This window comes from Mucilaginibacter sp. (assembly GCF_964263795.1).
Classification (GTDB): Bacteria; Bacteroidota; Bacteroidia; order Sphingobacteriales; family Sphingobacteriaceae; genus Mucilaginibacter.
The window spans coordinates 1-45,835 of the sequence record NZ_CAXVWK010000072.1 but is presented as its reverse complement, the minus strand read 5'-3'; the positions used below and the strand labels follow the sequence as shown (position 1 = coordinate 45,835).

General features: G+C 44.2%; 39 protein-coding genes and 1 pseudogene. 18 read left to right on the top strand and 22 right to left on the bottom strand.

All coding sequences use genetic code 11. The annotated features are described in order from the left end of the window. A partial coding sequence (locus ACE5CV_RS12660; RefSeq protein WP_374950540.1) for a hypothetical protein occupies nucleotides 1-214 on the top strand: 214 nt, incomplete at its 5' end. A gap of 72 nt (nucleotides 215-286) precedes the next feature. Here ACE5CV_RS12660 and ACE5CV_RS12655 read toward each other — a convergent pair. From ACE5CV_RS12655 to ACE5CV_RS12630, 6 genes are all read right to left on the bottom strand, one after another. After that, a complete protein-coding gene (locus ACE5CV_RS12655) occupies nucleotides 287-1,060 on the bottom strand; it encodes a GLPGLI family protein (RefSeq protein WP_374950539.1) in 774 nt (257 codons plus the stop codon). Nucleotides 1,061-1,089: 29 nt separating this feature from the next. Then, nucleotides 1,090-3,900, bottom strand: a complete 2,811-nt coding sequence (locus ACE5CV_RS12650) for an outer membrane beta-barrel protein (RefSeq protein WP_374950538.1) — start codon at nucleotides 3,898-3,900, stop codon at nucleotides 1,090-1,092. Between the two features lie 111 nt (nucleotides 3,901-4,011). After that, complete coding sequence (locus ACE5CV_RS12645; protein WP_374950537.1) at nucleotides 4,012-6,816, bottom strand: S8 family peptidase; 2,805 nt, start codon at nucleotides 6,814-6,816, stop codon at nucleotides 4,012-4,014. A gap of 82 nt (nucleotides 6,817-6,898) precedes the next feature. Continuing rightward, nucleotides 6,899-7,735 carry a M57 family metalloprotease gene (locus ACE5CV_RS12640; protein WP_374950536.1) on the bottom strand — a complete coding sequence of 279 codons (837 nt, stop codon included), beginning with the start codon at nucleotides 7,733-7,735 and terminating at the stop codon, nucleotides 6,899-6,901. A 264-nt stretch (nucleotides 7,736-7,999) separates the two neighbouring features. Then, nucleotides 8,000-8,554: a dTDP-4-dehydrorhamnose 3,5-epimerase gene (gene rfbC / locus ACE5CV_RS12635; protein ID WP_374950535.1), complete on the bottom strand. Its 555-nt coding sequence runs from the start codon at nucleotides 8,552-8,554 to the stop codon at nucleotides 8,000-8,002. A gap of 1 nt (nucleotide 8,555) precedes the next feature. Continuing rightward, complete coding sequence (locus ACE5CV_RS12630; protein WP_374950534.1) at nucleotides 8,556-8,858, bottom strand: DUF4286 family protein; 303 nt, start codon at nucleotides 8,856-8,858, stop codon at nucleotides 8,556-8,558. A 93-nt stretch (nucleotides 8,859-8,951) separates the two neighbouring features. On the opposite strand from ACE5CV_RS12630, the gene ACE5CV_RS12625 reads away from it, so the two are divergent. Continuing rightward, a complete protein-coding gene (locus tag ACE5CV_RS12625) occupies nucleotides 8,952-9,404 on the top strand; it encodes a DUF1569 domain-containing protein (RefSeq protein ID WP_374950533.1) in 453 nt (150 codons plus the stop codon). On the opposite strand, the gene ACE5CV_RS12620 is transcribed toward ACE5CV_RS12625, so the two are convergent. Beyond that, nucleotides 9,405-11,213 carry a tetratricopeptide repeat protein gene (locus ACE5CV_RS12620; RefSeq protein ID WP_374950532.1) on the bottom strand — a complete coding sequence of 603 codons (1,809 nt, stop codon included), beginning with the start codon at nucleotides 11,211-11,213 and terminating at the stop codon, nucleotides 9,405-9,407. A 124-nt stretch (nucleotides 11,214-11,337) separates the two neighbouring features. Here ACE5CV_RS12620 and ACE5CV_RS12615 point away from each other — a divergent pair, with 124 nt between their 5' ends. The 3 genes from ACE5CV_RS12615 to ACE5CV_RS12605 are packed head-to-tail and all read left to right on the top strand — an operon-like array spanning nucleotide 11,338 to nucleotide 15,619. Further along, nucleotides 11,338-13,233: a prolyl oligopeptidase family serine peptidase gene (locus ACE5CV_RS12615; RefSeq protein ID WP_374950531.1), complete on the top strand. Its 1,896-nt coding sequence runs from the start codon at nucleotides 11,338-11,340 to the stop codon at nucleotides 13,231-13,233. Between the two features lie 5 nt (nucleotides 13,234-13,238). Further along, nucleotides 13,239-14,888, top strand: coding sequence for a sensor histidine kinase (locus ACE5CV_RS12610; protein WP_374950530.1), 1,650 nt, complete (start codon nucleotides 13,239-13,241; stop codon nucleotides 14,886-14,888). 44 nt (nucleotides 14,889-14,932) lie between these two features. Continuing rightward, the gene (locus tag ACE5CV_RS12605; RefSeq protein ID WP_374950529.1) at nucleotides 14,933-15,619 is read left to right on the top strand and encodes a response regulator transcription factor; all 687 of its coding nucleotides are present in this window, start codon (nucleotides 14,933-14,935) and stop codon (nucleotides 15,617-15,619) included. On the opposite strand, the gene ACE5CV_RS12600 is transcribed toward ACE5CV_RS12605, so the two are convergent. The 12 genes from ACE5CV_RS12600 to hemW form a co-directional block, all read right to left on the bottom strand. Further along, a complete protein-coding gene (locus ACE5CV_RS12600; RefSeq protein ID WP_374950528.1) occupies nucleotides 15,616-16,014 on the bottom strand; it encodes a putative toxin-antitoxin system toxin component, PIN family in 399 nt (132 codons plus the stop codon). The genes ACE5CV_RS12605 and ACE5CV_RS12600 overlap by 4 nt on opposite strands. Before the next feature lie 2 nt (nucleotides 16,015-16,016). Further along, complete coding sequence (locus tag ACE5CV_RS12595) at nucleotides 16,017-16,211, bottom strand: hypothetical protein (protein ID WP_374950527.1); 195 nt, start codon at nucleotides 16,209-16,211, stop codon at nucleotides 16,017-16,019. Between the two features lie 24 nt (nucleotides 16,212-16,235). Beyond that, entirely contained in the window at nucleotides 16,236-16,853 is a 618-nt protein-coding gene (locus ACE5CV_RS12590) for a class I SAM-dependent methyltransferase (RefSeq protein ID WP_374950526.1), read from the bottom strand. Beyond that, complete coding sequence (locus ACE5CV_RS12585) at nucleotides 16,850-17,731, bottom strand: hypothetical protein (protein WP_374950525.1); 882 nt, start codon at nucleotides 17,729-17,731, stop codon at nucleotides 16,850-16,852. Before ACE5CV_RS12585 ends, ACE5CV_RS12590 begins: the two co-directional genes overlap by 4 nt. Before the next feature lie 34 nt (nucleotides 17,732-17,765). Next, nucleotides 17,766-19,046 (bottom strand): metallophosphoesterase, encoded by a 1,281-nt coding sequence (locus ACE5CV_RS12580; protein ID WP_374950524.1) that lies wholly within the window; start codon nucleotides 19,044-19,046, stop codon nucleotides 17,766-17,768. Between the two features lie 30 nt (nucleotides 19,047-19,076). After that, nucleotides 19,077-20,579, bottom strand: coding sequence for a sigma 54-interacting transcriptional regulator (locus ACE5CV_RS12575; RefSeq protein WP_374950523.1), 1,503 nt, complete (start codon nucleotides 20,577-20,579; stop codon nucleotides 19,077-19,079). A gap of 106 nt (nucleotides 20,580-20,685) precedes the next feature. After that, nucleotides 20,686-21,786 carry a VWA domain-containing protein gene (locus ACE5CV_RS12570; protein WP_374950522.1) on the bottom strand — a complete coding sequence of 367 codons (1,101 nt, stop codon included), beginning with the start codon at nucleotides 21,784-21,786 and terminating at the stop codon, nucleotides 20,686-20,688. 125 nt (nucleotides 21,787-21,911) lie between these two features. Beyond that, nucleotides 21,912-22,802, bottom strand: coding sequence for a carbohydrate kinase (locus ACE5CV_RS12565; protein WP_374950521.1), 891 nt, complete (start codon nucleotides 22,800-22,802; stop codon nucleotides 21,912-21,914). Nucleotides 22,803-22,971: 169 nt separating this feature from the next. After that, entirely contained in the window at nucleotides 22,972-23,853 is an 882-nt protein-coding gene (locus ACE5CV_RS12560) for a cupin-like domain-containing protein (protein WP_374950520.1), read from the bottom strand. Between the two features lie 123 nt (nucleotides 23,854-23,976). Continuing rightward, the gene (locus ACE5CV_RS12555) at nucleotides 23,977-24,858 is read right to left on the bottom strand and encodes a cupin-like domain-containing protein (RefSeq protein ID WP_374950519.1); all 882 of its coding nucleotides are present in this window, start codon (nucleotides 24,856-24,858) and stop codon (nucleotides 23,977-23,979) included. Between the two features lie 194 nt (nucleotides 24,859-25,052). After that, complete coding sequence (locus ACE5CV_RS12550) at nucleotides 25,053-25,601, bottom strand: fasciclin domain-containing protein (protein ID WP_374950518.1); 549 nt, start codon at nucleotides 25,599-25,601, stop codon at nucleotides 25,053-25,055. 133 nt (nucleotides 25,602-25,734) lie between these two features. Further along, nucleotides 25,735-26,856 carry a radical SAM family heme chaperone HemW gene (gene hemW / locus ACE5CV_RS12545; RefSeq protein ID WP_374950517.1) on the bottom strand — a complete coding sequence of 374 codons (1,122 nt, stop codon included), beginning with the start codon at nucleotides 26,854-26,856 and terminating at the stop codon, nucleotides 25,735-25,737. Between the two features lie 191 nt (nucleotides 26,857-27,047). Here hemW and ACE5CV_RS12540 point away from each other — a divergent pair, with 191 nt between their 5' ends. From ACE5CV_RS12540 to gldN, 8 genes are all read left to right on the top strand, one after another. Continuing rightward, nucleotides 27,048-27,494, top strand: a complete 447-nt coding sequence (locus ACE5CV_RS12540; RefSeq protein WP_374950516.1) for a DUF1569 domain-containing protein — start codon at nucleotides 27,048-27,050, stop codon at nucleotides 27,492-27,494. Between the two features lie 91 nt (nucleotides 27,495-27,585). Next, entirely contained in the window at nucleotides 27,586-29,427 is a 1,842-nt protein-coding gene (locus ACE5CV_RS12535) for an alkaline phosphatase (protein ID WP_374950515.1), read from the top strand. A 61-nt stretch (nucleotides 29,428-29,488) separates the two neighbouring features. Further along, complete coding sequence (locus tag ACE5CV_RS12530) at nucleotides 29,489-30,481, top strand: DUF4271 domain-containing protein (RefSeq protein ID WP_374950514.1); 993 nt, start codon at nucleotides 29,489-29,491, stop codon at nucleotides 30,479-30,481. A 16-nt stretch (nucleotides 30,482-30,497) separates the two neighbouring features. Continuing rightward, complete coding sequence (locus ACE5CV_RS12525; protein WP_374950542.1) at nucleotides 30,498-31,262, top strand: uroporphyrinogen-III synthase; 765 nt, start codon at nucleotides 30,498-30,500, stop codon at nucleotides 31,260-31,262. Between the two features lie 261 nt (nucleotides 31,263-31,523). Then, nucleotides 31,524-32,852 carry an SUMF1/EgtB/PvdO family nonheme iron enzyme gene (locus tag ACE5CV_RS12520; RefSeq protein ID WP_374950513.1) on the top strand — a complete coding sequence of 443 codons (1,329 nt, stop codon included), beginning with the start codon at nucleotides 31,524-31,526 and terminating at the stop codon, nucleotides 32,850-32,852. 41 nt (nucleotides 32,853-32,893) lie between these two features. After that, nucleotides 32,894-33,700, top strand: coding sequence for a gliding motility protein GldL (gldL, locus tag ACE5CV_RS12515; protein ID WP_374950512.1), 807 nt, complete (start codon nucleotides 32,894-32,896; stop codon nucleotides 33,698-33,700). A gap of 41 nt (nucleotides 33,701-33,741) precedes the next feature. Beyond that, nucleotides 33,742-35,274, top strand: a complete 1,533-nt coding sequence (gene gldM / locus ACE5CV_RS12510; protein WP_374950511.1) for a gliding motility protein GldM — start codon at nucleotides 33,742-33,744, stop codon at nucleotides 35,272-35,274. Between the two features lie 6 nt (nucleotides 35,275-35,280). After that, nucleotides 35,281-36,255, top strand: coding sequence for a gliding motility protein GldN (gene gldN, locus ACE5CV_RS12505; RefSeq protein WP_374950510.1), 975 nt, complete (start codon nucleotides 35,281-35,283; stop codon nucleotides 36,253-36,255). A 65-nt stretch (nucleotides 36,256-36,320) separates the two neighbouring features. Here gldN and uvrC read toward each other — a convergent pair whose 3' ends face one another. The 3 genes from uvrC to ACE5CV_RS12490 form a co-directional block, all read right to left on the bottom strand. Further along, on the bottom strand, nucleotides 36,321-38,153 hold the full coding sequence (gene uvrC, locus ACE5CV_RS12500; RefSeq protein WP_374950509.1) for an excinuclease ABC subunit UvrC: 1,833 nt from the start codon (nucleotides 38,151-38,153) through the stop codon (nucleotides 36,321-36,323). 78 nt (nucleotides 38,154-38,231) lie between these two features. Next, entirely contained in the window at nucleotides 38,232-40,472 is a 2,241-nt protein-coding gene (locus ACE5CV_RS12495; RefSeq protein ID WP_374950508.1) for a penicillin-binding protein 1A, read from the bottom strand. 5 nt (nucleotides 40,473-40,477) lie between these two features. Further along, a complete protein-coding gene (locus ACE5CV_RS12490) occupies nucleotides 40,478-43,414 on the bottom strand; it encodes a tetratricopeptide repeat protein (protein WP_374950507.1) in 2,937 nt (978 codons plus the stop codon). Nucleotides 43,415-43,535: 121 nt separating this feature from the next. Here ACE5CV_RS12490 and ACE5CV_RS12485 point away from each other — a divergent pair, with 121 nt between their 5' ends. The 5 genes and pseudogenes from ACE5CV_RS12485 to ACE5CV_RS12465 form a co-directional block, all read left to right on the top strand. After that, nucleotides 43,536-43,757 (top strand): AtpZ/AtpI family protein, encoded by a 222-nt coding sequence (locus tag ACE5CV_RS12485; RefSeq protein ID WP_374950506.1) that lies wholly within the window; start codon nucleotides 43,536-43,538, stop codon nucleotides 43,755-43,757. Continuing rightward, entirely contained in the window at nucleotides 43,754-44,140 is a 387-nt protein-coding gene (locus tag ACE5CV_RS12480) for a hypothetical protein (protein ID WP_374950505.1), read from the top strand. Before ACE5CV_RS12485 ends, ACE5CV_RS12480 begins: the two co-directional genes overlap by 4 nt. 32 nt (nucleotides 44,141-44,172) lie before the next feature. Further along, nucleotides 44,173-45,252, top strand: a complete 1,080-nt coding sequence (gene atpB / locus ACE5CV_RS12475; RefSeq protein WP_374950504.1) for a F0F1 ATP synthase subunit A — start codon at nucleotides 44,173-44,175, stop codon at nucleotides 45,250-45,252. Between the two features lie 46 nt (nucleotides 45,253-45,298). Continuing rightward, a complete protein-coding gene (atpE, locus tag ACE5CV_RS12470; protein ID WP_374950541.1) occupies nucleotides 45,299-45,508 on the top strand; it encodes an ATP synthase F0 subunit C in 210 nt (69 codons plus the stop codon). Between the two features lie 94 nt (nucleotides 45,509-45,602). After that, nucleotides 45,603-45,835: pseudogene (locus ACE5CV_RS12465) on the top strand (F0F1 ATP synthase subunit B); the annotation flags it as partial.

Sequence of the window (45,835 nt, the reverse complement as noted above, 5' to 3'; positions counted from 1 at the left end):
TGATGTGCTTAAGGTTAGGCTACCGGCAGGCAGCAAAGAAGAATCGTCGTGCGATTTGGGCGAGGGCATTGTAAATTACCCTAAGCTTATCCGCGCCGGCATCGCCGAAGGCATGCAATACTTTTTTGTAGAAGGCGAACGCTACTATAAAGAAACGCCTATGCAAAGCGCACAAAAAAATGCCGCATACTTAAAAAAGATGCGGCTGGTATAAAGGAGTTGAAAAGTGTAAGGTTAAAAGCCTAAACCGAATTCGGAGGCTTTGAACCTTACACTTTTAAATTAGCTATAGGAGATAGATACTAAAAAACTTTTTACCGTATTCGCCCCAGTCTTTTAGGGCGTTGGTAAGGGTGGTTTTTAAACCGGCGTAGGTAACTACCTTACCCTTGGCTGGTGCTTTAAGGCTGGTTTCGGCAACGGGAATATCAACCACTTTAGTAGCAAACCAGGTAACGTTATCATGCGGGAGGGCAACACCCAGTATCATCCCCGGTAACCCGGTGAACGACTCGGGGCCACCTGCAACGGGTATCTCATCGGTATAAAAAGCCACTACGTATATCGAATCCATTACAATGGCGTTAGCCCGACGGCAGCTGTAACCGGCAATTTCGCGGGTTTCGTTGGTTATCTTCCAGTTTATTTTGCGGGCGGTATCTTTTACCAGAAAGGTTTCATCAAACACCTTTTTGTTGGTGATGCTGTAATAGTTGTTCAGATCGGTATAAACGTTATTGATCTGCTGCGCCAGGGGCATATCGCTAAACCAGCTGTTGCTCGGCGGCGAATCATCTTTAACCGGTGTGTATAACGATTTGTTGTTGCCAAAGGTAAGGGTGCTTTTAAGTATCTTAAACTGCGGCTGTGTTTTTTTATAGCTCTCAAACGCGGGGCCGTACCAGTTTTCGTTATCCTTATTAATGGCTTTTTTAATTACGCCGTACATGTTCACCTTTTTCTCGTACTCGATGGTGCCCTGCGTGGTGAAATGAGCGTTCTGTGCAAATAAAAGGCTGCTGCTTAGCAAACCTATCATTATGAGTATATAATTTTTCATTGTTGTTGATATCTGATATAAATTTATAATTATTTTTTTGCCGGTGCGCCGCCGCCCGCGCCGCTAAAATCCCATATTACAGAAAGCATAAAGTACCTGCGGATGGTTGTGTAACTATTTTGAGTAATTAAGTTAGCCGATGCACTACGGGTGAAGCCGGAGTTTTGGTTAAGCAAATCGTTACCTCTCAGTGCCAGCTTAAGCGGGTCGCCTTTTAGGAACGATTTGGTAACCGTGGCATTGATAATTGTTTGATGAAAATCGGTACCGAAAGATTGCGTTGCAGCTTTGTACTGATATTGGCCGTCGGTACTAATCTGGAATTTGCCCGGCAGATAAAAGTTAATGTAGTAGTCGCCTGCAAAACCACGGCCATTGTTATTGATCAGGGGCTGTAAAGACGATTGGCCTACGGTGTAATCCGGACCGGCGTTTATATACACCTGGTACTTTTTCTCTTTGTATTTAGATAACGACAGTTGCCCGCTGTATGAGTATGATTTGGTTTTGTTAAGCGCACTATTGATTAAGCTATAGTATACGTTACCATTGGTTGATGCATTGATACCAACATTCAGCCCAAACACCTTACGGCTGGCATTGGCATAAATATTATAGTTGGCAGGCTTTTGCCCGGGCAAATTCAGCGCCTGAGTAGTGCTCTTACCTAATACCGGGTCGGTAATGGTGTTATTTACGATAGGGTTGCTGGTAAAACTGTAGTTACCGGAAAGGTATACGCTTTGATCACTGATAACCTTGTAAGAGTTATACCACAGGTTAAACGAGTTGCGGAAAGACGGCCTTAGGTTAGGGTTACCGACAACAATATTTAGCGGATCGGTATTTACGCGTATTGGCTGCAATTGATCGATAGTAGGTTGTGTTTGCCTGCCGCTATAGTTGATATTAATATTGCTGTAAGTAGAAAACTTGTACTGGAAGTTTGCCTGCGGGTTCCAGTTTGTGAAATGCCTTTTAGCAGTTCCGCCGTTTATCAGGTCTTCCTGCTTAAACCTTACATCAGCTACGTTGGTACCAAACCTAAGCTGGCTTTGCCCGCGTTTGTAGCTAAAGTTTGCACCACCCTGGTTAGATGTCTGGTTAAAAATATAATGGTTACTCAGTGAATCATTTAGGCGGTTATAGATACCCGGTGCCGATTGATCGAACGATTTACGATCGGCATTGCTGTTATTTAAGTTGATGCCGTAATTAAGCACCAATGAAAGGTATTTGTTTATAGGTTCGGTATAGGTAATATTTGTACTGAATTTTGATGTTTTAGTGTTATCCGTTTTTAACTGATCTATTACCTGGGTGCTATCCAGTTGCCCCTGCTGATCGTAGAGGTCTAACCTTGATTTTAAGAAACCGTTTGCCTTGCTCTTCGTAATTCCTGTGGTAACGTTAACCGATACCGTACGGCCTTTTTTCTTTAACTTTTTAGTGTAAAATGCCGATGCATTAAATAACTGCTGATCTACATTATTAGTTAAATTACGGCTATTCCGGTTAAGCAGCGAACTATCTGCACGGGTGCTGGTAGCCATGCTGGTAGTATTTGTTTTGCTGTTTTTAAGTGTGCCGTCTACCGAAATTTTAAGGTTTGAAGTTGTATCCAATTTAATGGAATAGGTTGCATCTAGTTTTTGCCTGAAAGCGTAATTATTGAAAGTTTGATCGGTTGTGCTGTTAATCACATTACCCGGCAGGTTTTGCTGCGAAATGGTATTGTTTTTACCGTCAACCTCTAACGACCCTATTTTGTAATTGGTGTTGAGCGTATATTTGTCATTTTTCCACTTATCATCGTAATGCAGGCCGCCTGTGCGGGCAACAGGGATACCACGGCCATCATACCTGCCGCTGAACGAGTCCAGGCCGTTATCACCGCCGTTGCTAAAATAAAAACCGCCATCTTCAGAAAACTCGCCGCCGCCGGTACCCAGCTTATTATTATCTTCCCAACCAAGGCCCGTTTTGCCGGTATTGCCTAAAGTTCCATAAGCGGACATCTTCTTTTTACCCTTAAACCTGTTGTAAAGGCCCTGTGCCTGGTAATAGCCATCTGTACCGATACCTGCATCCAGTTTACCAAAATAGCCGTTCTTTTTATCCTCTTTCAGCTTAATGTTAATGGTTTTGGTTTTTTGCCCATCGTCAATACCGGTAAAGGTAGCCTGGTCACTTTTTTTATCATACAACTGTACCTTATCCACCATATCGCCCCGAATGTTTTTGGTAACCAGGGTAGGGTCGTCACCAAAAAACTCCTCACCATCTACCAGTACCTTACTAACCGTTTGGCCCTGTGCGGTGATCTTGCCGTCTTTATCTACCTGGATACCCGGCAGCTGTTTCAGCAGGTCTTCCACCTTTGAATTGGGTTCGATAGTAAAAGCCTTGGCATTAAACTCGGTGGTATCGCCCTTTATTTTAATGGCCGCAACGCGGCCGGTAACCAATACGGTACTCAGCAATCTGGATTTTAGCTGCAAATCGATATTGCCAAAGCTGCGCTGGGTTTTTACAGAATCTAAAGTGAAATTCTCAACGTAATCTGCGTAGGCAGGATAGGTAACCAGCAAAATAAATTTACCTGTGCCAATATTGTTAATGGAGAATGCGCCACCTGTGGTTGCACGGGTAAACTTAACCAGGGTAGAGTCTTTTGCTCTTAACACGCTTACCGAAGCATTAACCAATTTCGCGTTCGATGCACTGTCGGTAATGATACCTTTGACCAGGTTTGGGAATTTAGCAGGCGGAGAATTTTGCGAAAATACCGTAAATGCAGAAAGCACCAGGCAAATTAGTAAGGCAATAGTTAATTTCATGATAAGGGTTAAGGATGTTGCAATTTATAACTAAATCCTTAGTACTCCAAATTATATGTATGTTAATTATTGTTAAAATAGCACCTGGAAGTGTTAAAAAAGGCTTTGCTGTTACAACACCTTTAAAATTTTCCCGCTATAAACAACTTTTCCCGCAAGCGAAATTGCGCAGGCGTAGGTGCCAGGGATTAAATTAATGGAGATACTGTTTTGCAGGCTGTTAAAAGTTTTCGTCAGGCTTAATTTTCCGCTCATGTCATAAAACCTAATTTCGTAGTCTTCCTGTTTGCCGGTAAGTATAGTCAGCTGGCTCCGCACAGGGCTGGGAAAAAGTGCGAACTGGTTGCTTTGCAAAACGGTAACGTTAGCCAGATCCGAATATACCGATGAGCCATCGGTAGTAGTGAGCGTAGCCCGGTAATAACTGATGCCTTTTTTAGGGTTAGCATCGCTGAAAGTATATTGCAGCAGATTATCTGTAACGGCACTTGTGCCAATCGCTGTAAATTTATTGGTGCCGGTGAGTTTTTCCCAGGTGATGGTCTTGAGGCGGATGGTACTGCCCAGGCTTAGGTTTAATAAAACATTTTTATTATCTGCTAATTCGGCAAGCAGGGCTTTTGTGTAGCAGCCAACACCCTGGCTTGTGGCATCGATGGTAAAACTCCTTAATCCCTCAAACCCGTTACCTAATGCACTAACCGCAAAATATTTGGACGATTGCAGGGCAGCCGGTATCACGGCAATGGAATCTGTAACGGTACTAAGCTTTTGCAGCACATTGTTTTTGATAGTGTACACCACATATCCGGTAGCACCGGGTTGGGCATTCCAATGCAGCAGGGTGCCGCTGGTGCAATCGTAACCCACATTTAAGGTAAGAGGACGGGTTAGGGTAAACTCTTTACTGATATAATCTGTACCACTAACGCTGCTTTTGAACACCGCCTGGGTAAAGGCATGTGGTGCGGACCATTTGTATAGCCCTGCAGTGGGGTTAACATCTGCCAGTTTAGACCAGGTTGTACCATGATCGTAGCTCACGCTAAGCAGCGCTGTCACATTGTTGTAAGTACTTTGCCAGCGCAGGTAATTATCCGCTGCTGCAAATAGCTGGTTATTACCTGACGGAGATGTCCATTCAAAGGTGTTAATCAGCTTGGTTTGATAGGCAATGTAAAAACTCTGTAGGGCTGTACTTACGTTGGCTCCGGTAACCTGTATGGTGTAAATACCAGCGACAGGGTTTTGCAATGTTACCTGCTCCGTGTTGTTCAGTGAATCTATTCCGCGCACGGCAGGCAGGGCCAGCGAATCGGCATCGGGATAGCTGCTGAGTGTCCATGGCAGCAAACGTCGTCCATCAGGTGAATTAACGGATAGATCGAGGTTGTTGATCAAAGCCACAGGTGCATTAAGTTCGGCAGCAATGTCATTCCACGCCAGTGAAACCTTTAGCTCGCTGCAATTTGGAGGCACTGTTACCTGGTAGCTTATGGTTTGATTGGGAGTTACAGTGCCGGCCTTGATACGGTTATCGGTTATAGTGCGCAACGCTTCCAGCGCGTTTAGCTTGCCATAGCCTGTTTTGTGATCTACATAGGGTATGCCGATATCATCAGCACTATTGATCAGCACACTTTTTATCAATGCGGCCGATGGTGCCTTGCCGAATTGTTTTTTATAATCCTGCTGCAGTAAGGCTACCGTACCCGTTGTCAGCGCTGCTGCCCCGGATGTACCATCTTCGCCACCGGCAACAATCTCGGGCTTGATGCGGCCATCATAAGCCGGTCCCGATGAACTGAGCGCCTCGGGGATGTTAAGCCGGTTGGTTCCGCCTACCACAATTACGTTCTTGGCCTGTTTGAACGTGCCGGATAGGTTGGCAACATTGGCAATGCCGCCATACATGCCGGCAACAGGCGTTGTAGTACCACTATTACCTGATGAGAATACGTGCACCAGGGTATCAGCCTCAAAGATCTGTTTATCGTAAGCCTCTGCCTCGATACCGTAAAAATTTTCTATCCCGGTGCCGTACGAATGGTTTTGTACACTGATGCCGAAGTTTTTAAACAGGCCGATACTGTCGGGCAACAAGTTTGCGAAAGATGATGAGGTGAACTTTACAGCTGGTGCGGCCCCAAGCCCAAGCGCAAACGAATTTCCGTTGCCGCCAATGAGCGTAGCCATAATGGTAGCGTGCCCCGTAATTTTTTGTGAAGGCGTTATAGAGGTAAACGAGCGCCCAAGCAGGTCCAAATCGGTCAAGTCGTATTTTTCTTCTTTCACGCTTATGTTGATGCCGCTGCCGTTTACGCCGGCAAAGTTATCGGCAATGGCAGAGATGTTGTTCGACCCAAGGTCCAGATCGCTGATCACCAATTCTTCGTGCGCTTTGCGCTGCAGGCCGGCAAACTTAACATCTGTACGGGCAAGCAGGGATGGCAGCGCCTCAAGCGGAATTTTTATGCTGATGAGGTTGTTATGTACAGACATGATGGAACCCGCAGACCTTAATGCATCAAGCAAAGCCGCGCTTTGATGCGTTACTACAATATCGATCTGTTTACTTGTACTGGGATGTTTTTGTGCCAGTTGTGCCAGGGCATCGTCGGCTTTCCAGAGGTTGTTAGCGGCGGTAATGCTGCTGATGTTTTTGTTCCCTGCTACGCTATCACGCAATGCGGCGATAAAGTAATTTGCCGAAAGCCTTTTTAAAAGGCGAAAGTTTTTTTGATCGGCACGGCTTTTAAACCTGATGAGGTAAACCCGTTCGGCACCCGGCAGTACCGGGGAAGATAACTGTTGAGAATAGGTTTTTGCGATCAGTTGTTGATCGACACCTTTTTGCGCCCAAAGCGGATGGGTACATAAAAACAGTAGCGCAAGGCAGGCAAAGTGTTTGATCATTAACGGAAGGGCGCATAAATAAGGGGGAGCGTTACACTCCCCCTTAACGGTAAAATTAATATACTTAAATCAACTCTCTTGCTTAGTATAGATAGTTCAATGCAATTTTATCGTTCGCGTTAAAGGTACGGTCGCCACCATTAGAACAAGCCAGCATCCATGAAGCGGCATCGGCAGTAGATGGTGTGCCCGGGATGCGTACAGCGCCAATGTTTGATGCACCTTCGTTGGTAGCAGCGCCACCGCAGCTGTAGGCGCGGTTGAAATAATCGGTATGGCGGAAACCGATGCAATGGCCGATTTCATGCTGCAATACAGATGTAAGGTAGCCAACATTTGGGTTTGAGCCGTAAGCAGCGGCATTAGTATTCATTTTAACCTGGCTATACGGATTGCCTGATGATGTAGGGAAACCTGAAGAACCTAAGGTAATGTAACCACCACTTGGCCCTTCGTTAAAGCCGATAACCTGGATCTGGCCGCCACTGCTTACAAACTGGAACTTAAGCGTTAAGTTTAACGCGTTGTAACGGTTAATGGCATTCTGTGTAGCTGTTGCGTACACAGCTGGCAGGTTAGATACTGATACGGTAACTGTACGCGGCAGGTTTTTTACCACGTTGGTAGTTCGGTACTGCTCTTCTTCGGCTATGCGCAGTGCAGGACCAGTACTCGCAGCAGAAAGGTTGTCGTCGGTAAGCAGAATATCGCCTTCAACAAGGTAGCCACCTTCAACCTTACGCGCATCAACCGTGCTGAAACCCTGGTCTGAAATTGCTTTGAGGGCGCTTGCCGAAATCTCGGCCTTTGCGGCTACAGGTTGCACATCGGCAGATTGGTTGTTTTTGGTACATGCAAACAATACCGAGGCCAATAACACGGCTGCAAAGCCGGTTTTAAACAATAACTTTTTTTTCATGAGAATGTGAGTGTTAGTTAGTTTAATTTGTTAATTAATAGACGTTAAGCTGGCCAGCTATACTTTGTATACGCCGATTGTAAAAGGAAAGTTACCGGCTGTTAACAAATAATTAAAACAAATTTTCTTTTAAAACTATAAGGAATGGAAATATTAACAGAAATGAAAAACTTACTTTTGCGGCGCTGGTAGATTCCGGAAATAGCGAAATAAAAAAAGCGGCTTAACCAAAGTCAAGCCGCCTATACTTATTTTATTTAAAACCTAATACACAAAAGGGCTCCGGAAGGAATCAAAATCCGGTAACTCCTGATCTTTTGGTGATAACAGTGCATCACGCTCATCAATGCCCCATCCAACAGCAAGGGCCGGGTCATTCCAAACAACGCCAACCTCTGATGCTTTATTATAATAGTTAGTTACCTTATAAGTAAATATGGTATTATCTTCTAAAGTAACAAAGCCGTGCAGGCAACCCGCAGGTACCCAAATCTGAAGATTGTTTGCCGCGCTTAATTCAACCGCTATATGCCTGCCATAAGTTGGCGAACCCACGCGCGCATCTACTGCCACATCCATAACACTCCCCTTCAGCACACGCACCAGCTTGCCCTGTGCAAATGGCGCCGCCTGAGCGTGCAAACCGCGCACCGTGCCTTTTTGCGATAACGATTGATTGTCCTGTACAAAGTCAACGTCGATGCCGGCATCCAGCCACTTAGATTTGCTGTAACTTTCGTAAAAGTAACCGCGGTCATCGGTAAAAACCCTTGGTTCAATAATCAGTACGCCGGGGATGGCGGTCTCGGTAAATTTCATATTAGCTAACTTTTTTCATTAACGTGTTAAACATAACAAAGCGCTCGTTAAAACGCTCCTGGTGCTGGCTTTGAAAATCAAAAAGATGCTGTGTATAGTAATCATTAAAGGACTCCAGCGAATCTGCGTTGTACTGCACGCAGTAGGTAACCCCCTCGTTAGGCGAATCAATAATGCTTAATATCTGGTAAGAGGTAAAGCAGCCGGTGGCCATAATAGCCGGGATCTGGACATTTTTCATCCAGGTTAGCCATTCCTGCTCAACGCTATCTTCCAGTATATAGGTATCGTTATAAATGATCATGCGGCAAAAGTACAATTTTGATTTGATTGCCGGGGCGCACAAATTAATTCGCATCTTTATGCTAACCAACTACAAGCATAACATTATTATTCAATGGACCAGCTGATTGCCACCCAAAACCGCGCCCGATTAAAGGAAATACTGTCTGCACTGCGTAACGATACCGTACCTGTTTGGGGCCGGATGACGCCTCAGCAAATGATTGAGCACCTGATAGACCAGGTGGAATTTACCAGCGGCAAAAAGTTATACATTTATGATGGTCCTGCCGATGAAGCAGCCATCCAAAAGCATAAATGGATTTACACCGATGCGCAGATACCCCGCAACCTGGTACTGGCTCCGCTTCCTGATGTTTGTACTTACCCTGATCTGCAAAGCGCCATAAATAAATTGTTAAATGAACTGGAAGATTTTGACAGTTTTTTTGCCGAAGCCGGCACCATGTCTGACCACGGCGCTTATGGCGCTATGGATTATAACGAATGGGTTATTTGGCACAGCAAGCATTTCCGGCACCACTTTATGCAGTTTGGGTTGCTTTAATTAACTGGCGTCGTTTTTATCGCCCCGCAATACCCTGAATCTTTTGCGCGCCACATTTAGCCAAAGGCTGGCGGGATAATCGGTTATGATCTTTTGGTAGTAAGTCCTGGCGAGGTTGGTATCGTTCAGTTTAGTTTCGTAGATATCGCCCAGCATATAAACGGCATCATCGGCCCAAAGATCGTAAGAGTGATCAACAGCAATTTGTTTAAGCAGAACAACGGCCGCAGGATAATCTTTTTGCTGGATAGCAATTCGGGCCTTTGCCATTAAAATATCGGCAACTAAGGGATTTCCCGGGTATTTTTTATCGATACTATCCAGGGTGATAAGAGCCTTTTCGTTTTGCCCGGCAAATATCAGCAGATCGGCCCGGGCGTAGATCTTCAAAGCACTTGCGGTACTGTCTACAGCCAGGTTATCAGAAATGAGCAGGGATAAGTTAAGTGCATCGTTAGCAATAAGCTGCGTTGTGGCAGCCTTTAAGATATCTAACTGGCGGCGCGCCCAGTTAAAATCGCCGGTATAATAGGCCAGTTTAGCGTTGCGTAATAATGCATCCTGCCCTATGGCGGTCGCAGGGTTGCTTTTTTCAACCTGGCTGTAAAGCAGCGTAGCATCCCAGGGTTGGCCGTTTAAAAGACTGATGTCGGCCAGGTCAAGTTTGCAAGATGCCAGCAGGTTTGGTCGTACGTTGGGAATCGCTACCGCGGCTTCTAACATGGTTTGTGCTTCTTTTAGCTTATGCAGTTTGAAAGCTTGCAAATTAGCCAGTTTTTGCATGGCAAAAACAGTACTTTGGTTGCGGCCAAACTCATCAAGCAGCGCGAGGTAATCGCGTTCCAGTGTCAGCAGGTCGGGCTGGGTATATTTACCAGATGTAACCTTTGAATTTTCGGTATTGATAAGCTCAATTTTTGCTGACACATAATAGGGGTTATCCTTGCCTTTGCTAACTATATACTCATACCCGCGGATGGCAGCGTCAAAGGCTTCGTTAGACACCAGGGTACGGCACAGGTCAAATACATTGGCACCATCATTATTTTGGCGACGGCTTAAAGCCAGTGCCTGGTTAAGTGCCTGGTCAAACTCTTTTTGCTGCAGGTATTGCCAGGTAAGCATATCAACAAATACGATCTGCTGCGGGTCTTTCTGAATGCGCTTTAGCAGGGCCATTTTCAGCATATCATAATCTTGTGGGCCCTCATACAGGGTAGCCAGCATATTTTCGGCCTGGCTTAGGTAAACCGGGTTAGCGGGTAAGAAATTTAAATACTCTTCTGTAAGCGCAATTTTATCGCGTTTATAGCGGTAAAGGTTAATCAATTCAAAAGAAAACAGCGCGTCGTTATTTAATATCTTACGCCCCTGCATAAATATCCGGATAGCATAATCGGCATTAGCGTTCTGGTAAAACTGTGATGCCAGGAGGGTAATCTCGTTCTGGTCAGGCTTTAGGTTTTTGATCAGTTCGGTATATAACGCATCTGCTTTGCCATCATTACCTTGCTGGCTGTATATCGCGCCCAGCGACACTACATATTCGCTTACTCCCGCGTGCTTGCGGATCATCTTTTTAGTGGCGGCTTCCGCTTCATCATACTTTTTAAGCGTTAGCAGTGCGCTGGTGTATTGCTGGTAATAGGTTTCGTTATCCTGTTTGTACAGCTTCTGCAGAATGTCAAGCGCCTTTTGTGTTTCGCCATTTTGGGTGTACTGGCGGGCAAGGGCGAGTTCGTTATCCTGTGCAAAACCCGGCATTGCCGACAGAAAAATTAACACTATTACAGCATACAAACACCTCATTCTTTTTATATATTTAGCAAGCCACCAAATGTATTTATATAACGTATTAACAGGGTAAAATTGTAGTGACATTTACACGCCGGTTAATAAAAATACCTAATTTGACCTGATTATCATTTGAGCTATGTTCCTTACAGATCGTTTAAGATCGGTTTTACTTGTATGCGTTATCGCCCTGCTAAGTGCTTGTCAGCAAAACAGCGTAAGGCAAATCCCTGTAATTGATTTTTTTAAAACGCCGGAAAAAAGCTTTTTTAAGATCTCGCCCGATGGTAAGTATATTTCATACCTAAAGCCTTATAAAGATAAGCAAAATATATACATCCAATCGCTGCCTGATGGTGCCGAGAAGATGGCAACTTCATTTGCAGATTACTCGGTGCGCGATTACTCCTGGACTTATAACAACCAGCTGGTTTTTTCGCAGGATATCATTGCCGATGATGTGTACAAGCTATATGCGCTTGACGTAGCTACTAATAAGCTCAAAAACCTGTTGAGCCTGCCCAAGGTACGGATCCGCATCATTAACCGCGACCGCCTGCAGCCGGATGTGGTAACCATTGCCATGAACCGGCGTGATCCGGGTAATTTTGACGTTTTTAGGCTAAACGTTAAAACCGGCGATCTTAAACCTTACATCATCAACCCCGGCAACGTAACTAAGTGGTATCCCGAGCCTGATGGCAGCATCCGGCTGGCTAAAGTAAGCGACGGGGTGAATGAAACCATTCTTTACCGTACAAACGATAAAGCGCAGTTTAGGCCCATCATCAAAAACAACTTTAAAGACCGGGTAGAGCCGGTTGCCTTTAGCGGCGACAAGAACTATTTTTATGCCTTATCTAACGTAAATCGCGACAAAACTGCCGTAGTAGAAATTAACGCCGACAATGCCAAACAAGAAAAAGTGATTTACGCCAGTGATAAGGCGGATATTTTAGATGTGGCTTACTCGCGTAACAAACACCGGCTAGAGCTTGCCGCCTATGAGGAAGCCAAACCCCAAAAGCATTTTTTGAACGCCGATGTCGAGAAGATGTATAAAAGCTTATCGGCAAAACTTAAAGGTAACGAAATGGATATTGTTGACCGTGACAGCGCGGAAGACAAATTTATTATTAGTACCTATACCGATAAAAACCCCGGATCCTATTACCTGTATGAACGTAATGGAGATAAACTAACCAAGCTCGCTGATAAAAACCCCGAAATCGGCGCTGCCGAATTGTGTGATATGGAACCGGTATCGTTTAAGGCAAGCGATGGCATGACGATCAACGGGTACCTGACTATCCCTAAGGGAAAAGAAAAAAATAACCTGCCGGTAGTGGTAGTGCCGCATGACGGGATCTGGAACCGTAACTCGTGGAATTACGATGCTGAGGTGCAATTCTTAGCAAACCGTGGTTATGCGGTATTCCAGGTAAACTATCGTGGCTCAGCCGGCTATGGCAAGGCTTTTCGCAATGCCGGCTTTAAGCAGGTAGGCGGCAAAATACAAAGCGACATTAATGAGGGTGTGCAGTGGCTCATCCATAATAAAATTGCCAACCCTAAAAAGATAGCCATTTTTGGTGGCGGGTTTGGCGGGTTCTCGGCGTTGTACGGGGTGTCGTTTCATCCGGGTATGTACAATTGCGCAATCGTTAAGTACGGCCTTATTAACTTCTTTACTTATCTGAAGGATGCACCGCCATCATTCAAGCCATTTTTACAAATGACCTACGAAATGGTAGGCAACCCCGAAACTGATGCCGAACAGTTGCGTGCTATATCGCCGGTTTTCCATACGGACAAGATCAAAAGCCCGCTGTTGATCTTCCAGGGAGCAAAGGACCCACGGGCTAACATCAGCGAACTAAACCAGTTTGTGCGCGAACTGAAAAAACGGGGCGTACCTGTTATTTATCGACTTAAGGAAAACGAACGTGCCTTTTTCAAAAGCGAACATAACCGGATGGAGATGTATGCCGAGATAGAAAAATTCCTGGATGCCAACATGCAGGTTAAACGCTAGGCCGTATGCAGGGCCCCGAAAACATATACCGCAAAAACTTTACGCTGATAACCGCCTTCCTGGTGCTGATAACCGTAAGCCTGGTAGTAGCAGTAATTATATCGTACAAGCTTACCGCCAAATATGTAGAGAACGAATTTGCTTCTAAAAAAATTGAAGTATGGGAGCAAACTACTAAACCTTATAACGATTTTTTTCAGCTGCAGATCCCTCAGATCACCTCTTACCAGGGGTTCCTGGATTCTGCCTCGGCGGCCAGTTATTCTGCCACTGTCTTTAAAACTTATCCGTTCGTTCGCCGTGTGCTTTTTTACGATATCAAGATTGGCAACAACGTAAAAGACCTGAAACTTAATAACAATAGTAATATTGGCATAAAGGCTATTTATCGGTATAAGTCGAAACGCGGTCGGGTATCGGGCCTTAAAGATATCCCCTCCGTTTACGAAGACGATTTTAAGGAAATGGCCGCGCGTTTAAATAATTTTGTTGCCGTGGCAGATACCGCCCGGCTCCCTACGCAGGATGAGATCTTTAAAACGTTTTATGACGTTAAGCCAGATAAGATCACCTATCTTAATATCCCCCGCCGCGAGGATATTAAAAACTACAGGGCGCTGTTTAAAAACAAAAAATCAACCGCGTTTTACTATCAAAATATGATGACTTTTTTGCTGGATGTGCACCAGCTAAAAGTTAACAACTCGCACCCCGAGTTGTACGAGCAGGTAACTATACAACCCATTGTGTACGATCCGTTAGAGGTAGAGGGTGGGCGTATTTTTACAGAAGTTGCGCTGCCCGGGGCATTCTCTAACTTTAAACTGTATTTCAGTTCGGCAAGCAGTCATTTAAAAAAAGAGATAGATAAGCGTTTTTTACCTATAGGGGGAATTGTGCTGCTCATTTATTTTTTCCTGGTGCTTATCAGTTGGTTAATTTACCGCAACCTTAACGTTAACCTTAAAGTGTTTAAGCTGCAGTACGATTTTATCAACAACTTTACGCACGAATTTAAAACGCCGGTCAGCGTTATAAAAATTGCCGGATCGAATTTGAAAGGTGATGCTGAACTAAGCGAGCGCCAGCGCCGCCATTATGGCAAAATATTGGATGAAGAAGCCGATAAGCTAAACGACCTGATGAACAAGCTGCTATCTTTCACCCAGCTGGAGAACCGTTCGATCAGTGTTAAGCGCCAGGAGATAGACCTTGAAAATTTTGTAAAAGGCTATATAGATACTTTTAAAATAAAGTATGGTGATTTTAAGATGAGCTATACGTTAGATAACGTGCGCAACTTTTACAGCGACCCTGTGCTGCTGGGCAGCGTGTTTCAAAACCTGATGGAGAATGCCTACAAATATTCGCACCCGGGAAAAAAAGAGCTGGCAATAAGCATCAGGCAGGAAAAGCATAAGCTTGTTTTTGCCTTCGCTGACAAAGGCATCGGTATGGCCAAAGCCGAGCAGGGGGATGTATTTAAGAAGTTTTACCGGATAGAAAATCAGTATAACCAAAATGGCAGCGTGGGGCTGGGCCTTGCTTTTTGTAAAGAATTGGTTAATGTAATGGGCGGCGACATTATTGTGCATAGCCGGGTGAACGAAGGATCGACCTTTGTTGTTACGCTGCCGTTAGAAAATGTTAAATAGAAATGATACTTTAGTAATCGGTAATACGCTTAAAGACACCAAAGATGAATAAGGAAATTAAAATAGCGCTGGTTGAAGATGATGAGAACCTTAGGTTTTTAGTTGCCGAGCGTTTGCAAACCGAAGGATATAAAGTGCTGGAAAGTGGCAACGGTGAAGAAGCCGAAAGTATGATCATTACCGAGGAGCCGGATATTGTTCTGTTAGACTGGATGTTGCCCGGCAAGCAGGGATCAGAAGTTTGTGCCAGCCTGCGCGATAAAGGATTTGACAAGCTGGTAATTATGATGACTGCCAAAGCGCAGGATATTGATAAGATCAGCGCCTATAACTTTGGGGTGTCCGATTATATTACCAAGCCGTTTAATATGGATGTGCTGGTAGCGATGATAGATAGCAAGATCAAATTTTCGCTGAATAACGAAAAAGCGGAATCGCATAAATTTGGTAATATGGAGCATTTGCCAAACACGCACTTACTGATACGCGATGGCCGCAAAACGGAGCTTACCATATTAGAGAACCGTATATTACTTTACTTTTTGAAGAACAAGAACAAGGTAATTAATCGCGAGGAGCTGATGATGGAAGTTTGGGGTTACAATGCAGATGTAAATACCCGCACCCTGGATATGCATATTGTGCGTTTGCGTAAAAAGATAGAAAACAACCCGGATTCGCCAACGTACCTGCAAACAGTAAGGGGCATTGGGTACAAATTTGTTTATTAGGCGATTAATAATCTAAAATCAGCTAGCGAAATAATGTTCGTTTGTTCGTACTTTTCTTCTGCAAGTAAGAGTTTGTCGCCGGTTATAAAGTAGTTTGCCTTCGATTTTTTGCATAGCGCAAAAAGATAGTTGTCTTTTTTATCACTTACTACTTCAGGAATATCTGTTAATTGAACCCAGGTTGTGGTAATTCTAATTAATTGCAAAATATCATTAATTGTAAGTGTTGAAAGATAGCGCGATAGTTTTGGCCGGTTAAATACATCTAACAATTCAATTAAAAGTTGGTCACATGATGCTATTGTAATGCCTTTTTGATGTACCCTTGGTATTAAATCAATTTGTTGGTTTATGGCAAGCGATATGTAAATGTTGCAGTCAAAAACAATTGTCATTTTTATTTGCCGACACGGTGAGCGCGCACTTCTTCAACAATTTCGTCCATGGTTATTTCCGGACCGGGTTTCACGGAACTATTAATTTTCAAAGCCAGATCCAAAGCACTGCTCTCGATCTTAACACCAAGTTCCTTTAGCAAGGATTTAATCAATTTTGATTTTTTTTCGGGAACGTGTATTGTCAATGTTTCCATAATCAAATATAACTAAATCAAAATTTATTTCCTATAACATCTCGTCACTACAAAATCACCATAAAATGTTTGCTTGCCGGTTGTAACGTAGTCATTAAGTTGAAATTGTTTGTCCGCATCAGGTAAGCGCCAGCTTTCTACACCGCAAAGCACTTTAAAAAAAAGCAGCATGCTTTTAAGCAGCACATGTTGCCACCATTTCCCGCTGATCTGAAAATCGGTATTCAGCCAAATGCCGCCGGGTTTAAGTTGCTGATGTATATGATCAAATAACGGCGGTACATTCGCCTCTGTGAAATTATCGAACAGGAAAGGGGTAATTACCACATCCTGGGCGCTTAAACTAACATCCTGAACCGGCTGATTAATAAACACAACATGATTTCCGGCAACATTCCGCTTGCGTGACAGATCAGTCATCCGGGCAGATATTTCAACATACGTAATGCTTAGTCCGAAGGGGTGCACCCTGGCGATCTCTTCCAGGATCCAGCCTGTGCCACCGCCAACAATTAGTACGGATGAATTGGCAGGAATAAGTGGTAAAAAGTGAACCGGGGCATTGATCAGCGCCCGGCCAAATATTAGTCGCGAGAGGCGGTCATAAAAGGGGGCCGAGTTATCGTAATTGCCGCGCATCATTTAAATAAGTAACCTACGGCAATCAACACCACATATTGTAATACCAGCACACCATCCAGGAAAAAAAAATAATAGTATTCATTCTTTTCCCATTTTGATTTAAAAATGAGCCAGCCCATCAGCGCCGCGGTGATAGACAGCGCAAAAAAATCGGTATTGAAACCGTTATTACGGAACAGGAACAGCAATGCGACGTATCCCGCCAGTAAAACCTGGCAAAACAGGTAAGCATTTTTTTCGCCCCAGGATACGGCTATGGTTTTAAGCCCGTATTGCCTGTCCTGAAACAGGTCCCGGATATCAAACGGAACGGTTAACGCACCGATCAGTAAAAATCGTTTAGCCACCAGTATGGCCATATCTCGGGTCGATACGTCAGCAAGGTGCAGGTGCTGGGCCTCTATGATAGGGAGTAATACGCAGCTAAGCGTCCATACCAGCGTTATTAAAAAAGGTTTCAGGCCGGGGATATTGCGCAGGCCGAACTTTTGCTCGCCCACAGTAAATAGCGGCAGGCTATAACAAAAGGATAGTATAGACAAAAAAACCAGCAGGATGCGTGATTCCATTGAAAGTAAAAAAAACAGCGGGATAAGCGATAGCAGCGATACGATAGTAAACGTAACCATAAGCCGGTAGTGCGTAAAAAACCACCGTACCCGCCGGTAAGGCGACCGCTCCGGGTGTTTGGGTTTACTTAAAAGTATGCTGAAATTGTAAATGCCCAGGGTAGAGGTAAAAAGCAAACCCGTTACTGTGTAAACGGGTTTGGCATCTATCAAATGAAAAGTGACCATTGCCTGCGCCACCGCGCATAACGCCATGAATATATTGCTGAATAGCAGAAAATCAAACGCAGACCGGAATAGTTTTTTCATCTGATGGTTGGATGATCCGCCTGGTTGTTGTACATCAGGCTTTATTTAAGACAGGATCAGTGGCGGCTTTTAACGTAAAAATAGTGATCTCGGGCAATATTCCAACACGCCCCTGCAGGCCTGCAAAGCCAAAACCTACGTTTACATAAATTTGCTGTTGTCCCTCGCGGTAAAGGCCTGCCCACTCCGGGTAAACATATTTAATTGGGCTCCACTGAAAATCGTCAGTGCGGATACCAAACTGCATACCATGAGTGTGGCCGGCGAATACCATGTCGATATCTTTGTACTTAGGTAACACCTCGGCACGCCAATGTGAGGGATCGTGCGAGAGCAGTAGTTTGACAGGCAGGTCATTCGTTCCAATAACAGCTTTTTCCATTTTGCCATATTTAGGGAAACGGCTCATTTCTCCCCAGTTACCAATGCCCAGTAAGCCGATCTCTTCCCCATCCACTTTAAGGCGGCGGTGCTGATCTATCAAAACGTCCCAACCCATGTTTTTGTGAGTTTGGATAATGTCGGCGTTGTTTTTTGTCTTGGCTGCGGCCGATGGCCACTTGCCGTAGTCGCCGTAATCGTGGTTGCCTAAAACAGAATAAACGCCAAGCGGTGCTTTTACTTTGCTGAAGATATCCTGGTAATCCTTCATCTCCCAGGCGGCACCGTTTACCAGGTCGCCGGTAAAAAAGATCACGTCGGCTCGTTCTTTCATCAGCATTTCGACACCGCCGCGCACGGCTATACTTTTATGGAAACTACCCGAGTGAATGTCAGAGATCTGGCCGATAGTCATCCCGTTGAACGCTTTGGGCAGGTTGGGCAAATAAAGCGTTTGATGCCGAACACGGTAATCGTACAAACCACCCGGCATCCCTATCCTGATGGCACCTAAAGGGATAGCGCCTGCCAACAAACCGGCTTTCATCAAAAATTCCGAGCGGGGGATGGCATCCGGTTTATTTTGTTGAACCGGGGGTGCTGTTGCTGGCTGCTTATATTTGCGAAGCAGATGTAATATGCCCCGGCGGATGTCGTCTATGAACATCACCAGTAAAAAGCAGATCTTAAAGATAAACTGAAGCGCAAACCCAAATAAAAATGCTGTGCGGATACCTGCACCCAGGGGCGAGTAAATACCAAGCAACAAAAAGGTGATAAAAAAAATGGCGCTTAGCCAGTAGCCGGTTACAAACCAGTTTTTATGACTAAACGCCTTTTTTTTAAAAGCGGCGCGAACGCCTTTTAATATGTAGAAATCGCCAAGTAGGAGGACGGCTATTATTAGGATAGTATAAAGGGTGTTTCCCTGCATTCGCTGTATTATCTTACGGCAAATATAAGCTTAGTAACGGTCGTCATCAAGGTCAACGTCGTCATCATCCGGTTCCAGGTTAAACAAACTGTTAAACATATCTGAAAAAGCAAAGCCGTTATCCAGGAAACCTTTATTCAGTTGCGAGAACTCCGCCAGGCCGTGCAAAATAAATTCCATCAGCAGCAGCTGCTGGTTTTCGCTCAGACGAGGGTGGAACTTTTTAACCAGGTCTTTTAATCCCGGTACGGCGTTTAATAGTTTCTTATATTCAACCAATGGCAGGTCGTCAACCAGCGACAAACTGTTGCCATCGCTAAACCAATTGATGATGCTTGCATATGGGTTTGGTGCTTTTGCTTTTTTTGCTTTCTCCGGATCAGGGAAAAACTGCAACAGCAGCGTTTTAATAGCTTTGCCGATAAGAATGTTAGCCACCTTGCCAGGCCCTTCCAGCTCGCCCTCGTAAACCAGCTCAATTTTACCGGTAATGGCAGGTATAACGCCCAAAAAGTCGGATATACGTACAAATGTATTTTCCTCGCCGTTAATAATCATACGGCGCTCGGCGTTACTGATCAGGTTTTCGTAAGCAGATATGGTTAAACGTGCCGATACGCCCGATTTCTTGTCGATATATTCGGATGCACGCGCCTCAAATGCAATCTGCTCTACAAGGTCTTTTACCAGGCCGTCAGCCTCAATATTGGTGCGTTGATCCTGGGTTAGCAAAGCTTCCTGTTGGGTGATCTTACGGGAGATCTCTACCGAGCGTGGATAATGCGTTAATATCTGACTTTCAATACGGTCTTTTAATGGCGTAACGATAGAACCACGGTTGGTATAATCTTCGGGGTTGGCGGTAAATACAAACTGAAGGTCTAAAGGCAAACGCAGTTTAAACCCACGAATCTGGATATCGCGTTCTTGCAAAATGTTGAACAACGATACCTGGATACGCGCCTGCAAATCGGGCAGTTCGTTAATTACAAAAATACCTCTGTGCGCGCGTGGTATTAATCCAAAGTGGATCACCCGCTCATCAGAATAAGTAAGTTTCATGGTGGCTGCCTTAATGGGGTCAACATCACCTATCAAATCGGCAACGGTAACATCAGGAGTAGCCAGCTTTTCGGTATAACGCTCGCTTCGGTGCACCCATGCAATCGGGGTATCGTCGCCCTGCTCTTCGATGCGTTTATGGCCAAACCAACTGATAGGAGCCAAAGGGTCATCGAACAATTCCGATCCTTCTATGTAAGGCATATACTCATCCAGCAGGTTTACCAGCAAGCGGGCAATACGTGTTTTTGCCTGGCCGCGTAAACCCAGCAGCAAAATATTATGGCGCGACAGGATAGCCGTTTGCAGATCAGGGATAACCGTATCCTCAAAGCCTACAATGCCTTCAAATCCGCCTTCTTTTTTTTGAAGTTGAGTGATGAGGTTGGCCCTTAATTCGTCCTTAACCGAGCGGCTTACATAGCCTGTTTTTTTTAACTCGCCAAGGGTTTTTATATTTTTTGTATCCATTTTGATTTTTTGTCCGGAAGTCGGTAAGGCGAAAGTCCGGAAGAGTTATAAATTTAAGTAAGGAAGATGAGCGTTTTTTCCGACTTACGGACTTCCAACATCCAACTTACCTCACATTTTTCCTTCTGTTGCGGGCGTAGTCTTCAAAAATATACTCGCCCAAATTGTTCAATGAACTATAAAAGGCCTTGCCGCCGTTGGTTTCAGTGAATTTACGCACAAACTGCTGCAAGTAGGGGTCTTTAGCTATCATGAATGTGGTGATAGGGATTTTTAACCGTTTACATTGCGCTGCCATATTAAGCGTTTTATTAACCACTTTGCGGTCAAGCCCGATGCTGTTCTTGTAATACCGGGTTCCTTCTTTAAGGCAGGTTGGTTTACCATCGGTAATCATAAAGATCTGTTTATTGCTTGTTTTGCGTCGGCGCAGCATATCGGTAGCCAATTCTAACCCAGCATAGGTATTAGTGTGGTACGGGCCTACCTGCAGGTAAGGCAAATCTTTTAAATTGATGGGCCAGGCATCGTTACCAAATACCACAATATCCAAAGTGTCTTTAGGATACTTGGTGCGGATCAGTTCGGCAAGTGCCATAGCTACCTTTTTGGCTGGCGTTATCCGGTCTTCGCCGTAAAGGATCATCGAGTGCGATATGTCTATCATCAGCACGGTTGAGGTTAGGGTTTTATAATCCATTTCCTCTACCTCCAGGTCGCGCTCTGTCATCATGAAATCGTTGCCGATGCCATGGTTAACCTGTGCATTCTGGATAGATTGTGTCATATCTATCTGGTCCAGGCTATCGCCAAACTCAAACTCCCGGCGCTCGGCATTCTTTTCATCGCCCTGCCCGCTTTGCGGCGAGCGGTGGTTACCCTTTCCCGACTTTTTAAGCTTGCCGAAGATCTCCTCCAAAGCCGATGTGCGGATGCTTTGCTCTGTTTTAGCGGTAATGCTCATCTCGCCGCTTTGGTTATCCTCGTTCAGATAGCCCTTTTGTTTTAACTCGTCGATAAAATCACCCATGCCGTACTCGTCATTGGTGATGTTGTATTGTTTATCCAATTCGTTAAGCCATGACAAAGCCTCACCGGCATCGCCGGCAGTGTAATTCAGTAACTCCAGGAATAATTTTAGTAATTCTTCAAACCCGCCTTTGGGGATCTGATTGGGTTTAAACTGTGAAAATCCAAAACCGCGCATGTTGTACCCTTTCTTGTTTTAAAGTAACGGATTATTTAGATCAAAAGTTTGAAAAAGGAAGTTTTTAGGCCAATTGTTAATTAAGCATGACAATGGACGCGAAAATGGAAGCAGTAGACTAAAAGTTACTTAACAGTAACGCTCTTTTTAATATTGTCTATTTCGTCCTGCACGTAAACGGGGTTGGCGCCACGCTTGGTAGTAACGTATGCACCAATTGCACAGGCGTTGTCTAATATGCGCTGCATCGGCTTGTTAGCAACTATGCCGGCAATAAAACTTGCCAGAAAGGCGTCGCCGGCACCCACGGTGTCTTCTACATCAACACAAAATCCAGGGTGCTCAAAAAACTCATAATCGTGCCAGATGATGGCGCCCTTTTCGCCGCGCGTTACGCAGATGGTTTTGGTATGGTACTTTGTACGGAATTCGGTGATCATTTCACGGATATCACCAGTGCTGCCGCCAACCAGCAGGTTAGCCTCTTCTTCGTTCATTTTGATCACGCTGGCACGGGCGGCCAAACTTTCAATAGTGGCCAGGGTGTAGTGCGGCGGGCGCAGGTTAACATCGAAGATCTTAACAGCGTCGGTTTCATCGAGCAAGTTAAGCAACGTGTCGTGAGTGACCTTATCGCGGCAAGCCAGGCTGCCAAACACTATCGAAGATGCGTCTTTAGCGGCTTCCACCAAATCTTTATCCGGCTGGATGTTGTCCCATGAGGTGCGCTCGGGGAAAACGTAAGTGGCCTGTCCCTGGGCATCCAGCTTTACCTTAACTTCGCAGGTAGGCAGTTTCTCATCTACCTGGATCAGGTTGCTGTATAAACCGTTATCTTTTAAAAAACCGGTAAGTTCATGGCCGGGTTCATCGGCACCAACACGGCTTGCAAACTTAACATTAACATGTTGTTGCACCAGGTGCCTTGCTACATTCATTGGGGCGCCACCGGCTTTTTTATCGTTGCCAATAACATCCCATAAAACTTCGCCGAAACATAAAACCTGCTTTTTCATAAATGAGGACCGGTAAAACGCCGTAAAGCTAAAAAGGATTTGCGGTAATCCGTGTTAAATTTACAATAAGTGACTTTATTTATTTTTAACAGGTTGTTAATACGGATTTAACGTTGCGAAGGTTGTGCATGAGAAAATTTACTTACTTTCTGAAACAGTGAAGAAGATGTTAATACGGTTTACCTGCGGCCAGTTCTTTATTGGCCCATTTAACGGCCAGCTTCTCGCGATATTCGGCGTAGCTTTGCTTAAATGCCATTTTTAACAAACTATCTACCCCGCCCTTTACAGCAAGATTATACAAACTTGCTGCTTTGCGGCTGATGGATGCATCCCAGGCACGTAAACTTAGCGAGTACGAGCCGTCTATATACTTCATCCAGTGCCAGTATCCGGTCGGCATAAAAAGCGTATCGCCATGCTCCAGGAAAACCTCGGTACCTTCTACACCATCCAGTGCAGGGAACTTTGTAATATCGGGGTTTTGTACGTCATAATCTTCCAGCGCGTAGGTTGCGTTAGGTATGCAGTATAAACGGCGCTTCCACTTGTTCTCAAATAATATAACATGCTTGCGGCCCCCAAAATGGGTATGGAAAATGTGCGGCAGGTCAATATCATAGTGTAAGAACGTAACCGAGTTGCTGCCACCAAAAAACATCGAAGGCATACTTTCAATAAACCCGCCCATCAGGTCCTTAGGGAATATTATATCGTCCAGCAGTTGGGGCGCCTGTTTAAAAATGTTGAAGAAAAAGATTCGCAGCTCGGTAGGGGTGCTGCGGATAAGATCAATATATTCATCAAATGGCATTTCTGCTGCCGATGAATTGATGGGTTTGGATGGATCTGCTTTTGAATTGTCGTAAAGAGGTACTACTTTATTCCCAACAATTTCTTTAAGATACTCGGGCGTCCATTTTTCACGGGCTGGCCAGCTTTTGGTCATGCCTTTAATCACCAGCGGCCGGCGCGGTTTTAAATAATGCTTGTTAAAATCCTGAGGCGTGATATTCTCAACAGTATCAATAGGGTGGAGGTTGAAACTCATGTTTTAACAGATCGGTTTAAAAATAAAATGGTTACACTTAGGTAACCATTTGCCCGATTTTAAGCAAAATAACGGAATTAAAATGCGATATCTGTTAAGTGCGCATTAATATTACGTAAAGCGTTATAGCGGCTGGCCGGCGGCAAGTGCTTTATCAGCACGTTTAACAGCCAACTTTTCTTTCCAATCCATATAACCGGCCCGGAAATTCTTTTTCATGATATCATCAAACTTGCGCTGTATGGTAAGGTTGTACAGGCTTTTTGCCTTAACACTCCATGATTTGTCCCAGGCACGTAACGATATGGAGAATGACCCATCAAGGTATTTCATCCAGTGCCAGTAACCGGTAGGCATAAACAAGGTTTCGCCATGCTCCAAAACAGTTTCCTGCCCGTGGATGCCGTCCAGCGCCGGGAACTTTTTAAAGTCCGGGTTTTCGATGTCGTAATCTTCTAAAGCGTAGGTAGCAAAGGGGATTTTATATAACCGCTCACTCCACTTGTTCTCAAACAAAATGATGTGCTTGCGGCCGTTAAAATGTGTGTGAAATATGTGCGCCAGGTCGATATCGTAATGCAGAAAGGTGACAGAACCTTGCCCGCCGAAAAACATATTGGGATATTTATCTAAAAAACCGCCCATCAGGTCTGTCGGAGAGCGGTAATCGTTCAGCAGTTTAGGTGCATGTTTTATTGGGTCGAACAGGAAAATGCGCAGATCTGTAGGGCCTTTTTGTATCAGGTCGATGTAATCTCCAAACTTCATCTCCGCAGCAGAAGCATTGATCGGTTTAGACGGATCTGCTTTAGAGCTATCGTAAAGCGGCACCATCTGGTCGCCAACAATTTCCTTCAGGTAATCAAAGGTCCATTTTTGCAACGCCGGCCAGGTGTCGGTAGCTTTGCTGATCACCAGCGGTTTACGTGGCTTTAAATAGTTATTGATAAAATCCTCGCGGGTAATGTGGTCAACTCTATCAATAGGGGTTAATGATAAACTCATGCGGTAAAACTGTTTACGTCAAATTAACGCGAAATTAACTATTTACGTTGTTTGTTTATATCCAATATCTTTTTCTGAAAAAGGTTTGACAATAATAAGCCCGGATGAGACGAAGCATCCGGGCTTATTTGCATTTACTAAATTACGTTAGCCGTTGATAGTAGTATAACTACAAAAGCTACCAGCAATGATATTTAGTTAGGCATTAATACCGTATTAACCACGTGTATAACACCATTACTTTGGTTAACATCGGCAATGGTAACCCATGATTTGCCGCCTTTTTCATCAACCAGGTAAACTTTTTTACCCTGTGCCATAGCAGTTAAAATGCCGCCGCTCACGGTGTTTAATTCGGCTTTGCCGCCACCTGCTTTAATTTTAGCCATCAGGTCGGCAGCGCTTAGCTTGCCAGATACCACGTGGTAAGTTAAAATTTTGGTAAGTGCAGCTTTATTTTCCGGTTTTAATAAGCTGGCTAACGCATCCTTAGGCACTTTGTTAAAAGCTTCGTTAGTTGGAGCAAACACGGTAAACGGTCCTGCCGACTTTAAAGTTTCAACCAGTCCGGCAGCTTTAACAGCAGCAACAAGGGTAGTGTGGTCCTTAGAGTTTACAGCATTGTCAACAATGTCTTTTGTTGGATACATAGCAGCGCCGCCAACCATTTTGGTTTGCGCGTAAGTTGTTGGGGCAATTGCAATAGTTGCTAAAGCAATGGCCGCGATAATTAATTTTTTCATAGGTAGATGTAAAATGTTTTTGTTTTTATTGTATGGAGAGATACGCTCTAAACATTGCCGCGGTTTTATTAGTCGGCTACAATCCAACAACTAAATGCTATCTGAAGTGTTTTAGCGAGAGGCGATTTACTAACTAAAAAAACAGTGCGGAAGCGATGTTATCGGCATAAAGCTTACCAGAGGGCGAAAGGACCACAACACCTTCCTGCAAAATAAGGCTGCCATCTTCAAAATGTTGCCTTGCTGATTTTAGTAACTGGGTTGACGAGCCGCCAGCAATCCTATCTAATTTATCCAGGTCGATGCCCCATTTAGTGCGTAGGGATGTCATTATATATTCGTTCAGACGGTTTTCCTGGGTTAGCACCTCTGTTTCTGCCGGAACCGTTTCTTCTGTTATTGCTTTGATATACTTTGCATTATTAGCTATGTTCCATTGCCTTGTATCTCCATTAAAAGAATGTGCAGACGGTCCGATACCCAGGTATTTTACTCCTTTCCAATAGTTAGAGTTATGCCATGAGTAGTGACCAGGCTTGCAAAAGTTCGAGATCTCATACTGGTCAAAGCCAGCTGTTCCCATTGCATCGAGCATCGCAATAAATTGTGCGGCGCTTTGTTCCTCACTCATGGGTGGTTGTTTGTGCTTGCTGATAAATGTGGCAAGAGCGGTCAGCGGCTCAACCGTCATAGAGTATGCCGATATGTGGGGTATGCCCAGCCCAAAAACCGTATCTAAATTGTGTTTCCACTTTGCGTCCGTAAGTAAGGGGTAACCGTAGATCAGGTCGACGGTGATGTTCTCAAAACCAATATCCTGAGCCCGTTTAACCGATGCCTCAGCCTCGCTGCTGCGGTGCACGCGGTTCATCCAAAACAGGTCTTCGTCAAAAAACGACTGGATGCCGATACTGAAGCGGTTAACCGGGGTTTGCCGCAAGGCTTTTAATTTGGAGTGATCTAAGTCATCCGGATTAGCTTCAAGCGTTATTTCGGCATCTGCCGCTACGGTATGCAGTTCGGTAATGGTGTTTATCAATAACTGGATCTCATCTGCCGACAGTACAGACGGTGTTCCCCCACCAAAATATATCGTTTCGATGGTTTCATTATTCAAATAGCGCCTTTGCAGGGTAAGTTCTTTTACCAGCGCCCGTACCATTTCATCCTTATACTTTGGAGATGTGCTGAAGTGGAAATCGCAATAATGGCAGGCTTGCTTACAAAAGGGGATATGAAGATAGATGCCGGCCATGTGCTTGAAATTTGAAGCCGCAAATATACGCTATACGCTTCTGCATGGTGCCCGCCTGCTGAAGTTTTCCAAAAATGGATTTGATAAGATATAAACCTGGCGCATTTGCCCCTTTAAGTTGTCGTAATAACGACTGAAAACCGGATGGTAATTAAGCTAATTTTGATCATCTGATAAATTAAAGCCCTATTATGAAAACTATTTTTGATGCCAACACCCGGAACGAACTGATTGCGCGCATCGGGTCATTAAACGAAACCAATACTGCCCAATGGGGTAAAATGAATGTTTACCAAATGGCTAAACATTGCAGGCTTTGGGAAGAAATGATTGCCGGGCAGCTAATTAGCAAGCGTGTTTTTATCGGCCGCATATTTGGTAAGATGGCATTGAAAAGCTTTTTAAACGACGATAATCCGATACGCCGAAATTCGCCCACTACACCGGAGTTGCAAATAAAAGATACACATGCCGACCTTGCTGCTGAGAAAGCAAAATGGATAGCCCTGATAGAACGGTACGCAAATTACTTTAACCCGGGGTTTGTCCATCCGTTTTTTGGAAGGATGACAGATGAGCAAATTGGCCGAATGGCGTACAAACATACCGACCATCATCTGCGCCAGTTCAACGCTTAACTTTCGCGATTGGTTTTTCGATCTTAAGGACTTAACACACGCTTTAAGTTATATTAAACTTCAAAGGGTTAGTTTTGAAAAAATTAACCGGATGATAAAGATTTTAAGCAGGGCAGCAATACTGGCGCTTTTAGTTGCAGGTAACGGCTTCGCATTTTCGCAAACAAAGCCCTATAGCGTTGCTGATGCCCATTCGCATAACGACTATAAAAACAATATTCCCTTTTTTCGGGCTTACGAAAAAGGTTTCGGTTCTATTGAGGCAGACGTTTACGCTGTTGACGGGCAACTGATGGTTGCCCATGCAACCAGGGAAATAGTCGCTTCGAGATCATTCAAAAAACTTTACATAGAGCCGCTTACTCAAAAATTGGCGGCCGATCAGCAACGCAGGCTAAGGCTACTCATAGAGATCAAAAATGATTACAGGGCGGTATTGCCGCTGGTGATGAGCGAATTAAAGCCGCTGGAACAATATTTTGATTATGCCGGCCGTCCCGGCAGGCTGTCGATAGTAATGACAGGGGCAGTGCCTCCCCCGGCTGTAATGCCTAACTACCCGGCTTGGATGTCATTTGATGTCAACAGTATTAACGGTTATACCGATTCGCAACTAACAAAGATAGGCCTGGTGAGTATGCCATTCACCAAGTATGTGCGCTGGAATGGCAAGGGCGTTTTACCGGTAGCCGACTTCTTAAAAATTAAGGCAGGTATAGATAGTGTGCACAAAGCCGGAAAATCGATTCGTTTTTATGAAACACCAGATACAAAAAGCAGCTGGCTTGCGCTGATGCGTTTAGGCGTAGATGTTATCGGTACAGATAAAATAGAAGAGCTTGGCGATTTCTTAAATCATAAAAAAGCATATGAGTATGTGGCAAATGCGTCCTACCCAATTTATCAGCCTACTTATAAAACAGATGGTGCGGTTAAAACAGTAAAAAACATTATTTTGTGTATAGGCGATGGAATGGGGCTTGCCCAAATATACGCCACTTACACGGCCAATAGAGGGCAGCTTAATATTTTTCAGATGTTAAACATCGGCTTTTCGGTAACCAATGCTGCGGATACTTACATTACGGATTCTGCGGCGGGTGCCACTGCATTTTCATCCGGCCAAAAAACCAATAACCGGGCAATTGGTGTGCTGCCTAACGGTAAGCCGCTTAAATCTTTAGCGGTATACAGTGCGGAGGCGGGTAAGAAAACTGCTGATATCGCTGTTTGCGACCTGGCAGATGCTACACCAGCCGCTTTTTACGCGCATCAAAGCGAGCGTAGCAAATTCACTGATATTGCGAATGATATTGTAAAATCGCCTGTTGATATTTTTTTGGGAAGCGGTTATGCCAACTTTACACAACCTACTGCAAACGGCCCATCACCGGTGGATCAGATGACCCAAAGGGGCTATACCGTTATCCGCAAGTTTGATGATTTTCTAAATTCCAAAGCCCCGAAGATCCTTGCGTTAATGGACGACAGCGTCACACGGCCTAAAGTTTCCGGCAGGGGTAACTATCTGCCACTGGCGTTTAATAAAGTGGTAAACACATTTAAAAATCATTCGCAAGGATTTTTTATGATGGCAGAAGGGTCGCAGGTGGATTACGGCGGACACAATAATAACCTGGCGCAGGTGGTAACTGAGAATGGTGACTTTGACCGTATGGTAGGAGATGCAATGCGCTTTGCCGATCAGGACGGCGAAACGCTGGTGATCGTAACTGCCGACCATGAAACCGGCGGCCTTACTTTGCTGGACGGTAACATTAGCAACGGGTACGTATCCGGCGATTTTAGCACGAACGACCATACCGGCACGCCGGTGCCCGTGTTTGCTTACGGCCCGCACTCGTTAGACTTTAGGGGCGTTTACAGTAACACCGCCATATTTGATAAATTGCTTAAACTCATCAAAAAATAAATGCGAATGATTAACCGCTATAAAAGTAGCGGTTTAAGTTTAATAAGGTAAATTTGCAGCGATGCGCCGGTTGATTTATCTCTGCCTTATTATTTTTACCCAATGTGGTGCTGTTTACGCCCAGCAACAAGACTCGACGGAAGTAGTTGCAGACACCGTTCCGGCGAGGGCGCGCCACCGCGGTCCATTGCCATTTTTAGATTCTGTTGCACATGCAACTGTGCTAAGGCAGCAGTTCGTGTCAGATTCGCTGGCTAAGGTATATATCGTTGCCCCTGATCCGTTGCGCAGCAATATGTTTGTCGATAGCATTTTAAAGGCCGGGGCTTACAAAGGCAACCAGTACCTTAATCTATCTTCATCCCGGTCAAAAAGTGTACAGGGTTACGGTCATAGCCGCCCCTCGCGCGACCCCTGGGTAATAGCCATAATCATTCTTTTGTTATTGTTTACTGCAGCTATCAATATAGCGGCCAGTAAGGATATGAGTAACATTTTTCAGTCCTTTTATGGCCGTCGCAGTATATCCCTGGCAGGTAAAGAAGATAGCCCAATCAACGCCTGGACGTTCATCGGTTTATTCCTGCTGTTCGGGTTCACGTTCGGTATATTCCTGTACCTGCTTACAGCCGGGTTTTACAAAGTTTATTACACCATCAGTGGTTTCCAGCTGTTCTTTACCCTATCGGTGGTTATCATTATGCTTTTTGCCACTAAGTTTTTGGTGCTTAAGTTTTTAGGCTTTGTGTTTGACATTAACAAGCTGGTAAGTGAATATATCAACACCTTATCGTTAACTTATTTTAATATATCGTTTGTATTGTTGCCCGTGGCGCTGTGTTTCAGCCTCATTGCAGATAAGTTTATTCCTTATTTACTGTTAGTTACGCTGCTTTTGGTAGTAGTGATTTTTGTATGGCAATATCTGCGCAGCAGCGTTGGTATTATTTCAAATTTCCGATTTCACAAATTTTATTTATTTGTGTATCTTTGTGCCCTCGAAATTTGCCCAATTTTGATACTGATTAAGGCACTTAATATTGGTTTTAGGTAGGACACACGTATAGCATATAGCATTGGAAGACAGAAAGAAAAAGGTTAAGAGTATTTTAGTTACTCTTCCAAAACCTGAGAACGATAAAAATCCGTACGCTGAGCTGGCTAAAAAGCTTAACTTGAAAATTGACTTCCGGTCATTTATTCACGTGGAGGGCGTACCTGCAAAAGATTTCCGCAAAGAGAAGATCAACCTGGCCGATTTTACCGCTGTTATTTTTACCAGCCGTAACTCTGCCGACCATTTTTTCAGGATATGCGAGGAGATGCGTTTTGAGGTGCCGGTAGAAATGAAATATTTTTGCCTTTCAGAAACCATAGCCCTTTACCTTCAAAAATATATTCAATATCGTAAGCGCAAAATATTTTTCGGCAAGCAAACCGCTGCCGATCTGGCCGAGGTATTGAAAAAGCACTCTAACGAGAAATTTCTCTACCCTTGTTCTGACGTAGCCGCCGAAGAAACACAAAAGTTTTTGCTTGATAACGGTTACAACTTTACTCCTGCAGTATTGTTCCGCACCGTATGCAGCGACCTGACCGATCTGCGCGAAGTATTTTACGATGTCATCGCGTTCTTTAGCCCATCAAGCATTCAGTCACTTTACCAAAACTTTCCGGATTTTAAGCAAAATAACACCCGCATAGCAGCTTTTGGTGCTACAACGCACAAAGCTGTTTTAGCTGCCGGTTTAATCCTGGATATCCCTGCACCAACACCTGCTGCGCCATCAATGACAATGGCTATAGATCAGTACGTTAAGCAGGCCAACAAATAATTGGGTTTACTTGCACTACCTTGCAACTTTTTTTCGATTTTAACGTATATACGCTTAAGTATTAATGCGCTGTTGCGGTTTTACGCAGCTGTTGCTTAAACGTTTATTATTTGTTAGGTTTTGTTTAAGAGGCAATAAAATGTTTCTTATTTTGACGATGTAAAACATTTTTGCTTTAGGATGCACAAATATTGATATATTCGGGGGTGCATTGTGCGTTAAGCAATTGAACAATATATTACTGATTTTGTAGATTACGGAATGAAAAAAGTTTACTTTTTAATAATAGTTTTAGCCGGTGCAATACTATCCGGGTGTGGGAGCTTAGGGGGCGGGAATACGTCTGGCGAGGTAACTGGTGTTAGGGGGCAGCGCTCATTCAGGGCCACTATCCCGCTTAACATGGTGTACATTAAGGGCGGTACCTTCCTTATGGGCCAAACAGATCAGGATGTAACGTTCGCGCAAACATCACAGGTGAAGCAGGTTACCGTTCCACCTTTTTTTATGGACGAAACCGAGATATCGAACACCAAATACAAACAATTTGTTAACTGGGTGCGAGATTCAATTGCCATTAGCAATTACCTTAACGATCAGAAATATTACATGCAGCCTAAAAAGGGCGTAGCAAATGATCCGAGCGGTAAAAAGTGGATAGACTGGAAATATGTTGAGAAAAACCCTCCTTTTGGCCGTAGAGGCAAAAATGCATCCGGAAACGCACAAAAATTACAAGGCTTATATTATCAGGGCGACGACCGTGTTTTTGATCGTAACGAGATAGATGTACGCTTGTTGAAATACAACTATGCCCTTTTTACTTACCGCGAGGCATCAAACTACCGCAACGACAGAACAAAAAAACGGTCTGATTTCATTTTACGTGATACAGTAACCGTTTACCCGGATACCTTGGTTTGGTTGAACGATTTTTCATATGCGGCTAATGAGCCGATGGTTGAAGGTTATTTTTCGCACCCGGCTTACCGTAACTACCCGGTTGTTGGTGTTACCTGGCGCCAGGCACGCGCGTTTTCGGCATGGCGTACCCGCCTTAACGAGGGCGCTAAACATGCACGCGGGCAAGAGCCTAATTTACCGTTCGAATTACCTAACGAAAGCCAGTTTGAATATGCTGCACGTGGCGGACGGGTTGGTACAGATTACCCTTGGGGCGGCCCGTACATTAAAAACGCAAAAGGCTGCCTTTTGGCAAACTTTAAACCAGGCCGTGGTAATTATACTGACGACGGCGGTGCCTACACGGTTAACGTACGCTCGTACTTCCCTAACGATTTTGGGTTGTACAACATGGCAGGTAACGTAGCTGAGTGGACTTTATCGGCTTACGATGAGTCGGCATCAACATTTGTTCATGACCTATCTCCTACATTTAATTATGAAGCTAAGGCCAGTGATCCGGAAGTACTTAAGCGTAAAGTTGTACGCGGCGGTTCATGGAAAGACATCGGTTACTTCCTTCAAAATTCTACACGTAGCTTTGAATATCAGGATACCGCAAAATCTTACATCGGTTTCCGTTGCGTAACCATGTACCTGGGCCGCGATATTAAAGACAAACGCTAAAACCAAACAAACTAAATATAAAATCATCATTTACTAAATTTATGGCAGGGAAGAAAAAACCTTTTGGAATAGGTAATATTATATCAATCGGTGCTACGGTTGTAATTATCGGTTTGCTCTTTAAAATTCAGCACTGGAAATTCGCTACAGAATTTATCACCGTTGGTTTAAGTACCGAAGCACTGTTGTTTTTGATATTAGGTTTACAAAGGGAGGATAAAGAGGTAGACTGGGTGCGGGTGTATCCGGAACTGAACGAAGATTTTGCCGGCGAATTGCCAAAAGCATCTGCAAGGCCGGCCGTAACAGCTGGTGATAGTTTTTCGAATACGGCCGCTTTAGACAAAATGCTGGCTGATGCTAAAATTGGTCCTGAGTTAATTGGTAGCCTGGGCGACGGCTTACGCACTTTTGGCGATAAGGTAAATGCGATATCACGTGTTACCGATGCAGGTGATGCAACTATTGCGTTTACAAACAAAGTAAAATCGGCAACTGCCAGCTACGATAATTTAGCAACTGCCTTTGATAAGGCAACTGCTAACTTAACAGAAATGGCCAACAGCAATGTTGATTCAAAGGCATATCATGACCAGGTAACCAGCCTGGCTAAAAACCTGTCGTCATTAAACGCGGTTTACGAATTAGAGTTGCAGGACTCAAGCGCGCATCTTAAAGCGATGAACAGCTTCTACAAAAACCTATCGTTAACCATGAATAACTTTAACGAGTCGTTAGATGATTCTAAACAGTTTAAAGATGAAGTGGGCCGTTTAGCTAAAAACCTGGCTTCGTTAAACTCAGTTTATGGTAACATGCTAACCGCAATGAACCAACCCCGGGGTTAATTAACAATATTTAATCAAACTGAAATTACATAAATTACAGAATGGCCGGAGGTAAAGAAACCCCAAGACAGCGGATGATAGGTATTCTATACCTGGTGCTTTTAGGGCTAGTAGCTTTGAACGTACCAGATAGTTTACTGGATGCATTTAAAAACATAACAAACAGCTTAGATACTTCAAGAAAAAACGTAACTACAGGTATTGATAACACCTACTCGGCTTTTGAAAAAACCAAGTTAAAAGAGCAGCCCGAAAGAGCTAAACCGGTGTATGATAAGGCTAAAAAAGCCAGTGCCGTAGCTGCTGAGTTAGATGCCTACATCGAAACATTGAAGGCTACCCTGATCAAAGATGGTGGAGGAATTAATCCGGAGATTGGCGACGTAGAAGCAAGGGATAACCTGGATATATCACCGCGGGTAATGATCGCTAATAAAAAAGCTGATCAGCTACGTACTAAGATTGATGAGACCCGCCAGAAATTGCTGGAATTACTACCAGAAAAAGACCGTACAGGCATCAACTTTTCTTTAAACGCTATTGATCCGCCTAAAGGTAAAGAAGGTCAAAAAACCTGGCAGCAAGCTTATTTCGGCGATGGTATCCCTTTAGGTGCAACCTTAACCACACTGGCTAAGATCCAGGCGGATAACAAGAATGCAGAGAACGAAGTTGTCAAAAAGATATTAGGCGAAGTTGACCAGGCGGTTGTTAACCTTGATAAATTTTCGGCAGTAGCAGTGGCACCATCCAGCTATGTAATAGCCGGCCAGCCCTACACCGCTGAGGTTTTCCTTACCGCGTCAGATTCAAAATCAAGTCCGGATATTTCTGTTAACGGATCAAGGCTTTCTGTTGCGGATGGTAAGGGCAAGTACACTGTAGGTACCGGCAGCGAAGGTGTTTTCACCTGGATTGGTACCATCAACGTAAAACAAAACGACGGATCTGTTAAAACATACAAAACCGCACCGCAAACCTATCAGGTAGCACGGCCATCGGCAGTAGTATCTCCGGATAAAATGAACGTACTGTACATTGGTGTTCCAAACCCTATTTCGGTATCAGCGCCGGGTATCGCAAAAGAAAAATTGCGTGTAAGTATACAGGGCGGCTCGGTAAGCGGCTCGGGTGGTAAGTACACTGCAAATGTTACCTCGTTAGGTACGGCAACAGTTTCGGTATCTGGTGAATTATCGCCGGGCAAGGTTCAAACCTTAGGGTCAACTTTATTCCGTGTAAAACGTATACCAGATCCTAGACCTGAATTTGCCGGCAAAAGCGGTGGTAAAACCAGCGCGGCCAATATCCGTGCTCAGGACAGGATTTTTGCGAAGCTGGAGAATTTTGAATTCGACGCTAAGTTTAACGTGACCAGGTTTACACTGCTTATTATTAAGCCAAGGCAGGATGTTGTTACCTATTCAACCAGTGGCAATGAGTTGTCATCAGCCATGAAATCGGCAATGAATGGTGTAACACCCGGAACAACTGTGGTGTTCCAGGATATCATAGCGGTTGGCCCGGACGGCTCGCAACGCGGACTTGACCCGATAGTATTATCGGCTAATTAAAAGATTATGAAAAAGAGATTTTTGATCATCGCACTTTGTTTGGCTTGTACGGCTTCTTTTGCGCAAAAGAGGAAGACAGCCACTAAAAGGCCGGTTAAAAGAACTACTGCTGCCAGAACCAGCGCGCCGAGTACCGTTACATCGGCCGGTGCAAACGCTCAGCAAACAGTTTTAGATACCGGTAAAAAAGTTGCTTTAAAGCCTTTTGACAGGCCTATGGATGGTTATTATAAAAAGAACAACATTTTAAGTGCCAAGGTTACACCTTACGCCAACCTGCGCGAAGCGGATGTTACTTTTGCTAAACGTGTTTGGCGCGAGATTGACCTGCGCGAAAAAATGAACCAGTACATGGCATCGCCTAAGCAAAGGCTGATTGATGTACTGCTAACCGCTATTGATGCCGGTGAATTAACTGCTTATGACCCAACATCTACAAAGGACGACCCGGGAGGCGACGCTTTCTCAAAACCGATGTCATCTGCGCAGGCACGCAGCAGAATGGCTGACAGCAGCGTGGTAGACAGGTTTGATAAAGACGGTAACAAAACAGGATCAGAAGTACGTGCAGGTGAGTTTAACCCTGATAGCGTGATCAAGTTCCGTATCAAGGAAGATTGGATTTTTGATAAACAACGCTCGATATTTGAGCCGCGCATTATAGGTATTGCTCCGCTAATTAAGCCAAAGGCTGCCGGTATGGATTTAGATTACCAGCCTGCTTTCTGGATCTATTTCCCTGAAGCCCGCCAGGTGTTAGCCACTAAAGAGGCTGTGAGCCGTAATAACGATGCAACCGGTTTAAGTTTTGATGATGTGTTTGCAAAGCGTTTATTTACCAGTTATATAGTTAAACAATCTAATGATAAAGACGAACGTATCCGCGATTATGCGCAGGGTATAGATAAGCTTTACGAATCTGAAAAAGTTAAAAAGGCTTTACTTGATTATGAGTTTAACCTTTGGAAATACGGGCAATAATTTAAAGCCTGCTCGGTAAAATATCAAAGCCCATCCGGATTTCCGGATGGGCTTTTTGTTTGAGCTTATATGGGAGATTCAAGCCCGGTGGGGCCACTCACTGCCGGATTGAAATACTGCGAAATTGCTTTTGCCTGTTTCAGGTTTACAACCTCCTGCAGTTCCGTTTCAGTTGCTTCGCGAATCTTTTTTACCGATTTGAAATACTTAAGTAGTTTTTCGGCGCTGGTTTTGCCAATACCATCTATCAGTTCCAGTTCAGTGGCAAGTGTTCCCTTGTCACGTTTTTTACGGTGGGCGGTAATACCAAAACGGTGAGCTTCATCACGCAACTGCTGAATTACTTTTAATGTTTCGGACCGTTTATCCAGGTATAGCGGATATTGGTCGCCTGGATAGTAAAGTTCTTCCAGGCGTTTGGCAATACCGATTATGGTTACCTGCTTGTCTATCCCAAGCAATTTTAAACTCTTCATGGCCGACGATAGCTGCCCTTTACCACCGTCGATAATGATCAGTTGGGGCAAGCCTGTATCCTCGTCCAAAACGCGCCTGTAACGGCGGAAAACCGCTTCTTCCATGGTGGCAAAATCATCGGGACCGACAACAGTTTTTACATTGAAGAACCGGTAATCCTTTTTGGATGGTTTGGCATCCCGGAAAACCACAATGGCAGATACCGGGTACTTGCCCTGAAAGTTAGAGTTATCGAAACACTCGATGTGTTTGGGCAACTGGTTCATACGCAAATCTTTCATCATCAAGGTAAGCAGCCGCTCTGTGCGTACATCGGGATTTAGCTTCTCATACTGATCTATCTTTTCCTTTTTAAAGAATAAGACGTTTTTCTGCGACAGATCCAGCAATTTGCGTTTTTCGCCCAGCTTAGGCACAGTAAACTTGATTGATGCATCCTCCAGGTCGATGTCAAACGGTACGATCACCTCTTTGGAGTGGCTATTATACCTGGTACGGAATTCTGTTATAGCTATGGTAAGCAGCTCCTCATCGGTTTCGTCGAGGCGTTTCTTCAGTTCGATAGTTTGCGTTTGGGTGATTGTGCCGTTCATAACTTTTAAAAAGTTAACAAAGGCGTATTTTTCCTCGGATGCGATGCTGAAAACGTCTACATCTGTGATTGATGAATTTACAACGGTAGACTTGCTCTGGTAATTTTCCAGCAGGTCCTGTTTGCGTTTTAAACGGTGGGCCTGTTCAAAATTTAATTCGCTTACTGCTTTCTCCAGATCGCCCTTTAGATTACGCACTACTGCTCCAATCTTGCCGCTCAGGATGTCCGTAATTTCTTTTATGCTGTTATCATAGTCGGCCTCCGACTGGTAATCCTGGCAGGGGCCTTTGCAGTTGCCCAGTTGATACTCCAGGCAAACTTTAAATTTGCCCTTTTCAATGTTAGGGCGGGTGAGCGGCAGGTTACAGGTTCGTAGCGGATAGGTTTCTTTAATAAGGCCCAAGATGGTGTGCATCATGCTTACCGATGCGTATGGCCCAAGGTATTTTGATCCGTCTTTAATGATGCGGCGCGTCCAGTAAATACGGGGGTAGTTTTCGTTTTTAATGATGATCCAGGGATAAGTTTTATCATCCTTAAGCATCACATTATAACGAGGCTGATGCTTTTTGATCATGCTGTTTTCCAGCAGCCATGCATCAACCTCGGTATCAACTATGGTAAAGGTTATCGCCCGGATCTTAGAGACCAGCACCCGTGTTTTAGCGTTGATTTGGGTATCCTTATTAAAATACGATCCCACCCTGTTGCGCAGGTCTTTTGCCTTACCAATGTAGATCAGTTCTTTCTCAATATCCCAATATTGGTAAACACCCGGTTTATGCGGTATATTCTTTAAAGCTTCCCTGTAATCAAATTTTTCCATTGGATCAGTTATGGGTTTTGGGTGATGAGTTTTAAGTTAGAAACTACTCACAACCCATTACTCGTCACTCACCACTATCTAAAAGTCTAACTTTTTCTCCACCTCATTCGTACCCTTTTGCTGCTGACTGTAAGCGCCACAGTCGAGGGTTATACTTACCCCGGATTTTGGTGGTACAAAGTCAACATTTTTTTTGATGCCAAGGTTTGCATTCGCGTACACCCTTTTCATGTAACCGGCAAAAATTGGCAGGGCGGTATTGGCACCCTCGCCCAACCGGGTAGAGCGGAAGTGGATGTCGCGGTCTTCGCAGCCTGTCCAGATACCGGTAACCAGTTGCGGTGTAATGCCGATAAACCAACCGTCGGAGTTATCGTTAGTAGTACCTGTTTTACCGCCAATTGGGTTCATGATATGATAATCGCGGCGCAGGCGATAACCGGTACCCTCGTCAATAACACCTTTCAGCATGTAAGTCATCACATAAGCTGTTTCAGGATTTAGGGCCTGTACAACTTTTGGTGTGTTATTGTATAATACGTTGCCGTTCTTATCCTCAATGCGGAGCAGGAAGGTAGGCTCGGTCCATAGGCCTTCATTCGCAAATGCCGAGTAAGCGCCCGTCATATCAAAAACCGATGCATCGAAAGTTCCTAAACATATCGACGGAAACTCGGGCACAGGACTGGTAATCCCCATCTTTTTAATAAGGTCGGCAACGGGTTTTGGCTTTACCTCATTCATAACATAGGCAGTAACCCAGTTTTGCGAGCGTGCAAGAGCTGTGCGCAGGGTTATAACACCCGGTACGGTTTCACTTGGCGATGAACGGGGTGACCAAACCTGGTCATCATAAGTAATAGTGATAGGCTCGTTTGGTACCTGCATACAAGGCGAAAAGCCATTTTCAACGGCTACAGCATAGGTAAAAGGTTTAGCGGTAGAACCTACCTGGCGCGTGCCCATCTTAACCTGGTCGTACTTAAAATGCTCAAAATTGGTCCCGCCTACCCAAGCTTTAATGTATCCTGTAGTAGGGTCCATACTCATCAGGGCGTTACGCAGCATCATTTTACAATACACAATAGAATCGATAGGTTTCATTGTAGTATCAATATCGCCGTGCCAGGTAAACAGGTTCATTTTTACCGGCGTGTTAAAATCATCCTTTATTTCTTCGTCAGATTTACCAATCTGTTTCAGATAGATATACCTGTCGCTGCGGTGCATGCCTTTATCTAACAAGCTTTTAAACGTCGGGATGCTTTTCCATAAACTGATGCCTTTCCAATGCGAATTGAATTGCGCCTGCAGTTTTTTCATGTACTCCTGTTGCGCCTCTTCGGCGTATTGCTGCATGGTAGCGTCAATTGTGGTATATATCTTCAGCCCGTCGCGGTCAAGGTCAAAAGGCGTAACACCATCAGGTTTCAGGATAGATTTGTCAACTAAAAGCTTCTGCACTTCCTTTTTCAGAACCGCCCTAAAGTAAGTGGCCATACCATCGTTATGATCGGTAGGGCGAAATGTAAGGCCCAGCGGTTTCGCTTTATATTCCTCGGCCTGGCCAGCGCTTAAAAAACCTTCTTCGTCCATCCGGCGCAACACAAAGTTGCGGCGGTTAATAGCATTATCCGGATGGTTAATAGGGCTGTAAATGCCGGGGCCATTGATCATTCCCATTAATAAGGCTGCCTGATCTGGCGTTAGTTTATCCGGCGTGGTATTAAAATAAGTGCGCGATGCAGAGCTGATGCCATAAGTATTGTAGGCGCCAAAGTCAACCGTGTTTAAGTACAGTGTCAGGATCTCTTCTTTAGTATAATTGCGTTCCAGCTTTACCGCAGTTATCCACTCTTTTAATTTTTGAATGACACGTACAAAGGGGTTATGCGTTTTTTCGGTAAACAGGTTTTTGGCAAGCTGTTGTGTAATGGTACTGCCACCTTGTTTTTTACCAATAAGGTTATATAACACGATAGTGAACGACCGCTGGAAATCTATCCCCGAATGTTGATAAAAGCGGGCATCTTCTGTAGCAACAAGTGCGTTGATCACATTTGGCGACAACTGCTTATAGGTTACATTCGTACGGTTTTTAATGTAATAATTACCGATAACCTTATTATCGTTTGAGATTACCTGTGAGGCCTGATCGCTTTTAGGATTTTCTAATTCACGAAAAGAAGGCAGCGGCCCGAATATCTGGAACGCTATAAGAAGTATCATTAATAAAAAGAACGCGAAACCGGCAATCACTATGCGCCATATATACCAGTTGTAGCGTTTAATATCGTTTTGAGAAACTTTAGCGATCATGTATCTTAATAGTTTGCCTGGTAATAGTCGATATAACTATCCAGTATTTTTTTGTCGGCTAATTTATCCAGATTTTCCTGGGTTATTATAAAAAAGCTGTATTTATCCTTCGGCGTCTTCATTATATCGGGCATCAGCGGGATAATAGCACGCGCATAATCCTTCACACTTTCTAAACTGTTAAACCGGCCGACGTATATCAACTGATTATCCGGCCCGGAATTTTTAAGGTAATGGTTGATGCCTTTGCCCTGGTATTGCACCCGGTTAAACTGCCCGATACCAAAACGTGATGATGCCACATTGATTGTGCCCGAATTTACATTTACTACAAAGTAATAACGCGAGCTATCTCGCATGGTAAAGATTTTAGATATGGTTTTAACAGGTACCGGCGCAGGTTGAGCAATAGGTTGTGTAACCTGCGGTTGATTGGTAACAACAGGCACAACCGGTTGTGCTGCTAATGGCGGGGCCATTGCTATTGAATCTTTTGTCAACGCCGGTGGTTTTACTTTGGTAAGTTGAGTTGCCGGTTGCTGTACTGAAGGCTGTGTTACCGGTTTGGCCACCACAAGCTCAGGTTTCTTTTCGGGCGCGCGTACGTCTGCAACCGGCTCGTACCTGCCTACAGATGGCGGGCGATATTCCGTTTGCTGTTTATCTGCAATAGGTAAAGTAAATTCCAGGTCGTTTCCGTTACCATCCGTTATAACTATTGGCCGTGCGGCTAGTTCTGCAAGGTTGGTGTTAACATAGGTGAGGTGTTGATTAACCAGCGGAGTGATTAGTTTATCATCGGGATATTTAGCAGCTATCAGTTCCAGATCGGCTTTAAAAGGCGGTAAATTTTCCTGATGCGCTGCTGCAAAGGTGCGCAGGTATAGCAGCTGCGCAGCAAAGCGGTTATTAGGATACTGGCCCAGCAAACTGTTAGCCGCAGTAATTACCTGCGGGTACTTTTTGGCAGCGTATAAATCATACACTTTGTTGTAAAGGCTGCTGAATTCGGTATCCTCATCGTTAAGCCGGCGACTGTACTCCGGATCGAGGATAGTTTTGGCAAACGGCGTTTCGGGATATTGGCTTAGCACCAGGTTTTTGAATTTATCGGATTGTGCTGCGTTTAACTCACTGTACAAACGGTAAAGGTTGTAGTAGATAGCAGGTTTATTAGGATTATCCGGAAAGCGGGCCAGGATAAGTTCATATGCTGCAATCGCTTCTTTTTTGTCGACTAAAACATCGCGGTAAAAATTTGCGATATCCAGGTAAGCATTATACACACGAAGGTTTGATTGTGCAAGCAGGGCCGGGGTCAGTGGCAAATTCTGTACAATATCCTGCCGGTAATTGCCTGCATTTACTTTAGCAGTGCTACGTTGCAGTGGGTCGGGCAGGGCATCAGGGTCTACGTTTTGTGCGGTGTTTAAGGTATTAATAGTAAGGTCGCTGGCTGTTCTGTTACTGCGGCGCCAGTTATCTTCCAGTTTGCGGTTGCCCCAAACGCGTTTGAAATTACTAAACCCCTGGCTTAGCGCTGTGGTATTATAAAAGTAAAAATTACCACCGTTTGGAGTGCTTGCCTGCGGCGACGACGGATCATTAAACAGCGGGTCGGCTTGTGCATTTGCCGATGCCACAGCAACTGCCTGTTCCTGCAATGTATTGCTGACAACCATTTCGTCTATACGTTTGTTCCGCTTGTCTTCATCAAGCGCCGCGAGCGATTGCAGTGTATCTTCCCTGCTTATTGTTTGTAATCTATCTGCCAATAGCTGCAGGTTGTCGGCCTTTCTTTGTATCGCCATAAAGCCGGGGTAATTGGGCGATAGGCTCATGAGCGTACTATCGTAGTAAGTTTTTGCGCCGGTGTAATCTGCTTTATTTTTGAAGTAGATATCGGCAAGCCTCAGGTAAGATAACCCTTTTTGATTTAGATTTTTTTGACTTGCCTGGGCAGATTGCTTGTAGCTTTTTATTGCATTGTCTAAATCGTTGTCGGCATATTGCAGGGTAGCTATCTGGTAGTAGATCTGGTCGGTAAAATCCTTATTGTTGGGATTACGCAGCAATGATCGGAGGCGGGTAAGCCGGCTTACCTTAACCCCGTTCTGGCTCTCCTCAATGCGGATACGGTTGAGGTTGGCGTTAAACGCCATGTCGAATGCTGCATTGCTTTTTGCTATGCGGCCATAACTCGTTACTGCGTCAGCAGGTTTTTGATTAAGCTCCTGCAACTGGCCTAAAATAAACGTTAAGCGCAACTGTTGTACCTTATTATTGCTGTGTGCTATTGCCTGCCTGGCCATCTCTTCGCCATCGGCGTAGTTTTGGGTATTGATATCGTACTGAAGTTTGGCAGCGTAAATATCAGCAGTGATCTTCTTTTTGGGGTTAATATCCTGAAGGGCACTATCTAACGACAGTTTTGCTTCATCGTTTTTCTTGAGGTACATTAAAGCTCTGCCTTTCCAAACCAGTGCTTCCTGGCGCAGGTCGACATTGTCGCCGAAGGTGCGGGTTACATAATTAAGGTATTCTACAGCGTCAAAATAATTGCCCTGCAAAAAATTGGCCTTGCCAAGCAGCAGATAGGCATCGCCAATGTAGTGACTTTGCTCTTTTACACTGATAATGTTATTGGCCTTTTGTTTTACCAGCTCCAGGTCTTTATCCAGCTCACCGGATTGGGCAGTAATATCACGGTAAACGCTCAGTATTTCGTTGTAATCATCTATATAGCTTGCCGCATAGCTGGCCTGTTTCTCGGCAAGGATCTCATTGGCGTTAAAAAGGATATTGAATTTGGCGGTAAGGTTTTGCAGCCCTCGGTTAACTGCGCTTTTTTTCTCGAGCGAGCAACCTGCAATTACAATCAGCAACGCAGGCAATAGTTTATGCAGGTGCGTTGATCGTAAAAGGGCAAAAGTTCGACTCAAAATGTATATCTTTTTAGGTAAGCGCTGTATTTTAACAACAATCGATAGCGATTATTGCAACAGTTTTAAAAGCAAACGCTAATTTACTAAATACTATGCAATAGGATTAATAAATTTGCGGATGCCAGAAAATGAACAAAATGAAAAGGGCGGGGAAGTTAATGTATATGCCAAATATGTTGGCCTTGCTTTTCAAATGATTGTAGTAATAGGGGTTTTTGCCTTTATTGGTTACAAAATAGATGAAGCCGGTAAGCACACTACCAAATGGGCCATCGCGTCGTTGTCATTATTAGGGGTATTTGCATCGTTGTACCTTGTTTTCAGATCCGTAAAAAATTGAGCCCTTTTAAAGTGCTTTTATCATTCCTGCTGTTCGCCTTGCTGCTTGCTTCGGTACCCTTAGTGCTTGCTTATACAGGCTACGGCTATTTGCTGCTGGCCAAATTTTGGGTGCTGTTTACATTTATAACCGGTTTTACTTTTATCGTAATCGTTTCTGTGTTATTTATTCAGCATATCAACCCAGGGTTGTACGCCCAGGCCTTCCTGGCAACTACCATTGTTAAGATGATAGGATGCATGGTTTTTGCCCTGCTTTTTGTGTTAAAATTACACATTGACAACGGCGTGTTTTTACTCAACTTTTCTTATTTATATTTCTTAAATACAGGCTTTGAAGTTTACGTTCTGTTGCGTAACTTGCGCAACCAAAATCGAAAGTAAAAAACACTCATTCAATGTATTTTAGCCACATTTTGAAAACAAAAAAAATAGCTCTGGGCCTTGTTTTAGGCGTTTTTTTAACTTTTTTCTCTTGTAAAACTTTTGCTATACAGCATGAAGAGGGTCACGCTGAGGCCGCACATGCCGAAACTGAAAAAGAATTTAATCCCAGCGAAGTTATCCTTGAACACATCGCCGATTCGCACTTTTTGCACCTGGGTGGCGAGGTGTCTATAGCCCTGCCAATTGTTCTTTATACCGATAAAGGTTTAGAGACATTTTCTGCAGCTAAATTTGAGCATGGCCATGCAGATTACACCGGTAAGTATTACACCTACCGTTTAGTTAAGGACAAAGTAAATATTGTTGAAGGTGCGGATAGCCTATTGCCAGCTGCAACCGTTTTAAAACTAAATAAAAAACTGATCGATATATCTATAACCCGCAACGTGGTAAGTATGTGGTTGTCGATTATTATATTGTTGATTATCTTTTTAAGTGTATCATCAGCGTATAAAAAACGCGAAGGTAAAGCCCCTAAGGGTTTGCAATCATTCATGGAGCCAATCATTATGTTTGTACGTGATGATATCGCACGCCCAAATATTGGTTACAAATACCAGCGCTTTATGCCGCTGTTGCTAACTATCTTCTTTTTCATCTGGATCAATAACCTGATCGGTTTGGTGCCTTTCTTTCCGGGTGGTGCCAACTTAACGGGTAATATCGCGGTGACATTTGTATTGGCGTTAATCACACTGATCATCGTTAACATCAACGGTAATAAATACTACTGGAAACACATTTTTGCGCCGGATGTGCCGGTATGGTTATATCCTATCATGTGGCCTGTAGAGTTAGTAGGTATCATATCTAAACCGTTTGCATTGATGATACGTTTGTTTGCTAACATCACTGCCGGTCACATTATCGTACTGAGTTTAATATCATTAATATTTGTATTTAAAAGCGCTGCAGTATCGGTAGTATCTGTACCATTTGTGGTGTTTATGGATGTGCTTGAATTGCTGGTGGCGGCATTGCAGGCATTTATCTTTACGCTGTTAACCGCGTTGTTTATCGGAACGGCTATTGAAGAGCACCACCACTAAAATTGTAAATAACTATATACTATATATTCACTTTAAATTTAAAACAATGATTGGAAGTATCGCTGCATTAGGTGCAGGTTTAGCAGTAATCGGAGCCGGTATCGGTGTTGGTCAAATCGGTGGTAAAGCCGTTGAAGGTATCGCACGCCAGCCAGAAGCTGCTGCAAAAATCCAAACTGCAATGATCATCGCTGCCGCTCTTGTTGAGGGTGTTGCTTTGTTCGGTGTGGTAGTATCATTCTTAGGCTTGAGATAATTCTCATCCCTTAAGGAAAAAATTAACCGTACCTGTAGCGATTGGCAACAGGTACGGTTATTAAAAAATTAAAAAATTAAAAATTCTATATAAGATGGATTTAGTTACCCCGGAATTAGGCTTAGTATTTTGGACCACGATATCATTCGCGATATTGTTTTTCCTGTTGGCTAAGTTTGCCTGGAAGCCTATTATGGCTGCCATTTATCTAAGAGAGCGTTCTATTGAAGATGCTTTATTAAGAGCAGAAGCAGCTAAAGAAGAAATGTCTCGTTTAACTAACGAGAACGAAGCTTTGCTGAAACAAGCCCGTATAGAGCGTGATGC

Excerpts from the sequence above, each read along its gene's own strand:
- ACE5CV_RS12615 (WP_374950531.1), top strand. The coding sequence starts at position 11,338 with ATGTTCCTTACAGATCGTTTAAGATCGGTTTTACTTGTATGCGTTATC.
- ACE5CV_RS12560 (WP_374950520.1), bottom strand. The coding sequence starts at position 23,853 with ATGAGTTTCAACCTCCACCCTATTGATACTGTTGAGAATATCACGCCT.
- ACE5CV_RS12570 (WP_374950522.1), bottom strand. The coding sequence starts at position 21,786 with ATGCGCGGTTTTGGATTTTCACAGTTTAAACCCAATCAGATCCCCAAA.
- gldM (WP_374950511.1), top strand. The coding sequence starts at position 33,742 with ATGGCCGGAGGTAAAGAAACCCCAAGACAGCGGATGATAGGTATTCTA.
- ACE5CV_RS12640 (WP_374950536.1), bottom strand. The coding sequence starts at position 7,735 with ATGAAAAAAAAGTTATTGTTTAAAACCGGCTTTGCAGCCGTGTTATTG.
- hemW (WP_374950517.1), bottom strand. The coding sequence starts at position 26,856 with ATGGCCGGCATCTATCTTCATATCCCCTTTTGTAAGCAAGCCTGCCAT.
- ACE5CV_RS12540 (WP_374950516.1), top strand. The coding sequence starts at position 27,048 with ATGAAAACTATTTTTGATGCCAACACCCGGAACGAACTGATTGCGCGC.
- ACE5CV_RS12585 (WP_374950525.1), bottom strand. The coding sequence starts at position 17,731 with ATGAAAAAACTATTCCGGTCTGCGTTTGATTTTCTGCTATTCAGCAAT.
- atpE (WP_374950541.1), top strand. The coding sequence starts at position 45,299 with ATGATTGGAAGTATCGCTGCATTAGGTGCAGGTTTAGCAGTAATCGGA.
- uvrC (WP_374950509.1), bottom strand. The coding sequence starts at position 38,153 with ATGGAAAAATTTGATTACAGGGAAGCTTTAAAGAATATACCGCATAAA.
- ACE5CV_RS12580 (WP_374950524.1), bottom strand. The coding sequence starts at position 19,046 with ATGCAGGGAAACACCCTTTATACTATCCTAATAATAGCCGTCCTCCTA.
- ACE5CV_RS12600 (WP_374950528.1), bottom strand. The coding sequence starts at position 16,014 with ATGACAATTGTTTTTGACTGCAACATTTACATATCGCTTGCCATAAAC.
- ACE5CV_RS12535 (WP_374950515.1), top strand. The coding sequence starts at position 27,586 with ATGATAAAGATTTTAAGCAGGGCAGCAATACTGGCGCTTTTAGTTGCA.
- gldL (WP_374950512.1), top strand. The coding sequence starts at position 32,894 with ATGGCAGGGAAGAAAAAACCTTTTGGAATAGGTAATATTATATCAATC.
- ACE5CV_RS12655 (WP_374950539.1), bottom strand. The coding sequence starts at position 1,060 with ATGAAAAATTATATACTCATAATGATAGGTTTGCTAAGCAGCAGCCTT.
- rfbC (WP_374950535.1), bottom strand. The coding sequence starts at position 8,554 with ATGAAATTTACCGAGACCGCCATCCCCGGCGTACTGATTATTGAACCA.
- ACE5CV_RS12520 (WP_374950513.1), top strand. The coding sequence starts at position 31,524 with ATGAAAAAAGTTTACTTTTTAATAATAGTTTTAGCCGGTGCAATACTA.
- ACE5CV_RS12555 (WP_374950519.1), bottom strand. The coding sequence starts at position 24,858 with ATGAGTTTATCATTAACCCCTATTGATAGAGTTGACCACATTACCCGC.
- ACE5CV_RS12630 (WP_374950534.1), bottom strand. The coding sequence starts at position 8,858 with ATGATCATTTATAACGATACCTATATACTGGAAGATAGCGTTGAGCAG.
- ACE5CV_RS12495 (WP_374950508.1), bottom strand. The coding sequence starts at position 40,472 with ATGATCGCTAAAGTTTCTCAAAACGATATTAAACGCTACAACTGGTAT.
- ACE5CV_RS12620 (WP_374950532.1), bottom strand. The coding sequence starts at position 11,213 with ATGAGGTGTTTGTATGCTGTAATAGTGTTAATTTTTCTGTCGGCAATG.
- ACE5CV_RS12605 (WP_374950529.1), top strand. The coding sequence starts at position 14,933 with ATGAATAAGGAAATTAAAATAGCGCTGGTTGAAGATGATGAGAACCTT.
- ACE5CV_RS12565 (WP_374950521.1), bottom strand. The coding sequence starts at position 22,802 with ATGAAAAAGCAGGTTTTATGTTTCGGCGAAGTTTTATGGGATGTTATT.
- ACE5CV_RS12530 (WP_374950514.1), top strand. The coding sequence starts at position 29,489 with ATGCGCCGGTTGATTTATCTCTGCCTTATTATTTTTACCCAATGTGGT.
- ACE5CV_RS12645 (WP_374950537.1), bottom strand. The coding sequence starts at position 6,816 with ATGATCAAACACTTTGCCTGCCTTGCGCTACTGTTTTTATGTACCCAT.
- ACE5CV_RS12485 (WP_374950506.1), top strand. The coding sequence starts at position 43,536 with ATGCCAGAAAATGAACAAAATGAAAAGGGCGGGGAAGTTAATGTATAT.
- ACE5CV_RS12625 (WP_374950533.1), top strand. The coding sequence starts at position 8,952 with ATGGACCAGCTGATTGCCACCCAAAACCGCGCCCGATTAAAGGAAATA.
- ACE5CV_RS12575 (WP_374950523.1), bottom strand. The coding sequence starts at position 20,579 with ATGGATACAAAAAATATAAAAACCCTTGGCGAGTTAAAAAAAACAGGC.
- ACE5CV_RS12550 (WP_374950518.1), bottom strand. The coding sequence starts at position 25,601 with ATGAAAAAATTAATTATCGCGGCCATTGCTTTAGCAACTATTGCAATT.
- gldN (WP_374950510.1), top strand. The coding sequence starts at position 35,281 with ATGAAAAAGAGATTTTTGATCATCGCACTTTGTTTGGCTTGTACGGCT.
- ACE5CV_RS12650 (WP_374950538.1), bottom strand. The coding sequence starts at position 3,900 with ATGAAATTAACTATTGCCTTACTAATTTGCCTGGTGCTTTCTGCATTT.
- ACE5CV_RS12590 (WP_374950526.1), bottom strand. The coding sequence starts at position 16,853 with ATGATGCGCGGCAATTACGATAACTCGGCCCCCTTTTATGACCGCCTC.
- ACE5CV_RS12610 (WP_374950530.1), top strand. The coding sequence starts at position 13,239 with ATGCAGGGCCCCGAAAACATATACCGCAAAAACTTTACGCTGATAACC.
- ACE5CV_RS12595 (WP_374950527.1), bottom strand. The coding sequence starts at position 16,211 with ATGGAAACATTGACAATACACGTTCCCGAAAAAAAATCAAAATTGATT.